Origin of the sequence: Pseudomonas sp. PH1b (assembly GCF_000633395.1) — a bacterium.
In the GTDB taxonomy this organism is placed as follows: Bacteria; Pseudomonadota; Gammaproteobacteria; order Pseudomonadales; family Pseudomonadaceae; genus Aquipseudomonas.
The window spans coordinates 57,672-105,643 of record NZ_AYMU01000025.1; the positions used below are offsets into that span (position 1 = coordinate 57,672).

Annotated in this window: 43 protein-coding genes and 1 pseudogene (1 of these 44 only partly in view); 17 read left to right on the forward strand and 27 right to left on the reverse strand. The window is 64.2% G+C overall.

Annotation, left to right across the window (positions count from 1 at the left end; translation table 11 throughout):
• A protein-coding gene (locus U873_RS0129365) for an FUSC family protein (RefSeq protein WP_025131644.1) crosses the window boundary here: on the reverse strand, window positions 1-144 show its start. The gene continues 2,064 nt to the left of window position 1, outside the view; the window shows 144 of its 2,208 coding nt (coding positions 1-144); it begins with the start codon at window positions 142-144; the stop codon falls past the left edge of the window.
• A gap of 11 nt (window positions 145-155) precedes the next feature.
• A complete protein-coding gene (locus tag U873_RS0129370) occupies window positions 156-1,667 on the reverse strand; it encodes an efflux transporter outer membrane subunit (RefSeq protein ID WP_025131645.1) in 1,512 nt (503 codons plus the stop codon).
• Between the two features lie 265 nt (window positions 1,668-1,932).
• On the opposite strand from U873_RS0129370, the gene U873_RS0129375 reads away from it, so the two are divergent.
• The 3 genes from U873_RS0129375 to U873_RS0129385 all read left to right on the forward strand — a co-directional run bounded on the left by U873_RS0129375 (window position 1,933) and on the right by U873_RS0129385 (window position 5,111).
• The gene (locus U873_RS0129375; RefSeq protein ID WP_025131646.1) at window positions 1,933-2,901 is read left to right on the forward strand and encodes a LysR family transcriptional regulator; all 969 of its coding nucleotides are present in this window, start codon (window positions 1,933-1,935) and stop codon (window positions 2,899-2,901) included.
• A 644-nt stretch (window positions 2,902-3,545) separates the two neighbouring features.
• The gene (locus tag U873_RS0129380) at window positions 3,546-4,523 is read left to right on the forward strand and encodes a D-glycerate dehydrogenase (RefSeq protein WP_025131647.1); all 978 of its coding nucleotides are present in this window, start codon (window positions 3,546-3,548) and stop codon (window positions 4,521-4,523) included.
• Between the two features lie 219 nt (window positions 4,524-4,742).
• Entirely contained in the window at window positions 4,743-5,111 is a 369-nt protein-coding gene (locus U873_RS0129385; protein WP_025131648.1) for a hypothetical protein, read from the forward strand.
• 55 nt (window positions 5,112-5,166) lie between these two features.
• On the opposite strand, the gene U873_RS0129390 is transcribed toward U873_RS0129385, so the two are convergent.
• Window positions 5,167-6,066: a DMT family transporter gene (locus U873_RS0129390; protein ID WP_025131649.1), complete on the reverse strand. Its 900-nt coding sequence runs from the start codon at window positions 6,064-6,066 to the stop codon at window positions 5,167-5,169.
• 153 nt (window positions 6,067-6,219) lie between these two features.
• Here U873_RS0129390 and U873_RS0129395 point away from each other — a divergent pair, with 153 nt between their 5' ends.
• The 3 genes from U873_RS0129395 (at window position 6,220) to U873_RS0129405 (ending at window position 9,744) form a co-directional block, all read left to right on the forward strand.
• Window positions 6,220-7,095 carry a helix-turn-helix transcriptional regulator gene (locus U873_RS0129395; RefSeq protein ID WP_025131650.1) on the forward strand — a complete coding sequence of 292 codons (876 nt, stop codon included), beginning with the start codon at window positions 6,220-6,222 and terminating at the stop codon, window positions 7,093-7,095.
• 494 nt (window positions 7,096-7,589) lie between these two features.
• Window positions 7,590-8,864, forward strand: a complete 1,275-nt coding sequence (locus U873_RS0129400; RefSeq protein WP_025131651.1) for an OprD family porin — start codon at window positions 7,590-7,592, stop codon at window positions 8,862-8,864.
• A gap of 169 nt (window positions 8,865-9,033) precedes the next feature.
• Entirely contained in the window at window positions 9,034-9,744 is a 711-nt protein-coding gene (locus U873_RS0129405; protein ID WP_256245158.1) for a phosphatase PAP2 family protein, read from the forward strand.
• On the opposite strand, the gene U873_RS0129410 is transcribed toward U873_RS0129405, so the two are convergent.
• The 12 genes from U873_RS0129410 to U873_RS0129470 form a co-directional block, all read right to left on the reverse strand.
• The gene (locus U873_RS0129410; RefSeq protein WP_025131653.1) at window positions 9,741-10,790 is read right to left on the reverse strand and encodes a hypothetical protein; all 1,050 of its coding nucleotides are present in this window, start codon (window positions 10,788-10,790) and stop codon (window positions 9,741-9,743) included. The two genes, U873_RS0129405 and U873_RS0129410, sit on opposite strands and share 4 nt — an antisense overlap.
• Window positions 10,790-13,225: a TonB-dependent receptor gene (locus U873_RS0129415; RefSeq protein ID WP_025131654.1), complete on the reverse strand. Its 2,436-nt coding sequence runs from the start codon at window positions 13,223-13,225 to the stop codon at window positions 10,790-10,792. Before U873_RS0129415 ends, U873_RS0129410 begins: the two co-directional genes overlap by 1 nt.
• A 286-nt stretch (window positions 13,226-13,511) precedes the next feature.
• The gene (locus U873_RS0129425; RefSeq protein ID WP_025131656.1) at window positions 13,512-15,215 is read right to left on the reverse strand and encodes a bifunctional UDP-sugar hydrolase/5'-nucleotidase; all 1,704 of its coding nucleotides are present in this window, start codon (window positions 15,213-15,215) and stop codon (window positions 13,512-13,514) included.
• A gap of 133 nt (window positions 15,216-15,348) precedes the next feature.
• Window positions 15,349-15,993 carry a MotA/TolQ/ExbB proton channel family protein gene (locus U873_RS0129430; RefSeq protein WP_025131657.1) on the reverse strand — a complete coding sequence of 215 codons (645 nt, stop codon included), beginning with the start codon at window positions 15,991-15,993 and terminating at the stop codon, window positions 15,349-15,351.
• Window positions 15,994-16,021: 28 nt separating this feature from the next.
• Complete coding sequence (locus tag U873_RS0129435; RefSeq protein ID WP_025131658.1) at window positions 16,022-18,262, reverse strand: TonB-dependent receptor; 2,241 nt, start codon at window positions 18,260-18,262, stop codon at window positions 16,022-16,024.
• A 43-nt stretch (window positions 18,263-18,305) separates the two neighbouring features.
• Entirely contained in the window at window positions 18,306-19,070 is a 765-nt protein-coding gene (locus tag U873_RS0129440) for an energy transducer TonB (protein ID WP_025131659.1), read from the reverse strand.
• 4 nt (window positions 19,071-19,074) lie between these two features.
• Window positions 19,075-19,482, reverse strand: coding sequence for a biopolymer transporter ExbD (locus tag U873_RS0129445; protein WP_025131660.1), 408 nt, complete (start codon window positions 19,480-19,482; stop codon window positions 19,075-19,077).
• 170 nt (window positions 19,483-19,652) lie between these two features.
• Entirely contained in the window at window positions 19,653-20,642 is a 990-nt protein-coding gene (locus U873_RS0129450) for a FecR family protein (RefSeq protein WP_025131661.1), read from the reverse strand.
• Window positions 20,639-21,217 carry an RNA polymerase sigma factor gene (locus tag U873_RS0129455; RefSeq protein WP_025131662.1) on the reverse strand — a complete coding sequence of 193 codons (579 nt, stop codon included), beginning with the start codon at window positions 21,215-21,217 and terminating at the stop codon, window positions 20,639-20,641. Before U873_RS0129455 ends, U873_RS0129450 begins: the two co-directional genes overlap by 4 nt.
• A gap of 10 nt (window positions 21,218-21,227) precedes the next feature.
• Window positions 21,228-21,554, reverse strand: coding sequence for a DUF3325 domain-containing protein (locus tag U873_RS0129460; RefSeq protein ID WP_025131663.1), 327 nt, complete (start codon window positions 21,552-21,554; stop codon window positions 21,228-21,230).
• On the reverse strand, window positions 21,555-23,141 hold the full coding sequence (locus tag U873_RS0129465; protein WP_025131664.1) for a PepSY domain-containing protein: 1,587 nt from the start codon (window positions 23,139-23,141) through the stop codon (window positions 21,555-21,557).
• Window positions 23,138-23,443, reverse strand: coding sequence for a DUF3649 domain-containing protein (locus U873_RS0129470; RefSeq protein WP_025131665.1), 306 nt, complete (start codon window positions 23,441-23,443; stop codon window positions 23,138-23,140). The genes U873_RS0129465 and U873_RS0129470 overlap by 4 nt, the downstream gene beginning before the upstream one ends.
• A gap of 218 nt (window positions 23,444-23,661) precedes the next feature.
• On the opposite strand from U873_RS0129470, the gene U873_RS0129475 reads away from it, so the two are divergent.
• From U873_RS0129475 to fecA, 3 genes are all read left to right on the forward strand, one after another.
• On the forward strand, window positions 23,662-24,150 hold the full coding sequence (locus tag U873_RS0129475) for a sigma-70 family RNA polymerase sigma factor (RefSeq protein WP_025131666.1): 489 nt from the start codon (window positions 23,662-23,664) through the stop codon (window positions 24,148-24,150).
• An 8-nt stretch (window positions 24,151-24,158) separates the two neighbouring features.
• Window positions 24,159-25,124, forward strand: a complete 966-nt coding sequence (locus U873_RS0129480; protein WP_025131667.1) for a FecR domain-containing protein — start codon at window positions 24,159-24,161, stop codon at window positions 25,122-25,124.
• A gap of 255 nt (window positions 25,125-25,379) precedes the next feature.
• On the forward strand, window positions 25,380-27,740 hold the full coding sequence (fecA, locus tag U873_RS0129485) for a TonB-dependent Fe(3+) dicitrate receptor FecA (protein ID WP_025131668.1): 2,361 nt from the start codon (window positions 25,380-25,382) through the stop codon (window positions 27,738-27,740).
• A 59-nt stretch (window positions 27,741-27,799) separates the two neighbouring features.
• Here fecA and U873_RS0129490 read toward each other — a convergent pair whose 3' ends face one another.
• Together U873_RS0129490 and U873_RS0129495 are read right to left on the reverse strand one after the other, a co-directional pair.
• Window positions 27,800-28,207, reverse strand: coding sequence for an HPF/RaiA family ribosome-associated protein (locus U873_RS0129490; RefSeq protein WP_025131669.1), 408 nt, complete (start codon window positions 28,205-28,207; stop codon window positions 27,800-27,802).
• A 213-nt stretch (window positions 28,208-28,420) separates the two neighbouring features.
• Complete coding sequence (locus U873_RS0129495; protein ID WP_025131670.1) at window positions 28,421-29,368, reverse strand: LysR substrate-binding domain-containing protein; 948 nt, start codon at window positions 29,366-29,368, stop codon at window positions 28,421-28,423.
• Window positions 29,369-29,503: 135 nt separating this feature from the next.
• Here U873_RS0129495 and U873_RS0129500 point away from each other — a divergent pair, with 135 nt between their 5' ends.
• The 3 genes from U873_RS0129500 (at window position 29,504) to U873_RS0129510 (ending at window position 32,776) form a co-directional block, all read left to right on the forward strand.
• A complete protein-coding gene (locus U873_RS0129500; RefSeq protein ID WP_025131671.1) occupies window positions 29,504-30,880 on the forward strand; it encodes an L-serine ammonia-lyase in 1,377 nt (458 codons plus the stop codon).
• Window positions 30,881-30,943: 63 nt separating this feature from the next.
• A complete protein-coding gene (locus U873_RS0129505; protein WP_025131672.1) occupies window positions 30,944-32,239 on the forward strand; it encodes a serine/threonine transporter in 1,296 nt (431 codons plus the stop codon).
• A 219-nt stretch (window positions 32,240-32,458) separates the two neighbouring features.
• The gene (locus tag U873_RS0129510; protein WP_025131673.1) at window positions 32,459-32,776 is read left to right on the forward strand and encodes a DUF3509 domain-containing protein; all 318 of its coding nucleotides are present in this window, start codon (window positions 32,459-32,461) and stop codon (window positions 32,774-32,776) included.
• On the opposite strand, the gene U873_RS0129515 is transcribed toward U873_RS0129510, so the two are convergent.
• Window positions 32,773-33,273, reverse strand: a complete 501-nt coding sequence (locus U873_RS0129515; protein WP_011059330.1) for a phosphate-starvation-inducible protein PsiE — start codon at window positions 33,271-33,273, stop codon at window positions 32,773-32,775. The genes U873_RS0129510 and U873_RS0129515 overlap by 4 nt on opposite strands.
• A 266-nt stretch (window positions 33,274-33,539) precedes the next feature.
• Here U873_RS0129515 and U873_RS0129520 point away from each other — a divergent pair.
• Window positions 33,540-33,794: pseudogene (locus U873_RS0129520) on the forward strand (YebG family protein); the annotation flags it as partial.
• A 177-nt stretch (window positions 33,795-33,971) separates the two neighbouring features.
• Here the strand turns inward: U873_RS0129520 and U873_RS0129525 are convergent.
• The 3 genes from U873_RS0129525 to U873_RS0129535 all read right to left on the reverse strand — a co-directional run bounded on the left by U873_RS0129525 (window position 33,972) and on the right by U873_RS0129535 (window position 35,779).
• On the reverse strand, window positions 33,972-34,397 hold the full coding sequence (locus U873_RS0129525; protein ID WP_025131675.1) for a hypothetical protein: 426 nt from the start codon (window positions 34,395-34,397) through the stop codon (window positions 33,972-33,974).
• Complete coding sequence (locus tag U873_RS0129530; RefSeq protein ID WP_025131676.1) at window positions 34,394-34,648, reverse strand: hypothetical protein; 255 nt, start codon at window positions 34,646-34,648, stop codon at window positions 34,394-34,396. The genes U873_RS0129525 and U873_RS0129530 overlap by 4 nt, the downstream gene beginning before the upstream one ends.
• A 111-nt stretch (window positions 34,649-34,759) precedes the next feature.
• Complete coding sequence (locus U873_RS0129535; protein ID WP_025131677.1) at window positions 34,760-35,779, reverse strand: Glu/Leu/Phe/Val dehydrogenase dimerization domain-containing protein; 1,020 nt, start codon at window positions 35,777-35,779, stop codon at window positions 34,760-34,762.
• A gap of 184 nt (window positions 35,780-35,963) precedes the next feature.
• On the opposite strand from U873_RS0129535, the gene U873_RS0129540 reads away from it, so the two are divergent.
• Genes U873_RS0129540 through U873_RS0129550 form a run of 3 tightly spaced genes read left to right on the forward strand, consistent with a single transcriptional unit; the run spans window position 35,964 to window position 38,162 of the window.
• Entirely contained in the window at window positions 35,964-36,767 is an 804-nt protein-coding gene (locus tag U873_RS0129540) for a SirB1 family protein (RefSeq protein WP_025131678.1), read from the forward strand.
• 58 nt (window positions 36,768-36,825) lie between these two features.
• Window positions 36,826-37,638 carry a class I SAM-dependent methyltransferase gene (locus tag U873_RS0129545; RefSeq protein WP_177330329.1) on the forward strand — a complete coding sequence of 271 codons (813 nt, stop codon included), beginning with the start codon at window positions 36,826-36,828 and terminating at the stop codon, window positions 37,636-37,638.
• Between the two features lie 56 nt (window positions 37,639-37,694).
• A complete protein-coding gene (locus U873_RS0129550) occupies window positions 37,695-38,162 on the forward strand; it encodes a GNAT family N-acetyltransferase (RefSeq protein ID WP_025131680.1) in 468 nt (155 codons plus the stop codon).
• Between the two features lie 13 nt (window positions 38,163-38,175).
• On the opposite strand, the gene U873_RS0129555 is transcribed toward U873_RS0129550, so the two are convergent.
• The 4 genes from U873_RS0129555 to hmgA all read right to left on the reverse strand — a co-directional run bounded on the left by U873_RS0129555 (window position 38,176) and on the right by hmgA (window position 42,997).
• Window positions 38,176-39,546 (reverse strand): aromatic acid/H+ symport family MFS transporter, encoded by a 1,371-nt coding sequence (locus tag U873_RS0129555; protein ID WP_025131681.1) that lies wholly within the window; start codon window positions 39,544-39,546, stop codon window positions 38,176-38,178.
• 187 nt (window positions 39,547-39,733) lie between these two features.
• The gene (gene maiA / locus U873_RS0129560; RefSeq protein ID WP_025131682.1) at window positions 39,734-40,372 is read right to left on the reverse strand and encodes a maleylacetoacetate isomerase; all 639 of its coding nucleotides are present in this window, start codon (window positions 40,370-40,372) and stop codon (window positions 39,734-39,736) included.
• Between the two features lie 12 nt (window positions 40,373-40,384).
• Window positions 40,385-41,689 (reverse strand): fumarylacetoacetase, encoded by a 1,305-nt coding sequence (gene fahA, locus U873_RS0129565; RefSeq protein ID WP_025131683.1) that lies wholly within the window; start codon window positions 41,687-41,689, stop codon window positions 40,385-40,387.
• Between the two features lie 3 nt (window positions 41,690-41,692).
• Window positions 41,693-42,997, reverse strand: coding sequence for a homogentisate 1,2-dioxygenase (hmgA, locus tag U873_RS0129570; protein WP_025131684.1), 1,305 nt, complete (start codon window positions 42,995-42,997; stop codon window positions 41,693-41,695).
• Window positions 42,998-43,164: 167 nt separating this feature from the next.
• Here hmgA and U873_RS0129575 point away from each other — a divergent pair, with 167 nt between their 5' ends.
• Entirely contained in the window at window positions 43,165-43,965 is an 801-nt protein-coding gene (locus U873_RS0129575; RefSeq protein ID WP_025131685.1) for an IclR family transcriptional regulator, read from the forward strand.
• Window positions 43,966-43,975: 10 nt separating this feature from the next.
• Here U873_RS0129575 and U873_RS0129580 read toward each other — a convergent pair whose 3' ends face one another.
• Together U873_RS0129580 and U873_RS0129590 are read right to left on the reverse strand one after the other, a co-directional pair.
• Window positions 43,976-46,528 carry a LuxR C-terminal-related transcriptional regulator gene (locus U873_RS0129580; RefSeq protein ID WP_025131686.1) on the reverse strand — a complete coding sequence of 851 codons (2,553 nt, stop codon included), beginning with the start codon at window positions 46,526-46,528 and terminating at the stop codon, window positions 43,976-43,978.
• Window positions 46,529-46,896: 368 nt separating this feature from the next.
• Window positions 46,897-47,972: DUF1329 domain-containing protein (locus tag U873_RS0129590; RefSeq protein WP_025131688.1), on the reverse strand; the 1,076-nt coding region annotated here is incomplete at its 5' end.

The following is a 47,972-nucleotide window of genomic DNA, read 5'->3' on the forward strand; positions in this document are numbered from 1 at the left end:
GGCCAGCCACAGGGTGAGGAACGCGGCGGCCAGGACCTTGAAGATATAAACCCAGGTCACGCCGTCGCTGCGCGCCCAGTCGAAGAAACCCCGGCGCCATTCAAGGGAGTACAGCCAGCGCAAAGGGGCGGGCAAGGAAGTCATGGGAGCCTGCTTCAGTGGTCGAACACGGCCAGGGCCGCGGGAGTCTTGGGTGCCTCAAGGCGGTCTTGCGTGGGGACGTCGCGGCCGGCTTCAAGCCCGCCACCCAGGGCCGTCACCAGGTCCGCCTGGACGGTCAGGCGCGCGGCCTGTACCTGCTGCTGGATCTGCTGCTGGTGAAACAGCAGGCTCTGGGCGTTGAGCACGTTCAGGTAGTCGGTCAGGCCGCGCTGGAAGGCCACGGTGGCGATGTCGTAGGTCTTCTGCGCAGCGGCCACCGACTCGGCGGCAAAGGCTTGCTGCTTGTCCATGGACTCGCGGCGGATCAGCTGGTCGGAAATGCTTTTCAGCGCGTCCACCAGGGTCTGGTTGTACCGGGCCACAGCCAGGTCGTAGCCGGCCGCGGCTTCACCCAGCTGCGAGCGCAGGCGCCCGCCATCGAAGATCGGCAGGCTGATGGCCGGGCCGACGTTGTAGTTGAGCTTCTTGCCGGTGAGGAACTCCAGGGCCCCGCCACCGGTGGCCATGAAACCGATGCTGCCCACCAGGTCGACGTTGGGGTAGAAGCCGGCGTGGGCCACATCAATGCCGCGAGCCTGGGCCGCCACTTGCCAGCGGCTGGCGACCACGTCCGGGCGCTGCCCCAGCAGTTCGGCGGGCAGGGCCGAGGGCAGTTTCAGCGCCGCGCCCAGGGACAGCGTCGGCCGCTGCAACTGCGCGCCCTCTCCCGGGCCCTTGCCGGCCAGGGCCGCCAATTGGTTGCGGGTCAGGGCGATTTCTTCGTCCAGGGCGTCCAGCTGGCGATGGGTTTCCGGCAGCGGTGCCTCGGCCTGGCTGACCTCGAAATGGGTGCCGAGGCCGCCGTCCAGGCGCCGTTGCGCCAGTTCGAGAATCTGTTGCTGTTGCTTCAAGGTGGCCTGGACCACGTCGCGCTGGGCGAAGTGCAGGGACAGCTGGATATAGCTGCGCACCACATTGTTCACCAGTTCCAGCTGCGCTTGGCGGGCTTCGGCCACGCTCATGTGGGCCAGGTCCACGGCGCGCTCGGTGCTGTTGCTTTCCCGGCCCCAGAGGTCCAGGGCATAGCTCAAGCCCAGGGCGGCGTTGTTGTCCCAGGTGGTGCTGTTGGACAGGGCGCCGGGGCCGTAGAACTGATCGGTGGGCCAGTTGTGGCGCTTGAGAGTGGCGTCGCCCTTGATCTGCAGCGACTCGGCCGACTCGGCAATGCCGGCCAGGGCCTTGGCCTGGCGGACTCGGGCGGCGGCCATGGCCAGGCTCGGGCTGCCCTGCACGGCGAGGGTGATCCAGCGGTCCAGCTGCGGGTCGCCATAGGCCTGCCACCACTGGGCACTGGGCCAGTGGGCGTCCTGCGCGGCGCTCTGGATCGCCTCGTCGGTGGCCAATGTATTAGCGGGAAGTGTCTTGCCCTGTGGGGCAATGCCTCCGGTTCCGATGCAGCCGCTGATTGCTAACGATAAAGCCCAAACACTGAGGGTCTTGAACCCTCTGCTGATGCGACGCGGCACTGCTGCGAATTCCTGAGATCGGGGGGAGAAGTACATCTCTCTTAGGCACCCGCTGACCGGCGTTCCAGACACCGCGATGGGCCTGGAGGCGCTTCACCGGCAAGCCGGGTCCTATAGATCGGCGCAATTCTAGGGTGGGCTCCGGTCGGCGATAAGGTGGGATTCCTGTGAATCTTTGTTACCGTAAACGCGATAATCCCTTGGTCGCCTATCCAAGCCCCCGTAACTTCGTGTCACAATTTGCCATCTCCCCTGAGAGCACCCCATGGACACCTTGCAAAACATGCGCGCGTTCTGTTGTGTTGCCGAAGCCGGCAGCTTCACGGCCGCCGCGGTACAGCTGGACACCACCACCGCCAACGTCTCGCGCGCCGTCTCCAACCTCGAGGCGCACCTGCAAACCCGTCTGCTCAACCGCACCACCCGACGCATCGCCCTGACCGAGGCCGGCAAGCGCTACCTGCTGCGCTGCGAGCAGATCCTGGCCTACGTCGAAGAAGCCGAGGCCGAGGCCAGCGACGCCCACGCCCGCCCCGCCGGGCAGTTGAAAGTGCACACCATGACCGGCATCGGCCAGCACTTCGTGATCGACGCCATCGCCCGCTACCGCAAGACCCACCCGGACGTGACCTTCGACCTGACCCTGGCCAACCGCGTACCGGACCTGCTGGACGAGGGCTACGACGTGTCCATCGTGCTCGCCAGCGAACTGCCGGATTCGGGGTTCGTCTCCCAGCGTCTGGGCATCACCTACAGCATCGTCTGCGCCTCGCCGGCCTACGTGAAAGCCAACGGCTGCGCGCACAAGCCCAGCGACCTGCTGAACCACGCCTGCCTGCGCCTGGTGAGCCCGGTGATTCCCCTGGAGAAATGGACCTTCGACGGCCCGGAAGGCCAGGAGATGGTCACCATCAACAGCTCGCCGTTCCTGGTGAACTCTGCCGATGCGATGAAGACCGCGATCATCAGTGGCATGGGGGTTGGCGTGCTGCCGGTGTACGCCGCCATCGAGGGCCTGCGCAACGGCACCCTGGTGCGGATGATGCCCCAGTACCGCTCCCAGGAACTGAACCTGTACGCCATCTACCCGTCGCGCCAGTACCTGGATGCCAAGATCAAGACCTGGGTCGAATACTTGCGCGGCTCCCTGCCGGAAATCCTCGCGGCGCACCAGGCGGAACTGGCGGCGTACGAGCTGAGCAGCAGCCTGACCGGCGCCCGCCTGGCCAATTGAGCCGAGGGGCGACCTCGCCAACCGCCCCTGTAGGAGCCGGCTTGCCGGCGAAGAGGCCCGCAAGACGTGCATCGCCCCGGCCGACGCCTTCGCTGGCAAGCCAGCTCCTACACAAGCCAGCGCCTACGAGGTGACGCGCTTGCGCCCTCCGCCCTGCTGCCCCCTCCCGTAGGAGCCGGCTTGCCGGCGAAGAGGCCCGCAAGACATGCATCGCCCCGGCCGACGCCTTCGCTGGCAAGCCAGCTCCTACACAAGCCAGCTCCTACGAGGTGACGCGCTTGCGCCCCCCGTCCTGCTGCCCCCTCCTGTAGGAGCCGGCTCGCCGGCGAAGAGGCCCGCAAGACATGCATCGCCCCGACCGACGCCTTCGCTGGCAAGCCAGCTCCTACACAAGCCAGCGCCTACGAGGCGACACGCTTGTGCCCTCCGTCCTTCAGCCCCCTCCCGTAGGAGCCGGCTTGCCGGCGAAGAGGCCCGCAAGACATGCATCGCCCCGGCCGACGCCTTCGCTGGCAAGCCAGCTCCTACACAAGCCAGCTCCTACACAGGTCAGTGCCTGTGCGGCCTGAGCCGGCACCCTTTGGCAGCGGCGGCAAAAATGTTAGCTTGCTTGGCATTCTCCCCGCCTGACGAGCCTTCACGCGATGAAAAAGACTGTACTTGCCTTCAGCCGCATCACCCCCGAGATGACCGAACGCCTGCAACAGGACTTCGAGGTCATCGTCCCCAACCCCAAGCTCGGGGACATCGCCGCGCAGTTCAATGAAGCCCTGCCCCAGGCCCACGGCCTGATCGGCGTCGGCCGCAAGCTGGGCCGCGCGCAGCTGGAAAACGCCACGCAGTTGGAAGTGGTGTCGAGCATCTCGGTGGGCTACGACAACTATGACCTGGAATATTTCAACCAGCGCGGGCTGATGCTCACCAACACCCCGGACGTGCTCACCGAAAGCACCGCCGACCTGGCTTTCGCTCTGATCATGAGCAGCGCCCGCCGGGTCGCCGAGCTGGACGCCTGGACCAAGGCCGGGCACTGGCAGGCCAGCGTCGGCCCGGCGCTGTTCGGCTGCGATGTGCACGGCAAGACCCTGGGGATTGTCGGCATGGGTAATATCGGCGCCGCCGTGGCCCGCCGTGGGCGCCTGGGTTTCGGCATGCCGATCCTCTACAGCGGCAACAGCCGCAAGAGCGCCCTGGAGCAGGAACTGGGCGCGCAGTTCCGCAGCCTGGAGCAATTGCTGGCGGAGGCGGATTTCGTCTGCCTGGTGGTGCCATTGAGCGACAAGACCCGGCACCTGATCAGCCACCGCGAACTGGCGCTGATGAAGCCCAGTGCGATCCTGGTGAACATTTCCCGGGGCCCGGTGGTGGATGAGCCGGCGCTGATCGAAGCCTTGCAGAAGGGCCAGATCCGTGGCGCCGGCCTGGATGTCTACGAGAAGGAACCGCTGGCCGAATCGCCGCTGTTCCAATTGTCCAACGCTGTGACCCTGCCCCATGTCGGCTCGGCCACCACCGAGACCCGCGACGCCATGGCCGAGCGCGCCATGAGCAACCTGCGCAGCGCCCTGCTGGGCCAGCGTCCCCAGGACCTGGTCAACCCGCAGGTGTGGAAACCCCAGTAGCAGCCGGCAAACGATACCCCCGGCCCGCTTCGCGCCCACAACCGCATATAGGCGCAGCCGGCGGGCGATGAACGAAAACCCGCGCCACCAGTCAGATGGCCAAGCCCGCTTGGCCAACCTGCAGGCGTCTGCGATGCCTGGCAGCGGCCAATGCATCTCCGCCAGCGCAGCCCTCAAGGCAATGCCCGCAGGCTGGCCACTCCACCAAAGAGACCCTGCATGAAGTTGAAATACCTACTCCTGGCCCCAGCGTTCTTCCTCGCGGCCTGCGATCAGCAATCGCCAGCCCAGGCGACCAGCCCCACGGCCAAGTCGCCGCTGGTGGTGGCCCTGGAGTCCATGGGCAGCCACTTCCAGCAAGAACCCAGCAACGTGATGGTGAATCAGAAAGTCACCGGCGAATCCCCGACCGAGGCAGTGGTCGAGATCGAGGAATCAGGGTTGCTGGATGACTCGGTGTTCGCGCAAAAGACAATATTCAACCTGTCCATCGAGAACGAGCGCTGGACCGTGACCGACAAGACGACCCAGGTGAAATGCTACCCGGGCCGGGGCCATCAGGACTATGGGTCCGATCCTTGCCAGTAACGCGCCCACCGCGGTGATCGCCAACCCGCCGGCGGCAACAGGCCGGCGTGGAGAATCAGGCCAGCTTCCCGGGAATTGCCGCCAAGGCCCTGGGTTTGCGAAACACCAGCACGTTGCCCAGCATCACCAGTACCAACCCGGCCAGTGCCGGCGCCGTCCACTGGTAGCCCTCGACGAACGCCGAGACGTTCAGCGCCACCACCGGGAACAGCACAGTGCAGTAGGCCGCCCGCTCCGGCCCCATGCGCCCCACCAGGGTCAGGTAGGCGGTGAAGCCGATCACCGAACCCGGAATCACCAGGTACAGCAGCGAGCCGACGTAGCGGGTGTTCCACTCCATCTCGAATGGAATGCCCTGGAACAGGCAGTAGATCGACAGCATCGCCGCGCCATAGGCCATGCCCCAGGCGTTGGTGGTCATGGGGCGCAGCCCGGCCTTCTGCTGCAGGCTGGAGAGCAGGTTGCCCGCCGAGAAACACAAGGTGCCAAGCAGTGCCAGCCCCAGGCCAAGCAAGGTTTGCGGGCTGGCGCTGTGGCCCACCAGTTCCGGCCAGAACAACAGGCCCAGGCCCAACAGCCCCAGGGCCCCGCCCATCAGCACATTGCGCGCGATCCTCTGGCCGAAGAACACCCGGGCATTCAGCGCGTTCCACAGGGTCGCGGTGGAAAACACCACCGCCACCAGGCCGCTGGGAATCCACTGGCTGGCGTGCAGGAAGCACATGAAATTGATGCAGAACAGGCACAGGCCCTGGGCCAGGCAGATCAGGTGCCCGCGCCGGTTCATCACCTGCAGCTTGCGACCGAGCAACAGGATGAGGAACAGCACCAGCGCCGCCAGGCCGAAGCGATAGACGATGGACACCGGAATCGCCACCACCCCCAGTTGCAGTTTCAGGGCGATCCAGGTGGTGCCCCAGATCAGCACGGTGAGCAGATACAGCGATAGGTTCATGGCGCGACTCCTCTATAAGGAGCACAGTTTCCAGCGCCCCCCTTGCCCGCGCTTGCATAAACTTGCGCTTTTTATCGGTGCCGGGCTGGCAGCGCGGGTGCTACGGAGTAGGATGCGAAACACCGGCAACCGCACCCATGTTGACGCCCCACCATGCCCGCACTGGATACCCTGCAAGTCTTCCAAGCCCTCAACCGCTCGCCCAATGCTCGCCTGGAGCACAGCGCCGAGCTCGGTGACGGCTTGTCCGCAGCCTTGTGGAGCAACCATCACGACGCCCAGGAATATGAGGCGCCCAGCCACCACACCCTGTCCTGCTACCTGGCCGGCGGCACCGGCACCTTTCGCCGCGACCAGCCGGGCAGCAAGGGTGGCCCGGGCAAGCTGTGCATCCTGCCCGCCGAGCACCAGTCGGCCTGGGTGATCAACGGCGATATTCGCCTGGCCCATCTGTACTTCAGCCCGGAACAGTTCGCCCTGGGTTGCGTCACCCTGCTGGATCGCGAGCCCCGGGAACTGCAACTGCGCGAAAGCACCTTTCTCGACGACCCCGAGCAGACCCGGCGCTTTGCCCAATTGGTCCGCCTGAACTGGGACGAACCCGGCGAACGCCTGCTGACCAGCAGCCTGGCCCACGAGATGCTCAGCCATGCCCTGCTCCATCAGGTGGGCCTGCGCCAGGGGGCCCGGCTCAAGGGTGGCTTGGCCGCGCACCAGCGGCGGCTGTTGGTGGACTACATCGACTGCCAGTTGGAAGCGCCCCTGAGCCTGGGCCAACTGGCGGGGTTGTGCGCGCTGTCGGAATACCACTTCGCCCGCATGTTCCGCGCCAGCTTCGGCCTGCCGCCCCACCAATATGTACTGGCCCGGCGCCTGAGCCGGGCCCGTGACCTGCTGCGCACCACTGCCCAGCCCCTGGGCGAGATTGCACTGGCCTGCGGTTTTGCCAGTGCCAGCCACTTCAACAATCGCTTCCGCCAGGCCCTGGGGGGCACGCCGGGAGACTACCGCCTGGCGTTCCTGCGCTGAGGCCAGGGTTGCCGAAAACCCGCCTCTGCATGCCCCCTTCCTTATTCCACCCTCCCTTAAACGCCTGAATCAGTAAGCGGTTCAAGTTTCTTACTTAAAAAAGATAATTCTTACAAACAAATTAAAAGCCTCTTACATACATCTTTCAAAAAGAGCACTTCCCCACAAGCTCTTATATGACAACCAAGATCACAAGAAGGTAATTATTCTTAAATTTCATTTATCACTTCATTCATGGAGTTGATGGTTCTTGTTTAACCCCAGGCTCAACTTAGTCTTTAGGCCTTGAGCGCCAGGGATTACACAAAGATTCAAGGTACAAGCCGTCTGGCCCTCATTAACTGAAGCAGCCGAAAAACCCATACCCACAGCAATCAACCCAAACTTCAACCCCAACAAGGCAACCCGATATTCGCTTATAGGCTTTAAAAAACCTGCAATAACTCAGCTGTTAATCGCCTTACTCCAAAACAACAAAAACAGAGGACGATGAAATGCTTTCACGAAGTTGGCCACGGCAATGGGTCAGACACTTGCCGGTGCTGTGTGCCTCGATGCTGGCCATTCCGGTAAACGCCAAACTGCTTGACGACAGCAGCGCACGCCTGGACCTGCGCAACTATTACTTCAATCGGGACTATCGCGAAGGCACGGCGCCCACCCGCGAAGAATGGGCGCAAGGTTTCCTCTTGCGCCTGGACTCGGGGTTCACCGAAGGCAGCATCGCTGTCGGTGCCGACGCCATCGGCATGCTCGGGATCAAGCTGGATTCCGCTCCTGGTCGAACCGGCACCGGGCTGTTGAAGGTGGCACGCAATGGCCGGGCAGAGGATGACTATTCGAAACTGGCCCTGGCCGGGAAGCTCAAGACCAGCAAGACCCTGTTCAAGCTTGGCGAGCTGGTGCCGCCGGTATTGCCGACGCTGAGGCCCAATGACGGCCGCCTGTTTCCGCAAATTTTCCAGGGCGGGCTGCTGACTTCCAATGAAATCGACAACCTGGAGGTTACCGCCGGGCGTCTGAGCCGGGTCCTGCAGCGCAACGCCACGCAATACACGCCGCTGACCCTGAGCCCCTTGAACCGGCGCTTTCAGGGCCTGGGGGCAACGGCTGAACACTTCGACATGGCGGGCGTCGACTATCGATTCCACAAGCAATGGCTGGCTCGCGCACATGTCGCCCAACTGGAGGATATCTACCGCCAGCAGGTCTTCACCCTGGCCAACAAGAGCCCCTGGGGCGCGGGGACGTTCAGCAGCGATCTGCGCTTGAGCCTGATGAACGACTACGGCAATGCCAAAGGCGGCAAGATCGACAACCGCGCCCTGCAGGGGTTGCTCGGGTACGCCTATCAAGGCCACAGCCTTGGCGTGAGCTATCAGCGAATGTTGGGAGACACCGGCTATGCCAACATCCTGGGTGCCGATGCCAACTTGATCAACTTATCCGTACTGGGTGACTTCGCCAATGCCAAGGAGCGTTCCTGGGCACTTCGTTATGGCTATGACTTCGTCAACCTGGGTTTTCCGGGCCTGAGTCTAAACAGCCGTTATATATCCGGCAGCCATGCCGAAATTATCGGCACCCAAAAAATTGGCAAGTCATGGGAATTGGATAATGAATTGCGCTATGTCGTGCAACAAGGCCCGCTGAAAAATTTAAGTGTACGCCTGCGCAGCGCGCTCTATCGCTCCAACTACGCCAAGAACTTCATTCGCGACACTGACGATACACGACTGATGTTCAACTACACCTGGAACATCAAGTAACCGGGCAACTGGAAGCATCATAAAAAATAAAACACTTAGAGGTGATATCCACATGCAACGTCTACTATCGAAAAGTTTGGCCAGCCTATTGTTTTTAAGCCTGATCAGCCCAGTCGAAGCCAAACAAACCGCTCAGCCGCAAAGCATCCCGGAGTTCCGACCGGGGTACTTGATCGGTTATCTGGAACAGCAGGACCTGCCCAACAGCCTGGCGCTGTTACCCCCACCGCCTGCGGTGGGGACTCCAGCCTTCGCCCTGGACCAGAGCATGGCTGAAAAAAGCCAGGCCTTGCGTGGCAGCAAGCGCTGGGAGTTGGCCATCATCGATGCCAACCTGAAGTTCCCCGCCGCCGCAGAGACGTTTTCCTGTGCGCTGAATGCGCCGATCAGCGAACAGCAAACACCCGCGCTGTACAGAGTCTTGCGGCGCACCTTGGCCGATGCCGGGCTGGCCACTTCAAGCGCAAAGAAGCGCTACCAGCGCACCCGGCCCTTCGTCTACAACCAGCAGCCCAGTTGCACCCCGGAAGATGAGGCCAAGCTGGCCGCAGATGGTTCCTACCCGTCGGGCCACAGTGCAATCGGCTGGGCCTGGGCGCTGCTGTTGAGCGAACTGGCCCCCGAGTACGGCAACGCACTGTGGGCCCGTGGCCGGGCCTATTCGGAAAGCCGCATGGTGTGCAACGTGCATTGGTACAGCGATATCCATGAAGGCCGTGAGATCGGCGCGACCACCGTGGCACGCTTGCACGCCGACCCGACCTTCCAGGCCGATTTCGCCCTGGCCCGGCAAGAGCTGCTGGCCATTCGCGCCAAGGGCCTGGGCGCCAGCGGCGACTGTGCGGCGCAAGCGCAAGCCCTGGCACTTGGCGCCGACTAGGGCGCCAGGGTCAGGACCTTGAAGGTATTGGCATGAAACAGCGGGTCCGGCTTGGGTTCGGCCGGGCTCGCCGCCGGCTGGGTGAAGTCCATCGCCGCCAGATAGACCCGCTGGCGGCGCGGGTCGAACGCCATGTTGTAAGCCATGGGCTGGGTGCTGACGGTGCCCAGGGCCTGGTAGCGGTCGGCATCGAGCTGGGCGATGACGCTGAGGTTGGCGTCCACCCCGCTGGCAATCAGCACGCGCCGGGCCTGCGGATCGTAGGCCAGGGCGTTGACGTCCCGGGTGATCGGCAGGCTGGCTTTCAGCGCGCCGTTGTCGCGATCCAGCACCAGCAGCACTGGCCGTTCACCACGGCAAACGACGAACAACCGCCCCCGCTGTTCATCCTGGGCCAGGGCGCTGGGCCGCTGGCAGTCGGGATACTGCCAGCGATCCAGGACCTTGAAGCTGCTGGAGGACAGCCGCGCCAGCGTTCCCTCATCGCGCATCGGCAAGAAGAAACTGCCATCGCCCTTGAGCAGCAAGGGGTCGATCTTCTTCACCGCCAGCTCGTGGGCGGCGGTGATCCGCTCTTCTTTGGGATCGAAGACGAACAGGGTCGAACGATCGGCCCGACGCCCGCTGACGATGATCACCTGCCCCGTGCGCGGTTCATACACCGCGCTGTTGAGGTTGCTCTGGGTCACGGCGATGCGCTTGAGCAGCTTGAGTGTGGATAACTCCACCAGCACCAGGCTGCCGTCGGTGTTGAGCACCAACATCCGGTCCAGCTCCGGGACGAACACCACGCCATTGGCGCCCTCCGATTGCTCGATGGTCCGCAGCGGGCGCTGCTTGTCCACGTCGAACACGCTCAGGCCGTTTTCCCGCCGCGCCAGGAACAGATAGGGCCGGGTCGGGTCCAGGGCGATGAAGCCCCAACTGCTGCCGGAACCCGGCAACTGCACTTGCTGCTCGCGATGGTAGAGGCGTTCATCTACGGGCGCGGCCGCCTGGGCCACGCCGCAGAACGCCAGGAGTACACCCAGGGTCAAGGCTCTCATCAGAACTCCAGGGTGCTGGACAGCGACACTTGGCGAGCATCCCCCAGGGACACGAAGTACTTGCTCACCGAGGAGGTGTAGTAGGTCTTGTCGAACAGGTTCTTCACGTTGAGCTGGAACTTGACCTTCTGCCCTTCGAGCTTGGTGTCGTAAGTGGCGAAGGCGTCGGCCACGGTGTAGCCCGGCAGGTCGAAGCTGTTGGGCGCGTCCCCGGCGCGCTCGCCGACATAACGGGCACCGGCGCCGACCCGCAGGCGGTCGCCGCCCATCAGGCTGCCGAAGTCGTAGACCGCCGACAGCGAGCCGGTGTTCTTGGCCACGTTCTGCAGTTGCTTGCCCTTGTACTGGGTGTCCTTGGTCACTTCGGCGTCGGTGTAGGCGTAGCTGCCGATCAGGCTCCACTGGTCGGTGAGCTGGCCGGTCAGGTCCAGCTCCAGGCCCTGGGAATGCACTTCACCGGCCACGCTGGTGACGGTCTCGGAAGCCGTGGCGGTGGTCACCAGCACGTTGCGCTTGGTGATGTCGAACAGCGCCGCACTGGCGGTGATGCGCCCTGGCATGTCGAGCTTGGCTCCCAGCTCCCAGGACTTGGCCTCTTCCGGTGCAATGGAACCGTCCAGCACCACGCTGCCGCCGGCCAGCTGGGCGATGCTGGAGTTGGGTTTGAACGATTCGGTGTAGCTGCCGTAGAACGACAGTTGGTCGGTGTAGCGGTACACCAGGCCGGCGCGGGGCACGAACTTCTGCCCGTTGCTGTCGGTGTTGGCGTGGAACGGCCGGCCCTTGCCCGCGTACTGGTCGTATTCCTGGAAGCGCCCGCCGGCCACCAGGATCCACTGGTCGGTGAGGTGGATGGCGTCCTGGAAGAACAGCGAATCACTGCGCAGCAGGTCGGTCTGGTCGCTGTCCGGGGCGCTGACGTTGGTCCCGGCCACTTGCTGGCCATACACCGGGTTGCGGTAGTTGAAGCTGGTGTTCTTGCCGCGGATCAGGTCGGCGCGGTAGATCTTGCGGTACTCGTCATCCAGGCCGAACACCAGGTCGTGCTGCATGCCGCCCAGTTGCACCTTGCCTTCCAGGCTGACGGTGGCGTAGCGGTCGGTGGTCAGGGCATTCTGGGTGCCGTCCATGGTCCGGGTCAGGGTGCCGTTGGCATTCACCGCCGTCAGTCGCACCTGGCTGGCGTCGTAGGTTTCACGGTTCCAGCTGTAGCCGAAGTGGGCCTTCCAGTCATCGCTGAGTTCATGATCGACCTCGAAGCGATACAGGTCCGAGCGCCCTTCCATGTTGTTGAACGGTTCGTCCAGGCGCCGGGTGGCCGGGATGTCCAGCGGGTGGTTGGTCTTGGGATCGATGGCCGTGCCACGGTCGAACGGGGTCAGGAACTCGCGGTGCTCATAGGCCAGCAGCACCTTGGTGCGCTCGCCGTACCAGGCCAGGGACGGCGCCACCAGGGATTCGCGGTGGGTGCCGAAGTTGCGCCAGTAGTCTTCGTCTTCATGGTCGACGATCAGCCGGTAGGCCAGCCCGGAATCCCCCAGCGGCCCGGTGGTGTCCAGGGCGCCGCCGCTGCCGTTCTTGCCCGAGCCGTAGGTCGAGCCGCGCACGGTCAGGGCCGTGGACTGCTGCAACTCGGGCTTCTTGCTGACGATGTTGATCACCCCGCCCGGGTCCTGGATGCCATACAGCAGGGACGACGGGCCCTTGATCACTTCCACCCGCTCGGCTGTGGCGTTCAGGGAGCGGCCCTGCACCACCGGCATGCTGTCGCGCATGATCGAGCCGTTGCGGTTGTCGCCGAAGCCGCGCAGCAGCACGGCGTCCTGGGTGCCGCCCAGGGTGTTGGTCTGGGTGATGCCGCTGACGTTCTTCAGGGCGTCGTCCAGGTTGCGCGGGGTCTGGTCGCGCAGCACCTGGGCCGGGATCACGTTGATGATCTGCGGGATTTCCTGGTTCAGCGCCTGGGAACGTGCCACCGAGGTGGTGGCCGGCGGCTGGTAGCTGGTGTTCTCGTTGGGCCCCTGGGTGGTGATGCTGGTGGTGCCCAGGCTCAAGCCGCCATTCTTTGGCAAGGCTTCGAGGATCAGGGTGTGATCGTCGCTGCGCCGGTAGGTGAAACCGGAGTTGCCCAGCAGGCGTTGCAGGGCCTGCTCGGCACTGAACTGGCCACTGAGTGCCGGCGCCTTGAGGCTGTAGGGCGCCTCGTCGGTGTAGACCACGCTGATCCCGGTGACCCGGGTGAAGTCGCTGAGGGCCTGGGGCAGCGGCTTGGCCGCGATGGCGAAGTTGAACATTGCGCTGTGCTGTTCAGCGCCGGCCTGGGCCGCCACTGCCACGCCCTGGGGCAGCAGAGCCCACCCCGAAACCGCCAGCGCCGAGGCGCCGAACCACCGTTTTATCGAACCGTTTGCCGCCGATTGTGCCCTGGACTTCATGCTGGAGACTCGTGTGTAGAAACGCCGTTGATGCGAATGAATCGCACTTTCAAGCACTACACGGATGTCGACCGGGATGACCTCACCTGTTTTTTGAAAATATTTTCATTTTCTCTGGGCCCAGGGCTGGCCGGCGGGTGGCAATCGCTGTTTCAGGCCGTGCAGCGCCCCAAAAAGGGCGCGGCGCGCTGCAGGTTTTTGAGGTTGGCAATCGAGGTCAGGGCCGCCCGGGCGCGCTCAGCGGGATGGCGGCGGGCGCAACGGCCTCGCCGCCTTTCCCGCAAGATCAGTTGACCCGCTGGATGCGCCCGGCACTGGTGCCGGAACCCACTGGCTTGCCTTGCTGGTCCATGTCCTTGAGGTAGTGGAGCATCGCGTCCAGATCGGAAACCCCCAGGTCGCTGCGGTTACTGCCGCTCTTGAACAGGCTGAAGCGATCACCGCCGTCAGCCAGAAAGCCGTTCATCACCAGGCGGTAAGTGCCTGCGGGCTGCAGCGGCTGGCCGTTCAGGCGCACGCTGCCCGGCACCACCCGGCTGTCCAGCGGACGCCGGTCATCCCAGCGATAGCTGAAGCCCTGGGACACCTGGAGGATGTTGGCATCCTCCGCGCCCTTCCACTGCTGGTTGAGCACCTGCTCGATCTGCCGACCGCTGAGGTCGAAGGCGATCAGGTTGTTGTTGAAAGGTTGCAGGGTCGCCAGCTGTCCGTAGTTGACCTGGGTCTGCCCCGGCTCCAGGGCCAGGTCGCTGCGGATGCCGCCGTTGTTCATGAAGGCGATCTGCGCGCCATTGGCCCGGCCGCCGGCCAGGTGCGCATCGGCGATCAGGTCGCCCAGGGGCGTTTCCCCCGCGGCATCGGTGCGCCGGGCAATCGGCGACGCGGCAATCCGCCCGACCGGCTTGAGCAGCACCTGGTTGCTGCGGGCCTCGACTTCCTGCTGCAACCGGGCCAGGGCCGGCTCCTGTGGATAACGGGCCGGATCGGCCACCAGGTTGACCGCCTGGATGCTCGCCACCCGGTGCTGGCCCGGGGTCACTTGCAGGGTCAGGTGGGTCAGCAGGTGGCCGTAGGAGTTGCCCTGGGTCACCAGCAACGGCCCGACCTTGCACAGGTAGCCCTGGTGCGAGTGGGCGCTGATCAGCACGTCCACCGCCGGGTCCAGGCGCTTGGCCACGTCGACGATATCGCCGCCGAGTTGCGAGCAGTCGGGCTTGTCGAAGGGTTCCGGGGTCGCGCCGCCCTGGTGCACCACGGCCACGATGGCATTCACGCCCTGGGCATTGAGCTCGGGAATCAGCTGGTTGATGGAGTCGGCTTCATCCTTGACCTGCAAGCCGCGCATGCCCTTGGCGCTGACCACCGAGGCCACGTCCCGCAACACCGCGCCGACGAAGGCCACCTTGACCCCGCGCACCTCCTCGATGCGGTAGGCCGGCAACAACGGCTTGCCGGTGTCGCTGTCGATCAGGTTGGCCGCCAGGTAGGGGAAGCCGCTGCCCGGGTAGTCCGGGCGGAACTGGCAGGCCTTGTCCGGCCGCGACGACTGGCAGCCGCCGTTGAGCTGGCGCAGGAACTCAGCCTTGCCGTTGTCCAGTTCGTGGTTGCCGATGGCGCTGAGCTTCATGCCCATCTGCCGCAGGGCGTCCAGGGTCGGTTCGTCGGCCCACATGGCCGACAGCGGTGGGCTGCCCCCTACCAGGTCACCGGCGCCGATGAACAACAGCTGCGGGTCCTGCTGGCGCAACTGGCCGAGCATGCCGCCCAGGGTGGCGATGCCGCCGGCCTGCAACTTACGTACGCCACCCGGGGCCTGGGGGTCCTTGTAGCTGAAGGGGTTGGCTTGCAGGTAGCCGTGCAGGTCGTTGATGGCGACGATGTTCACCGCCACCGGTTGTGGCGGCTGAGACAGCGAGCTGCAACCGGCCAGGGTGACCAGGGCCAGGGTCAGTGCCCCCAGCAGCCGCGGCATGGGACGAAGACGGGACATGGAAAAAATCCTTGGGAAGTCGACGAAAAAAAAGCCGCTGGCGCAGGCCTCGGTCAGTCGACGAAGGGCGCTGGGGAACAGCGCCGGCTTCGCCGTCGATCAAGGCCTGCAACAGCGGCAGCAGGTTAGACCATCAGGCAGGTTGCAGGCTGCCGTGGACCGTGTGTGGCGCTGGCGGAGCCTTCAGGGCGGTGCCCATGCCGGCGCGCAGCAGCAGGATCTTCAAGTGGTCGGTGATGCGCTCGACCCGATCCTGGAAGTGGTTGTGGAAGATCATGCTGCCCAGGGCGATGGCGATACCCAGGGCCGTGGCGTACAGCGCGGTGCCGATGCCCTTGGACACCTCGCCCGGATCGGAAACACCGGTCTCGGCCAAGGCCTTGAAGGTGTCGATGATCCCCAGGATGGTCCCCAGCAGGCCCAGCAAGGGCGCCGCGGTGACCACGGTTTCCAGCAGCCACAGGCCATGCATCAGCTTGCTGCGGGTGGCGATGTAGATCGACTCGCTGAGGTCTTCCAGGTCCTTGTGGCTGGCCAGCCCCTGCTTGTGGGCGAACAGCTCGGCAACCATTTCCAGGGGCAGGCTGTTGCGCTCACGCAGCTCGGCGGGCAGGTCGTCGACGCTGTGCATCTTCGGGTTGAGCACGGTCTCCAGTTTCTTCGCCTGGCGCAGGCTGAAGCTGAAGTAGATGCCGCGCTCCACGGCGATGAAGGCGGCAATCGCGGCCGCGCCGTACATGGTGTAGAAGGTGATGTCGTGCAGCAGATTCATGTCCATCGTCATTTCCTCTTGTGCCTGAGTCGAATCAGAACGCCGCTTCCAGAGAGACCATCGCGGTGCGTTCTTCACCCACGTTGTAGTAGGCGGTGCTTGGCGCCAGGCCATTGGTCTTCACCGAGTTGAAAGACACGGTGCGGACCGACGCCAGGTATTCCTTGTCGAACACGTTGAGCATCGAGAAGCGCAGGGTCGCGGACTTCAGCACCTTCTTGTCCACCGGCAGGTGGATACCGGCGTTGAGGTCGAACACGGTGCGCCCGGAGATCTTCTCGTCGTTGGTCAGGTCGCCGTAGAAGGCGCCGACGTACTTGCCCACCACGTTGCCGTAGTAGCGCGAATCGTCGTAGCCCAGGCTCAGGTTGAACATGTTTTCCGGAACGTTGGTCAGTTGCTTGCCGGAAGTGGGCAGCAGCACGTTCTTGTTGGTCAGGTCATCCATCTGCTCGGACTTGGTGTAGGTGTACGAGGCGTAGTAGTTGAAGTCGTGCGGCAGCTTGCCGCTCCACTCCAGTTCCAGGCCGCGGTTCTTCACCTCGCCGACGTTGGCCACTACATAGTCGCCATTGAGGTCGGTGGTGGAGATCTGCCGGTCCTTGAAGGTGATGTAGAACAGGGTCGCGCTCAGGGCCATGTTCTCTTCGCTGTAGCGCCAGCCCAGTTCCTGGTTCCAGCTCAGCTCGGGTTTCAGGCTGATGGAGTCACCCTTGTTGTAGAGCACGTAGTTGGGTGGCGTGCGCATGTTGCGGGTGACGTTGTAGAACGCCTGGTTGTTCGGGTCGACCTGGTACTTGGCGTTGAAGCTCGGCAAAAACTCGTGGTACTTGGCGTCACGTTTTTCCGGCTTGTCGGTGAGGCTGCCCAGGTTGTTGCCGTCGCGCTCCACGTACTGGTACGCCAGGGCGCCGGTGAGGGTCAGGTCCGGGGTCGCCTGCCAGGTGTCCTGCACCCAGAGTTTCTGCGCCGGGGTCACCGTGTATTGATGACGGCCCTGGACCGTGGCGCCGTTGCGGTCCACCAGTTGGTCGGAGCCGTTGTAGTCGCCCCAGACGTTTTCCGGTGCGCCGTTGCCTTTGATGCCGATGAAGGGCTGGGTCTGGCGCTGGCGAGCGCGCTCGTACCAGTAGCCGACGTCCAGGCTGTGTTCTTCGTTGAGGTCCCACTTGAGCTTGGTGGTCATGCCGGGACGCCAGGTCTCGGTCCACGATGGCCGGTAGTAGGTGCCGCTGGGCAGGCCACGGAGATCGTAGTTGCCGGCCTTGCTCGAAGTGCTGCTCAGGGTGGTGGCGGTCTGGCCGCTGAAGCTGCCGCCGTTGGACCACACGTAGTAGGGGTTGAAGGTCAGGCTCAAGTCATCGCGCAGTTGGAAGCGCTGGGTCACCGAGGCGGTCACGCTCTCGAAGGGGTTGCGGTTGAGCTTGTAGGACTGGGACACGCTGCCGTTCTTGAACACGGTGCTTTCTGAGTAGTCCAGGCGCCGGCCCTGATTCTGGAACTGGGCCTTGCTGAGGCTGTTGTAATTGTAGTTTTCCTGCAGGTTGTACTTGACGATGGCGTTGGTGGAATTGCCGCTGCCGTCTTCGAACAGGGTGTTCCACTCGATCTTGTCGGCCCGCAGGGTACCCTTGCCCCGCCACTTGTCGCCCTCGGTGTGGGACGCCGAGACCCAGGTCTTGAAGCCGCCCAAGTCACCGGTGTTGAGACGGGCGAAGCTCTTGCGCACGTTGTTCGAGCCGATGGACTGCTTGGCGAATACGCCGAAGTCCTTGCTCGGGCGCATGGTCACCAGGCCGATGTTGCCACCGCTGGAGCCAATGTGCGGGCCGTCGGCTTCCGACGAGCCCTGGGTAACGAAGACTTCACTTAAGTTCTCCGGGTCGCCCATCAGGTTCGTGTAAATCGCATAGTCGCCCGAGTCGTTGATCGGGAAGCCGTCGGAGGACAGCCCGACCTGGTCGGAGTTCATCCCGCGCATGCTGAAGTTGGTGCCGCTCAGGCCCGTGGCGTCGGTACTGGAGACGTTGATCCCCGGGGTGTACTTGAGCTTGTCCACCGCGTTGGCGGTGGGGGCCATCTGATCCATGGCTTCCTTGGTCACGGTGGAACGCCCTTTGGCGCTCTCTTCCTTGATCATGTGGCCATTGCCCAAGGTCTGTTTACCGGCCACGTTTACCGCACCAACGTCCACTGAATCGTCAGCCAGAACCAGTGGCGCAAAACTGCCCAGGCCCGATGCCAGAAGCAGGGCATAAAGTTTATTGATCTTCACGGGTCAATCCCTTGCTTACAACTTTCGTTAATAGGTGATGGGTTTATTCCACGTTGTAACTAAAGGTCGCGGTAAAACGTTGCTTGTTCTTGCCGGAGAACGCGTCCGAAGGAAACGGTGAAACTTTCTCCACGCGGCGCAAACTGGTTTGCGCGGCGCGATTGAGCAACATGTTCGGCGCCTTGTTTTCGATGCCACTGTCGAGCACGTTGCCGGCCCGATCGACTTCCAGCCAGATCACTACATCGCCCTGGGGACGTTGCAACGAGGCCTCGCGGCCGCTGGGGTATTGCTTGTGCTTTTCCAGTTCCTTGCGCAAAGCGGCGGTGTACAGGCTTTCCTTGATTGCACTGGCCGGGGCCGCGGGGGCCGGCGCCGGTGCAGGGGCCGGTGTTGCCACCGGCGGTTTCGGCGCTGTCGCCACGGCGGGCTGCGGCACCGGGACGCTCTTGGCCACCTCGACCGGAGCCGGCTTGGGTGGCTGGGGCTTGGCCACCAGCGGCTTGGGCACGGGCGGCTTGGGCTTGACCACCGGCTTGGGCTTGGGCGGCTCGATCACCAGCGGCTCTTCGTCCGGCACCAGCACTTCTGGCTCGGGCTCGACCGGCAGCGGTTCGGGCTCAGGCGGTGGCGGCTCGACCGCGGCCACCAGCTCGGCAGAGTCGATCAGCGCGATCTCCACCGTGCTCTCGTCATACACCGGCTTGATCTGCAGGCGTTGCAACTGACTGGCGTAGATGACCAATGCCAGTAAAACAGCCGGCAACAAGCACGCTACCCACTTGCGGGTTTTATATAAGGCAAACATGGCGTCAGGACTTGCGTGTAGCGATGGAGACGGAAGAAAAGCCATTGCCCTTGAGCAAATCCATCACCGATACCAGGCGCTTAACTTCAACGCCCTGGTCGCTGTTGATAATGATCACCAACTTCTCGCTGCCATCGTTGAGCACTTTGAGTTGTGCCAGCAGCGCACCTTCATCCAGGTCCTGGCCATCGAGTTGCAGGCGCTCTTGCAGGCCCAGGGTGATTACCGCCTTGTTTTGCGGCTTCAATTGCTGCGCGGTACTGGCCACCGGCAACTGCGTCTTGATCCCCACGGCGGGAATCACGTTGAGACTGATGAGTACGAAGAACACCAGGAGAAACATCATCACATCGATCATCGGGATGATTTCGATGTGGGCCTTCTTCTTTTTAGCGATATCCCAGCTGCGCATCGTCTTGCTCCCCTGCTTCAGCCTTCCCTCCCTTGTGAGAGCTGAATCACAACCCTCGCCGATCCTGACCATGTGCTCAGGAATGCGCAGATCATCCGCGTCTCATGTAACGCTTTAGTGACAGAACGGGGTGATATCGATGAATGTTCGGGAGCTCTGGGACGGGGTTCTCAGCGCAGGACGACGAATCGTCCGAAAACCCTGTGCTGCTGGAAGCCAAGGGCTGCCTGCAGGGAGTCGAGGACCGCTTGCGGGTCCTTGCTGGCAAAACTGCCGCTGACCCGGCGGGCTGCCAGATCGTCGTTCAGCAGCAGGATGCGTCCGGGGAAATAGCGGCGCAGGTCCTCGACCACCACCGCCAATGGCGCGTGGTAATAGTTCAGCCAGCCCTGGCGCCAGGCCAGTTGCGCCTCGCTGTCGACAGGATGCAGCGGCTGCGCCTGGCCGTGGTCATAAGCCACTTGCTGGCCGGCACCGAGGACCTGTTGTGCAGCGCCCTGCGCCGCGGTGACCGCCACGCGCCCGGAAAGCACAGTGACCTGGGCTCCCCCCGGTTGCAGGCGCACTTCGAACTGGGTGCCCAGGACCCGCGCCTGGCCCTGCTCGGCCTCGACCACAAAGGGTTGCCCGGTATGGGTCACGCTGAAAAAACCGGCACCACGACGCAGTTGCACATGGCGTTCACCGTGGCTGAAATCCACGGCAATGGCGCTGTCGGCGTCCAGGGTCACCTCGCTCTGGTCGGCCAGGACCACGGTGCGCACCTGACCCGGCGCGGAAACGTAATCGGCCCCCAGGTCATCGACCCAGCGCCCCGGCTGCCAGCCGGCGCCCAGGGCCACCGCCAGCAGCACGCTGGCGGCCATGGCCAGCCCGACCGACCAGCGTCGCCGGTGCCGGCCCTTGGCCCCGTCCATGGCCCGCAGCAGCCGCTGCATGGCCAGGGCGTCTTCATCGGCCAGGGTACGCGCCGGGGCTTCGCTCAATTCCCACAGCACCTGGGCCTGGGCGTAGGCCTCGACATGGGCCGGATCGGCCTGCAGCCATTGGCTGAAGGTAGCCTGGTCACCGCTGCTGGGCTGGTCGTGGAGCAGGCTGAGCCAGGCCAGAGCGGCCTGTTCCTGGGCGGGCGTCGGGATGACGCAAGCGCTGTGATTCACGGTGCATTCCTTGGCGTGCGCGTCATCGGGGGTTCCCGCAAGCTGGCCTTGCAGGCTTCAAGGGCGCGCATCATATGTTTTTCCACGGCGCTTTGGGACAGCCCCATGACCTTGGCGATCTCCGCGTACTTGCGCCCATGGATGCGGTTGAGCAGGAAGATCTGCCGGGTGCGCTCCGGCAGGCTGCGCAAGGCGGCCTCCACGTGCCGCAAATCGTTGCCGGCTTCCAGGGCGGCCTGGGGCTCGATGCTCTGGTTGTCCTGCTGCTCCGGCAGCCAGCCTTCGCTGACCCGGACCCGCGCGCCTTCGCTGCGCAGGTGGTCGATGGCGATGTTGCCGGCACAGCGCAGCAGGTAGGTGCTCAGTTCCTCGACCTGCACCAGGGGCCGGCGCCAGAAGCGCAGGAACAGGTCCTGCACCAGGTCGGCGGCGGTGGCCCGACAACCCACCCGGCGGCTGACCAGAGCCTCCATCTGCGAACGCTGGGAGAGGAACACCTGGAGAAAATGCGCACGACTGCCCCGCAGCTCTGGAGGGTCCAGATCAGAAGGTTCGGGAGGCAGGGTGCTCATCATCGGCAGCGGCTCAGAAGTGGGCGAAGGCGGCGAGCGGGCTGGCCAGCAAGCTGGCCCCCGCCATCGACAGCGCCAGACGCGGGCGATACGGCAACAGCAGCACCAGCGCCAGGGCACTGCACATCAGCAGCCCACACCACTGCACCAGGCCCAGGCCCCAACCGGTGTCGACAACCGCCGCCACCAGCGACAGGCCCAGCAGCAGCCAGCCGCCCAGGCGCAAGCCATGGCGCCGCCGGGCGCTGGGCTTGTGCCCGAGCAGTTCACCATGATGGCGCTCCAGGGACAGGCACAGGCCGGTGAATCCGGCGTAACAGAGCAGCAGCGTCAGGAGCATTCAGTTCACCTCGGTCTCAACCGCCTGCGCGGGTTGCCGGGCGCTGCGGGGTTTGCCGCCAGCGCCAGCATGGGGGGCCCGGTGCATCTTGCGCGCCGCCCAGGCCAGGAACAGGCCGCTGCCCAGGCACGCCAGGTCGAAGCCGGCCAGCATCCAGTCGCCACCGACCAGAAAACCGTCCGTCAGGTTCGGGTGGGTCAAGGCGTCCAGCAGGGGTACGGCGGTGAACAGCAACGCGGCCAGGCCGAGCTGTTCTACCCAGGCACGACGTCCCGGACGAAGGCTCGCGTGCAGCAGGCTCAGGCCCCAGAGAATGAAGAAGCTGTTGACCTCCCAGTCGGCACGCTCGGCGAAGCCTGCCGGCAGCAGCCGATTGGCCCAGAAAAAACCCGCCACCGCCAGCACCAGCCCGGACATGCTGGTGATGTTCAACACCTCCACCAGACGCAGTTCAACGGGCATCACCCCAGTCTTGGCATGTTTCAACTGGCGCTTGCCGAGCCAGATCACCAACCCGGTGCCGATCATCGCGGTGCTCGCCAGGCCGCAGATAAAGTACAGCCAGCGCATCACCGGCCCGGCGAACAGGCCCATGTGCAGGCCATAGAAGCTGCCGCCAATCATCCGCGGCAGCGATGCCTCGGGGCTGGCCTGCAACGGTTGGCCGGTGACCCCGTTGAACGCGACCGAACTGCTGAAATCACGGGCCACCCGGTCGGCGCCATGGCGGAACACCTGCACCGAGGCGTTCAGGTCTCCTGGATGATTGACCGTCACCCGCTGCACGCGACCGCCGGGCCAATGGGCCTGGGCTTGCTTGAGCAAAGGTTCGAGGGCCACCAGCGGCGCCGCCTGGCCGGCCGCCGGCGTGCTGTTGCTGGCGGGGCGCAGGTCCTTGAAGAAGGCGTCGCTGTCACCCTGGTAGGCCACCAGGATGCTCGCCGGCATCACCATGTACATGAAGATCACCAGGCTGCTGTAGGTGATCATCAGGTGGAACGGCAGCACCAGCACCCCCAGCGCGTTGTGCCCGTCGAGCCAGGTGCGCTGGCCCTTGCGCGGACGGAAGGTGAAGAAGTCCTTGAAGATTTTCTTGTGGATGATGATGCCGCTGACCAGGGCCACGAACATCACCATGGCCGCCAGGGTCGACAGCCAGCGGCCCCAGGGATAGGGCATCTGCAATTGGAAGTGAAAGCGGTAGAAGAACTCGCCGCCCCGGGTCTCGCGCAGGTGCAGTTCGCTGCCGGTGGCAGGGTCCAGCAGTTTCTCGGTGAATTGACCACGCTGGCCGGTTTCTGCCGGCGCCTGCCAGCTCACCGACAACGCCGGCTGGCGGGCATCGGGCAGGGCGATGAACCAGCGCGAGGCACCCTGGGCATGCTGCTCCAGGTAACGCTGGGCCAGCCCCAGGCTGGCCTCGGCGTTCAGGCTCCGGACTGGCGCCTCCGGCTGCATCCAGTGAGTGATTTCCTCCTTGAAGTAGGACAGGGTCCCGGTGAAGAAAATCGCGAACAGCAGCCAGCCGAACAGCAACCCGCTCCAGGTGTGCAGCCAAGCCATCGACTGGCGAAATCCCTCTTTCATGGCTGCGCCATCCAATAGGCGCCAGCGGCCACGGCCGCGAGCAGCAGGCCCGGCAGCAACAGGCCGAGCCAGGCCTGCCAGGCACTGCGGCAAGCGAAGCACCAGAGCACCGCCACCAGGTAGAACAGGAAGGAGGTCATCATCCCGCTGATCACCGCATCCGCCCGTGGCAGGGGCAGCAGCAACGTCAGGCAGACGCTCGACAGCGCCGCCAGCAGGTAGCCGCCCAGGACCGCGGCACAAACCCGCGAGGCAACAGCCAGACGGTAGGAAGCGGGAACCCCGCCGACCTTGCTTTTCATGTTTCGACCTTGAAGCCAGGAAAAATCCGCGGCACTGAAAAGCCCCCGGATGAAATAGGCGGCCAATACTAATGATAAATATTCTCATACGCAAAAAGCAGCGACAGACTTGTGAACGATCCGTCGGTCCGCCTTGATTGCACAACGCTATGTCGCGCCACTACAATGCGAACAATTCCTATTCTCTTAAGCATCGTCTTGCTGCGGGAGCGTCCGGCTTGTCCCACTCCTCTACCGTCGAAGTCCTCTACCATGCCCACCACAGCTGGTTGAACACATGGTTGCGGCGCAGGCTCGGTTGCCCCCACAGCGCGGCAGACCTGGCCCAGGACACCTTTATCCGGGTGCTCAGCGCCCGGGAAATGCCATCCCTGATCGAGCCTCGGGCGTTTCTCACCACCATCGCCAAGCGGGTGCTGTGCAACCACTACCGGCGTCAGGACCTGGAGCGGGCCTACCAGGAAACCCTGGCGCAGATGCCCGAACTCGTCGCCCCTTCTGAGGAAGAGCGGGCCATCATCCTGCAAACCCTGATGGAGCTGGACCAGTTGCTCGACGGCCTGCCGCGCCCGGTCAAGCGAGCCTTCCTGCTGTGCCAGCTGGATGGCCTGACCTACGGCGAAATCGCCCGGGAGCTGGGTATCTCCATTGCCACGGTCAAACGCCACCTGAACAAGGCAGCCATGCGCTGCTATTTCGCCCTGTGAGCGCCTCGATGAATCCGCAGCTCAATGGCCAGCCCGACTTCAGCAACCAGGTGGCCGAACAGGCCGTGCACTGGCTGATCGAAATGCAGGACGGGCCCTTGAATCCGCGCCAGCAGCAGGCCTGGCAGCAATGGCACGACGCCCACAGCGAGCACCAGCGGGCCTGGGCCCATATCCAGCGGGTCAACCAGCGCTTGCGCGGTTTGTCCTCGCCCCTGGCCCATGCGGCCCTGAATGCACCGCAGTCCAGCAGCCGACGCCAGGCGCTGAAGCTGCTGCTGATTCTCGGCGCCGGCTCGGCCGCCGCCTGGGGCCTGCGCGAGCACAACCCGCTGCCGCCGCTGCTGGCCGACTACCGCAGCCCCCTGGGTCAGCGGCGCAAGTTGCAACTCAGTGACGGCAGCCAGTTGCAGCTCAACACCCGCAGCGCGGTGGACGTGCGCTTCGACGGCCAGCAGCGGCTGATCCACCTGCTGGAAGGCGAGATCATGCTCAGTGCCGCCAAGGATCCCCGGCCCTTGCGGGTGCAGAGTGCCCAAGGGATGGTGCGCCCCGACGCGGCGCGGTTGAACCTGCGGCAGTTCAAGGAACATACCCAACTGGCGGTGTTCTCCGGCGCGGTCGAAGTACTTCCCGCCAGCTATTCGACCGCGCCGCCACGGGTCGTGGCCGGGCAGCAGTTGAATTTCAGCAGCAATAGCTGGCAGGCCCCGCGGGCCCTGGACGCCGGCAGCGGCGCCTGGAGCGAGGGCATGCTGGTGGCCGCGCACATGCGCCTGGCGGATTTCCTCGACGAACTGGGGCGCTACCGCCGTGGCCAGCTCAATTGCGATGCCCAGGTGGCGGACCTGCTGATTTCCGGCAGCTACCCCCTGGAAGACAGCGAGCGGATCCTCGACCTGCTGGAAATCAGCCTGCCGGTCCGGGTGCGGCGCTTCACCCGGTATTGGGTCACGGTCCAGGCACGGGCGTGATGAGCGGTCGACCCGCTGCGGGTTGCTCTTGTCGCCGAGACCCCAGGGGTACACCGGCCGATTGCACTCGGCCTGCCGGGGCTTTCGGCTCTCGCAGCAGCACATCCGCTTCGCCAACCACTGCAGCCTGCCCTCGCGATCCAGGGGAGTTGCCGGGTGTGGAAAAATAATTTCAATGCAGATGAGCCGTTTTGCCAGGCTCGGGTGACAGAGAGGGAAAGCCACCTCGATTCCCCCTTCTCAGGATCGCCGTTCATGACCGAGCAACCCAACCGCCTCTCGCCCCTGGCCCGCAGCCTGCGCCACTTGTTGCTGGGCGCCAGCCTGAGCCTTGCCAGCCTGCCCCTGGTGCATGCTGCCGAAGCCGAGGCCAAGCCGTACCACATCGCCCCGACCTCGCTGGAAGACGCGCTGAACCAGTTCGGCCGGCAAGCCGGGGTGCTGATCTCCTTCGGCTCACAGGTCACCAGCGGCGTGGCAAGCCGTGGCCTGGAAGGCCAGTACCGTCCGCAGGAAGGCCTCAACGCGCTGTTGCAAGGCACCGGCCTGCAAGCCCGGGCCGAGGGCAACAATGCCTTCAGCCTACAACCGGCGAGTGCCGACGCGGCCCCCGCCTCCCTGCACCTGGGAGCCTCCAGTGTGGTCGGCGACTGGCTCGGTGATGCCCAGCAAAGCGATGTGTTCGAACACCCAGGGGCCCGGGACGTGATCCGTCGCGAGGAGTTCGAACGCCAGGGCGCGACCCAGGCGCGGGATGTGCTCAACCGCATTCCCGGGGTCAACGCGCCAGACAACAACGGCACCGGCAGCCACGACATGGCGCTGAACTTCGGCATACGCGGCCTCAACCCGCGCCTGGCGTCACGCTCTACAGTGCTGATGGACGGCATCCCGGTGCCGTTTGCGCCCTACGGCCAGCCACAACTGTCGTTCGCTCCCATCAGCATGGGCAACATCGACGCGGTGGACGTGGTGCGCGGCGGTGGCGCGGTGCGCTATGGCCCGCAGAACGTCGGCGGGATCGTCAACTTCGTGACCCGGGCAATCCCCGATGCGCCGACACTCAAGGGCGGCGTGCAGACCGAAACCAGCCCCTCCTCCAGCCATGACGGCTTCAAGACCACCGGCAACCTGCTGGCCGGCGGCACCAACGCCAACGGCCTGGGCGGCGCCCTGCTGTATTCCGGCACCCGTGGCGGCGACTGGCGCGAACACAGCGACACGCAGATCGACGACCTGATCCTCAAGGGCAAGTACCAGCTGGACGAGGCCAACAGCTTCAACGCCATGGCCCAGTACTACGAGGGCGAGGCCGACATGCCCGGCGGTCTGAACGTGGCGGACTACAAAGCCGACCCGTATCAGTCGACCCGGCCCTACGACAAGTTCTGGGGGCGCCGCACCATGTTCAATGTCGGCTATCGCTACCAGGAGGATCGCCGCGAATTCACGGTCAACAGCTTCTTCACCAAGACTCTGCGCAGCGGCTACCTGGACCAGGGCAGTTTCCTTTCCCTGTCACCCCGCGAGTACTGGGTGCGCGGCCTGGAAACCCGCTTCGCCCAGGGTTTCGACCTGGGTGACAGCAGCCACGAAGTCGGCGTCGGCTATCGCTACATCAACGAAGCCGGTCATGAGCTGCGCTATCGCACACCGCTGACCGCCAACCAGCAACTGCCCACCACCAGCAGCCGCAATGATCGCGATACTCGCGGCGGCACCGAGGCCCATGCGTTCTTCGTCGACGACCGCATCGACATCGGCAAGTGGACCCTGACCCCGGGCATCCGCTACGAGATGATCGAGTCCCAGCAGAGCAACAACCTGACCCACGTCAAATACAAGGGCGACTACAACACTGCGCTGCCGGCGCTGAATGTGATGTACCACCTCAACGAAAGCTGGAACCTCTACGCCAACACCGAAGGCTCCTTCGGCAGCGTGCAGTACAGCCAGATGCCCAACCGCGTGGCCAGCGGCGAAGTGAAACCGGAAAAGGCCCGCACCTGGGAACTGGGCACCCGCTATGACGACGGCACCCTGCGGGCGGAGATCGGCGCCTTCCTGATCAACTTCGACAACCAGTACGACAGCAACCAGACCAACGACACGGTGATCGCCCGGGGTGAAACCCGGCACCAGGGCATCGAAAGCAGCATCAACTACGCCCTCGACGGCTTGAACCCGGCGCTGGCGGGCTTCGATGTCTACGCCACCTACGCCTACGTCGACGCCACTATCCGCGAAGACGGGCCGAACAAGGGTAACCGCGTGCCGTTCTCCTCCAAGCACAAGGGCACCCTGGGGGTGAGCTACACCGAAGGTCCGTGGAAGCTCAATCTCGACAGCAGCTACCAGAGCAGCCAGTTTGCCGACAACGCCAACACCGCCGCCGAAAGTGCCGACGGCAGTGCCGGGCGCATTCCCGGCTACATGCTGTTCAGCACCCGCGCCGGCTACGACTTCGGCCCGCAGCTGTCGGACCTGAATGTCGCAGTGGGGGTGAAAAACCTTCTCAACCACCAGTACTTCACCCGCTCCTTCGACGACAACAACAAAGGCAAGTACGTGGGCGAACCACGAACCCTCTACGTGCAGACCTCAGTGGCTTTCTGATCGAGCACAAAAAAGGGCCTGCATTGCAGGCCCTTCTTGTTGAGGGAGAAACTCAGGCGTCAGCTGTTGAGGGCCGCCTGCTGGTTCTCCAGGAATTCTTCTTCCAGCAAGGCATCCGCCTCGGTGCCATCGGTGCTGGGGGCGACTGCCGCACGTTTGTCGCGCAGCTTGCCAAACATGTGTCCTAGGGCGCTTTCCAGCTTGATGGTGGCGCCGTCGATCGCCTGCTCCAGGGTATCGGCCTTATGGGTCACGGAAATCGGCTGGTGGCCTTTTGGCCGGGCCTCGAGCTGGCAACGCATGTCATCCGGGCCTGACTTGCCGCCGTTCTCGTCACGCAGGTGGACCACCACCCGGGTCAGGTCTTCTTCGTAACGTTCCAGCGTGCTTTCAACGGTGCTGCGTACCCACTCCTCCAACCGAATGCTGCTTTGAATATGGTTATCGCTATGGACTTGGATTTGCATAGTTCTTCCCTTATTTCAGCTAGCTCGCAAGAGAGTCAAGGCAATGCGCTGATCGCTGCATGTCGTGACCTCTTGATTACACAATTAGGCACGGCGACGAACATTTCAACCCCTAAAAAAAGATAAATATTCATACGCAAATAAAGCCGGACAAACTGTAAAAGCGCTGTTAATGTCGGGAGTTAGGTCGATTCACTCTCCTGTAACAACACCTCACAATTGCCCCTCGCCCAGGGGGTGCAAACCGCGAAATATCTCTGCCTCCTCCACCAGCCAGTCATGCACCGCACGCACCCCCGGATGGCTCAGGGCGCCCGGCGCATAGAGCAGTACATAACGCTTGTGATTAGGCACGGCGAGGCCGAAAGGCACGATCAGGGCGCCGCGCTCCAGCTCATCGTTGAGCAGGGTGCGCCGGGCAATCGCCACGCCCATGCCGGCAATCGCCGCCTCGATGGTCAGGTGGTTGCGGTTGAACGTATGGCCACGCCGCACATCTGCGCCGTCAAAGCCAATGGCGTTCAGGTAGAACTCCCATTCCGCGTATTCATAGCTGCCGCGCCAGGCGGTGATGTCGTGCAGCAACGGAAAATGCGCCAGGTCCGCCGGCCCGTGCAGCGGTGGCCGTCCCCGCAACAGGCTCGGCGCACAGACCGGGAAGATCTGCTCGTCCAGCAGCGCCGTGGACTGCAAACCGGGATAACTGCCGTCATTCAAGTCGATGGCCAGGTCGAAGTCACCCTCGTGCAGGGCCACGCTGCTGTCCTCCGCCACCAGGCGCAGCTGGATTTCCGGATAACGCTGTTGCAGCCGCGGCAGGCGCGGAGTCAGCCACTTGCCGAGAAACGACGGGATCGAACGCAGGCGCAAGGTGCCGCCGATCATGCCCGCGTCCAGGCGGCGCAACTCGGCATCGATGCTGCCATAGGCCTCGCTCACCGTGAGGGCCAGGCGCTGGCCTTCGGCACTCAGCTCGACGCCCCGCGCCCGCCGGTGGAACAGCCGCAAGCCCAGGCGTTCTTCAAGCTGGCGGATCTGCTGGCTGACGGCCCCGGGGGTGATGTGCAGTTCTTCGGCGCAGCGGGTAAAGGACAGGTGCCGCGCGGCACAGGAAAACACATGCAGCCAGACATAGGTTTGGGCATGAAGCTGACGGCTCATCGTTTAGTCCTGCTAAATGATCTCTTAGGAAGTTTCGTTGGTCAGTGTCGACCGAGGCGGGCAGTATCGCCGACATTGCGCTCGTCCTACAAAAAATGGCAGCGATCTCTCCTCCATTGCTTGTAAGGCTTTAGTATGGCTATCAGTGTTTTCGATCTTTTCAAAGTCGGTATCGGTCCCTCCAGCTCCCACACCGTAGGCCCGATGCGTGCGGCCGCGACCTTCGCCCAAGCCCTGTTCGAACAGGGTCTGCAGGACCGGGTGCGGCGAGTAGAGATCCGACTCTACGGCTCCCTGTCCGCCACCGGCATCGGCCACGCCACCGACCGCGCCAGCGTCATGGGCCTGATGGGCGAATGGCCGGACAGCATCGACCCCACCAGCATCGATCCACGGATCCAGCAGTTGCGCGACAGCGGCCAATTGCTCCTGGGCGGTCGGACGGCCATTGCCTTCGACTGGTACCAGGACTTGCTGCTGCTGGACGAAAGCCTGCCCTATCACCCCAATGCCATGTCCCTGACTGCCTTCGGGGACAGCTCCACACTACTGGAACAGACCTACTACTCGGTGGGTGGCGGCTTTATTGTCGAGGCGGCCCAGGTTGCCGCCGGGGCCGAAGCCGGCGCCAGTGTCGAATTGCCCTATGACTTCGACAGCGCCGCGCAGTTGCTGACCCTGTGCAAGCAGCACAAGCTGCGGGTCGGTGAGCTGATGATGGCCAACGAACGGGCCTGGCGCAGCGAAACAGAAATCCGCAGCGGCTTGCTGCACATCTGGTCGGTGATGCGCGAATGCGTGGAACAGGGCCTGAGCCACGAAGGCACCCTGCCCGGCGGCCTCGGCGTGCCCCGGCGCGCGGCCAAGCTGCACCGCAGCCTGCTGGAGATCGGCAAGCCCAACGTCATCACCTCGACCCTCTCGGCCATGGAATGGGTCAACCTGTTCGCCCTGGCGGTGAACGAGGAAAACGCCGCGGGCGGGCGCATGGTCACCGCCCCGACCAATGGCGCGGCGGGGATCATTCCGGCGGTGCTGCACTACTACATGAAATTCAATTCCCAGGCCTCTGATGACGATGTCGTGGCGTTCTTTCTCGGCGCCGCGGCGGTGGGCATCCTGTGCAAGAAGAACGCCTCGATTTCCGGCGCCGAAGTCGGCTGCCAGGGCGAAGTGGGCTCGGCCTGCGCCATGGCCGCGGCCGGCCTTGCGGAGGTGCTCGGGGCCACCCCCGAACAGCTGGAAAACGCCGCTGAAATCGGCCTGGAGCACAACCTCGGCCTGACCTGCGACCCCGTCGGCGGGCTGGTGCAGGTGCCGTGCATCGAGCGCAACGCGATTGCTGCGGTCAAGGCCATCAACGCGACCCAGATGGCCCTGCGTGGCAACGGCCAGCACTTCATTTCCCTGGACCGGGTGATCCGCACCATGCGCGATACCGGCGCCGACATGCACGACAAATACAAAGAGACTTCACGGGGCGGCCTGGCGGTGAGCTGGGTGGAATGCTGAGGAGCCTTCCCTGACCGTCCGTACCACGTGAGCCCGAGCAAGAATAATAACGAGGCGATACCGATGACCGATGTACCTGCACCTGCTGCCGAAAACCCTGCTGTAGCGACACACCGCGACACCGCAACCCGCGACACTGGCTGGAGCCAGCGCGACACCACTTGGATGCTCGGCCTGTATGGCACCGCCATCGGTGCCGGCACCCTGTTCCTGCCGATCAATGCCGGCGTTGGTGGTTTCTGGCCATTGATCGTGCTGGCGTTGCTGGCCTTCCCGATGACCTTCTTCGCCCACCGCGGGCTGACCCGCTTTGTACTGTCCGGGCGCTCCGGCGACATCACCGAGGTGGTGGAAGAACACTTCGGGGTCGGCGCCGGCAAGCTGATCACCCTGCTCTATTTCTTTGCGATCTTCCCGATCCTGCTGGTGTACAGCGTGGCCCTGACCAACACCCTGAGCAACTTCATGGAGCACCAGTTGCACATGACTCCACCGCCACGGGCGCTGCTGTCGCTGCTGCTGATCCTCGGCCTGATGGCCATCGTGCGCTGTGGCCAGGGTGTGATAGTGCGGGCCATGAGCCTGCTGGTGTACCCCTTTGTCGCCGCGCTGCTGCTCCTGGCCCTGAGCCTGATCCCCAACTGGAACGGTGCATTCTTCGCCTCCGCCAGCGAAGGCATGCCCCTGGGGTTGTTCTTCAAGACCCTGTGGCTGGCGATTCCGGTGATGGTGTTTTCCTTCAACCACTCACCGATCATCTCGGCCTTCGCCCTGGATCAGAAGCGCCACTACGGCGCCCAAGCCGAGCGCAAGAGCAGCGGGATCCTGGCCATGTCCCACGCCATGATGGTGCTGACGGTGATGTTCTTCTGCTTCAGCTGCGTGCTGGCCCTGTCGCCGGCGGACCTGGTGGCGGCCAAGGATCAGAACATCTCGATCCTGTCGTACCTGGCCAACCACTTCCAGACCCCGGTGATTGCCTACGCGGCACCGCTGATCGCCCTGGTGGCCATTACCAAGTCGTTCCTGGGCCACTACATCGGCGCCAGCGAGGGCTTCCAGGGGTTGATCGTGAAGAACCTGCGGGGCCGCTCGCTGTCGTCCGCCAGCCTGGAAAGGATCACCGCAGTGTTCATGATCCTCAGTTGCTGGGCCGTGGCCACCTTCAACCCGAGCATCCTGCGCATTATCGAGACCATGGGCGGACCGGTGATCGCTTGCCTGCTGTTCCTGATGCCGATGTATGCAATCCGGCGCGTGCCTTCACTGCGCCAGTATTCAGGCCAACTGTCGAACCTGTTCGTGGTGCTGATCGGCCTGATCGCACTGTCTGCGATCATTTACTCGGTCGTGCCCTGAAACGGACCGGCAATGAAAAAGCGGACCTGATGGTCCGCTTTTTTTGTCCCCGCAATCATTGCCCGGCGTGTTTCCCGGCATGTCCCTTGCTTTATCGCCCTTGAGCAATACGGACGTTGGCCACCCTCGGCGAACGACTGGCCAGTGGTCTGGAATCGCGAACTAATTCCATCTGCGGCCAGTCAATGACTGCACGATCCCATCAGGCGGTGACGCATTATGGACAACCCCTTTCAACTGATTACCGACACTTTCACCCCGCAGTACCAGGTCAACCTGAGCATCCAGGGCCTGGACGGCAGCATCATGCTGACCCTGTCGCAAACCGGCCGGGTGGTGGCCAAGCGCATGATCAGCGCGGCCCAGCGCAATGACCCGCAACGCATCAGGCGCCTGGTGCAGAGCATTCAGTTCGGCATCGCCATCGAACAGGGGCACAGCGCCATGGCCATCCTCGAAGCCATGACCAACGGCGACAGCCTGGCGCTGCCACCGCCCGAGGGCCACAAGCCCGTGCCCCCGGCCCTGAGGTTTTAAAGCTCGCCCTTCTCCACTTCCGGGTGTTCGCCGGAGCCGGCGCCGATCTTGCGCTGCGGGTGCTCGATCTTCACCGAAGGAAACTGCGACGAGGCGTAGCGCACCACCAGGATGGCAAACGCCAGCAGCAGAATCCCGCCACACAGGTAGATGATCCCCAGGTCCGGCGGGTTGTGGTGGGAAACGTTGGAAATCAGCAGCCGGGTCAGCGCGGTGATCGCCACGTAGATCAGGAAGCGCACCGGCATGTGGTTGGTCTTGAAGTAAATGCCGACCATCGCCCCCAATTCCAGGTAGATGAACAGCAGCAGGATGTCATCGATCTTGATGTGCCCCACCTCGATCATCTGCAGGAATTCCATCACCGCCGCCCAGGCGGTCACGGCTCCGATGGCGAACAGCGCCAGGTAGTGGAAGGACTCGACGAACAGGTTGCCCAGGGACTCGGCCAGTTGATGGACGTTCTGCCGCAGGTTCTCGGCCCAATTGATTTTCACGATGGTTCTTCCTTAGGTCGGTTCGACCGGATGATGCGGATTGGACGTGACGGTTGTTCTGCATGCAGAAAAAAGGCCAGGAGCCATCAATAAGATGATGGCCGCTGCCAGCGAGGCACGGCCGCGTAACAATCGGCCCGGGAAAAAAAATCCGTCTACATTAAAAAGCCACTATCCAAGAGAAAAGGTTTCGCCTATTCTCTCGACCTGTATATAGATACAGTGTTTATACAGACCCATTATCGTGAAGGCATGTGAGGTGGTGAATGGCCGTCGAAGTGGTATACCGCAGCAGCCGAGATCTGGAGCGCTTGTTCATGGATAAAGCCGAAGCTGACCGTCATGACAAAATGCTCGAACTGGCTGAAGTGCTGGCGCAAGTGTTGCAAAAAGCAGTGCCGTCGCTGAGCGAACAACAGGTGGAAGAAGCCGGGATCTACATGGCGAAGAACCGCGATGTATTCGCCAGGGCCTTCAAGAGCCAGCCGGATGCATTGTCCGAGTTGCTCAGCGACCCCGCTCCCGCGGTGGAGGAGGTTCAAGCGCAGCCACCTGCTGAAGTCGAGGCGCCGACCAAGCCGGCGAAAGCAGCCAAGGCTGCGAAATAGGCATCACTCGAATTGAATAAGCCCTGTGTCCATGGCACAGGGCTTTTTTCATGTTTGCCGAGCAAAGACTGCCCGTTATGCAGCCGCCGGTTAAACCACTGCCGCACCTTTCGGCGCAGGCAGCTCGATAAGGTTGCAACGCAACAGGGCAGTGATCTTGTGCAGGAACATCACGGGCAAATCCGTCGCGCCGCCATACAGGTCGACCATTCCCACCTCAACCGCGCTGTCGACGAGGCTGGAGAACTCTTCGCAATCCTCAGGCGCCAGCAAAGCAACAAGGCTCTGTGGCAAATCATCCCCTCGACCATTCAATGCCAGCTGGGCTCCGGCCCTCTCCCAGGCCAGTAACTGATCTTTTTCCGGGTAGCCCTCAAGGTGCTTTACCAAGTCATCTACAGCAGGGTGAGCAATACCTTTGCTCAGGCAGTAAGCCTCCAGGCATGCCGCCGCGTACAGCTGCAGATCCCTTACTGAACCCCCAATCACTTGATTGTCCGTATGCGCCACGGTCATGGCTCGACCTCCCACACTCTGCAGCCTGGCGAGCAATATCCGGCTGCCATATCCATGGCTTCCAGGACTCTGTCTTCGAGTTCATCGGACGCATCAGGCCTGAACGACGCCAGATAGTTGTACACAGCCTGCGCGGCAAAGCCTCGATCCCGGTACTGCAGAAGAATATGGCGTATCGCTTGAACATCCGCACCCGAGTGCAACAGCGAAGACAATTGCTCATCCAGCCCACTATCCAGCACTTGCGGCATCGTCAAATACACTCCGTGTCAGTTGGGCCGTAAGGGATTGGGCTCGGCACTGCAACCTTTCCCGGGCCCTGATACTACAGAGCGCAGGGCCACCGGTTAAGACTCGGATGCCTAGTGGTACAGCACCCGCTCCGCCAGTTCGTCCGCGACCCGCGCCGGCGAGCGTTTTTCCGCCTGGGCGTGGGCGAAGATCTCGGTCAGGCGCAGGCTGATCTTCGACAGGTGGGCGGTGATGACCGGGAGTTCTTCGTTGCGGTGCTTGAGGGACACGTAGATCAGGCCGCCCGAATTGATCACGTAGTCCGGTGCGTAGAGTATTCCGCGGCGCTCCAGTTGGTCGGCCACTTGCAGGTTGGTCAGTTGATTGTTCGCCGAACCGGCCACCGCCGAGCAGCGCAGTTGCGCCACGCTGAGGCTGTTGAGCACGGCCCCCAAACCACAGGGCGCCAGAATGTCGCAGGGGGTGCTGAGCAACGAGTCATTGGCGACCGGGTGCGCGCCCAGTTGCTCCATGGCCAGTTGCACCTTGCCCGAATCGATGTCGCTGACCAGCAACTCGGCCCCGGCGGCGTGCAGTTGCTCGGCCAGGGCATACCCGACGTTGCCCAGGCCCTGCACCGCCACCCGCAGGCCCTCCAGGTTGTCACTGCCCAGGCGCGCCATGGCGGTGCTGCGGATACCGGCGAAGACCCCCATGGCGGTGTGCGGCGAGGGGTCGCCGGCGGCACTGGTGCTGGTGACATAGCGGGTCTGCTGGGCGATGCAGTCCATGTCGGCCACCGAGGTGCCGCTGTCGATGGCGGTGATGTAGCGCCCGTCCAGTTGCTCGATGCAACGGCCAAAGGCCTCGAACAGCGCGGCGCGGCTTTCCACATGGGCGGGGCGAATGATCACCGCGGTGCCACCGCCCTGGGGCAGGCCGGCCAGCGCGGCCTTGTAGCTCATGCCCTGGGCCAGGCGCGCCGCATCCTCCACGGCACTGGTGTCATCGGGATAGGCCAGGTAACGACAGCCGCCCAGGGCGGGCCCCAGGCGGTTGTTGTGGATGGCGATCACTGCCTTCAACCCGGTGCTGGGGTCGACGCTCAGGTGCAGCGATTCAAGGCGGGTGTGGTGCATGAGAGCGAACATCGACGGGCTCCCGAATCACTTCTTGGTAGTCGCCAGTATAGGCTTGCGCCTGGAAATTGCTGCGCCGCGCAGGAATAAGCCGGAGGGTGATTGCAGGCATTGGGAAATAACCTGCTACTACCTGTGTCAGCACTGGACGAACGTTCGCGACGAGGCTAAAACGAGGCATCCGTCGGAGATCGAGATGAACCCGCGCCAAGCTTTCTTCACCTGCCTGCATCGCTCGCCGCCTGCTCTGCTGGAAGCCGCGCTCTGGATTGCCGCCGAGCATGAGCCGCGGCTGGTGCCCGAGCACTCACTGGAAGCCTTCAAGGATATTCAGCAGCAGATCGGCAACCGCCTGCCCCAACTGCCGGCGAACGAGTTGGGCCAGCCACTGTTGCGGCGGATGAACGATCTGGGCTTCCAGCAGGATGAACACCTGCCCCTGCGCCCCCAGGCGGCCTTGATGGACAAGGTCCTGGAGCTGCGCCGAGGGCAACCCCTGGCCCTGGCACTGATTGCCCTGGAGCTGGCGCAACGCCTGCAGATCCCCCTGGAGGGGGTGAACTTCCCCGGCCACTTCCTGCTGCGGGTGCCCGGTGCCGACCACCTGCTGGACCCTTGCGGCGGACGCCGGTTGTACCCCGCCGACTGCCGGGAACTGCTGCAGCGCCAATACGGCGCCCACATCAAGCTCAAGGCCGAACACCTGGCCAGTGCCGAGCCGCTGCAGATGTTCCAGCGCCTGTCGCGCAACCTGCGCCAGCTGCACCTGTCCTATGACGACAACCTGGGCGCGCTGATCAATGCCGAGCGGGTGCTGGAGCTGGGCAACGGCAGCGCCGCCGACTACCTGGCCCGGGCCAGCCTCTACCAGCGCCTGGAGTGCCCGAATGCCGAGCGCTTCGACCTGGAGCACGCCTTGCTGCTCAGCGATGACCCGATCCAGCGCCTGCGCCTGACCGAGCGCCTGGGGCATCTGCCGCCCAACAGCATCGTCCATTGAGAGCCGGGCCCTGCCTGCGTGGCACACTACCCGCCCATTTGCATCAAGGATGAACCGCATGAACCGCGCCGAACGCTTCCTTCAGGACTTTCACCAGCGCCGCCCCGGCACCACGCCGCCGGCCTTTTCCGGGTTGGGCCTGCCGGGACGCGGCTCTTCCTACGACATGCTGGCCGCCACACTCGCCGCCGCCCGACCTGGCGCACAGCTACTGGACCTGGGCTGCGGCGATGGTTTCCTGCTGGATCTGCTCGCCAGACAGTACCCCGAGGCGCGATTGATCGGCGTGGACATGAGCACCACCGAACTGCAGGCGGCACGCCGGCGCCTCACCGAGCGCTGCGTGTTGCTCAATGAGCGGGCCCAATCCCTGTCCCTGGCCAGTGGCAGCGTCGACGCCGTGGTCTCGCACCTGGCATTGATGCTCATGAGCGATATCGAACAGGTGCTGGCCGAGGTGCATCGGGTCCTGGCCCAGGGCGGCCAGCTCTCGGCCATCGTCGGCCGCAGCTTTCTCCTGGGCGAACCGGGCCAGCGCTACCTGCAGGTGTTTCGCGCCGCCGCCCAGCGTGACCGCCTGGCGCCCCTGCCCCTGGTGGACCCTCGGGCCCAGTCCCAGGATGGCTGGCGCCAGCTGTTGGCGCGCCACTACCGTGACGTGCAGTTCGAAGAACTGGACCTTGAATGGCGCCCCAGCTTCGAGGAGTTCTGGGACGCCCTGGGGCAAACCTACGACCTGGACCGCCTGAAGCCCGCCACGTGCAGCTTGATGAAGGACGAACTGCACCGGGCCATACAGCCCCTGCTGCGGACGGACGGCACGCTGCTGACCGGCTGGGGTCTGCTGCTGATCCAGGCCAACGCCGCATGACAGCCCCTGCCGGGCTCTGGCAGGATGCTCGGCTCACTCCATGGAACGGGTACAGCATGCTGATCAGAAAAGCTCATGGCGACGACGCGCAACGGGTCTTCGACATTCGTAACCAAGCCATCAACCACCAGTGCTGCGGCCATTACCCCGCCGCCGACCTGCAGGTCTGGACCGCCGGCAGCCTGGGCGAGTACTTCGTCGAGGTGCTGGAAAAAACCGGGCATGTCGCAGTCATCGATGACCAGGTCACCGCCAGCGGCATGCTCGACCTGGAGACCGGCCAGGTCGACGCGGTGTTCGTCGACCCGGCGTACATGGGCCAAGGCATCGGCCAGCAGATGATGAACTACCTCGAGGCGCTGGCCCTGCAGGCTGGGTTGACGCACCTGATCCTCGACTCGACCCTGAACGCGGCGGACTTCTATCGGCGCTGCGGCTTTGTAGGCGAGCGGATCGCCCAGTACCAGTCGCCCCGGGGCCTGACCCTGGCCTGCGTGCCGATGATCAAGCACCTGGCACGCTGAGCCGGCAACGCCTTCAGGGCTGCTGCGGGTCTTGCAACGGCGCGGTCGAACCCGCGCCACCGGGTCCTGCCTCGGCTGGTGAGCGCACCTGAATGATCAGCAAGGCGGCGAGCACTGCGGGAATCGCACAGAAGAAGAAAATCTGCTGCACCGGAATGTGCATCGCCAGCAGCATGCTGCCGAACAGCGGCCCAAGGATCGAACCAAAACGCCCCACCCCCAGCGCCCAACCGGTGCCGGTGGCGCGCACCTGAGCCGGATAGAAGTTGCTGGCGAAGGCATTCAGGGTCAATTGCCCACCGATGATGCAAAAGCCCGCGGCAAACACGAACAGCACCAGGTACCGCGGGTTGTCGTGGTTCAGGCCCAGCAGCACGGTGCATAACGCAGCCGCGGCAAGCACTCCGGCCAGCAGGCGCACCTTGCGTTTCAGGCGGTCGGCGAACCAGGCCATGCAGATCGCCCCGAGGGTGCCGGCGAAGAGGAACATCGAAGTCACCAGGTTGGCCTGCTGCAAGGCCAGGCCACTTTCCAGCAACAGCGTCGGCAGCCAGCTGATCATGAAATACAGCAGGATCAGGCTGACGAAAAAGGTCGACCAGATCAGCAGGGTCGGCCGCCCATAGCCATGGCGAAACAACTCCACCACTGTCAACTTGCTACCTTGCGCCGTCTCCTCGGCCAAGTTCGAAACCGGCGGAGGCTGCCAGTCCGGCAGCATCTGCGCACTGACCTTGCGCAGACGCGTGTAAGGCGGCGCATCACGCAGCAGGCGTGGCAAGGATTCGGGCAGCCACCAGGCCAGGAACGGAAACAGCAGCAAGGGCGTCACCCCGCCGGCCAGGAATACCGCCTCCCACCCAAAGCGATCGATGAAGCCGGCCGCGACAAAACCACCGGCGGCGCCACCGAAGGAAAAACCGCAGGCGGCCAGGGTCACCATCAGGGTGCGCAGGCGCGGCGGCGAGTATTCGGACATCAGGGCCATGGCGCTGGGCATCGCCCCACCCATGCCGATGCCACAGATGAAGCGTGCGGCCATCAGGCTGTCGAGAGAATTGGCGAACACCATCAGCACCGTCAGGCTGGCGTAGATCAGCACGCAACAGAGCAGGATCCGGCGCACACCGAAACGGTCGGCCAACGGCGTTACCGCCAGGGAGCCCAGGGTCAGGCCCAGCAAGTTGGCGCTGAACACCGGGCCGAACGCCGCCTTTTCCAGCCCCCAGTCCTGGGCCAGGGCCGGCACCACATAACCCAGGACCTGGGCATCGTAGCCATCGGTGACCAGCAGCAAGGCGAGGAGCAACAGGAGCAACCACTGATAGCGGGACACAGGGCGGGCGTCGAGCGCAGCGCGAAAGCTGGCAATCTGATTTTGCATCGCAAGGTACCTGTTCGGTTTTTATGGTTATGTGCAGCGGTGGTGCGGTTGCCGCGCAAGCAAAAATGTCAGGCGCCTGTGCGGGGCCTGGAGGTCCCTCCGTCCTGGGGGACGCTGGCCCGCTCGCGGCATCTGCCTGCGGCGGCCAAAAGGCGCGCCCCCGGGAGACGGGGGCGCGCGGTTCGGGTCAGGCCGGGGTGTCGGGCTGATTGGCCGGATGGGCAGCCTGGAATGCCGGATGCTCAGCCGCCAGCGCCGCGACCCGGAGAATCCGCGGGTAGTCCTCCAGGGACACCTTGAAGCGTTCCGCGGCGTACAGCTGGGGAATCAAGAACACGTCGGCCAAGCCCGGCTGCTCGCCGAAGCAGAAGCCCTGGTCACCGATCAACTGCTCCAGGGCCGCCAGGCCCTGGCTGATCCAATGGTCGATCCACACCAGCAACTGCGCTTCCTCATGCCCCCACTCGCGCAGCAGGTTCTGGGTGCTGGAGTTGTGCAGCGGGTGGATGTCGCAGCCGATGATCGCCGCCACCGCCCGCTCATGGGCACGGCTGACCAGGTCCCTGGACAGCAGCGGCACCTGTGGATAACGCTCTTCCAGGTATTCGATGATCGCCAGGGACTGGATCAGCAGGTCGCCGTCGTCGGTGCGCAGGGCCGGCACCCGGCCCTGGGGGTTGATGTCCAGGTACTCCGGCTGGCGGTTGGCGCCGCCCTTGGGCACCAGCAGGTTGACCGGGATGGCCTGGAATTCCAGGCCCTTGAGGGCCAGGGCGATGCGCACCCGATAGGACGCGGTGGAACGGTAGTAGGTATAGAGCTCCATGAGCCGCTCCCTTTAACGTGCCGGCTGAACGGTGCCACGGCATTCGCCGAAGCCGATGGAGGCGAAACCTTCACGGCGGCAACGCCCGCGCAAGATGATTTCATCGCCGTCTTCAAGGAACTTGCGCACCTCTCCGGAGGCCAGCTCGATAGGTTTCTTGCCGCCTTCGGTGATCTCCAGCAGGCTGCCGAACTGGCCGTTTTCAGGACCGGACAACGTCCCCGAGCCGAACAGGTCGCCGGCTTGCAACTGGCAGCCGTTGACGCTGTGGTGAGCCACCATTTGCGCCACGGTCCAGTACATGTGCTGGGTGTTGCTCAGGGTCAGGCGGTGCGCCGGCAGGCCCTGCTCGCGCATGGCCTGGGTGATCAGCAGCACTTCCAGTTCGATGTCGAAGCCACCGGCGGCCTGGTCGCGCTTGTCCAGCAGGTACGGCAGCGGTTGCGGGTCACCTTCGGGGCGCTGCGCCTGGGCCTGGCGGAACGGCTCCAGGGCTTCGGCGGTCACCACCCAGGGCGAAATGCTGGTGATGAAGCTTTTCGACAAAAACGGTCCCAGCGGCTGGTATTCCCAGGCCTGGATGTCCCGTGCCGACCAGTCGTTGAGCAGGCAGAAACCGGCAATGTGCTCGGCAGCGTCGCCAATGGCGATCGCATCGCCCATCTCGTTGCCTTGGCCGATCCAGATGCCCAGTTCCAGCTCATAGTCCAGGCGCGCGCAGGGGCCGAAGGTCGGCACGCTCTGCCCGGCCGGCAGGGTCTGGCCCTTGGGCCGGCGCACCTCGGTGCCGGAAGGACGGATGGTCGAGGCGCGACCGTGGTAGCCGATCGGCACGTACTTGTAGTTGGGCAGCAGGGGGTTGTCGGGGCGGAACAGTTTGCCGACGTTCTGCGCGTGCTCGATGCCGACATAGAAGTCGGTGTAGTCGCTGATTTTCGCCGGCAGGTGCATCTGGCAGTCGGCTGCCGCATGCAGCAGTTTTGCCGCCTGGGCCTCGATCTTGCCCCGCAGGCTGCTGCCTTCGCCCAGCAGCTCCAGCAGGCGCTCGCGCAGGGCAACCCGGGCCGGGCGGCCGAGTTGGAAGAAGCCGTTCAACTGCCCACCGCGGGCAGCCTCCACCGCAGCCTTGGCCGGGCCATCGAACAGGCCGGCGTCCAGCGCCGCTTCCAGGTCGAAAATCTGTTCGCCGATGGCGACCCCGCTGCGGGGCGCCGAACCCTGGGTGCTGAAGACGCCCAGGGGCAGGTTCTGCAACGGGAAGTCGGGGTGACCGTTGGCGGACTCGACCCAGCTAAGGGTGATGGTGGGCAAGGTCATGGGTTATCTCCGATTCGGGTTGAAGGTGACGGGCAGCGAAGCCCAGCAAGCATCGTAGTCGTTCTGCAGCTCCGGGCACTCCAGGGCGAACTGGCTCGGGCGCAGCACCTGGCTGGTCTCGAACATGAAGGCCATGGTGTTGTCGATCTTGGCCGGCTGCAACGGCGCGTTGATCGCCTTGGTGCAGGTCTCGCCATCCGGACCGTGGGCGCTCATGCAACTGTGCAGGGACGCACCGCCGGGCAGGAAGCCTTCGGCCTTGGCATCGTAGGCGCCCTGGATCAGGCCCATGAACTCGTTCATCAGGTTGCGGTGGAACCACGGTGGACGGAAGGTGTTCTCGGCCACCATCCAGCGTGGCGGGAAGATCACGAAATCGAGGTTGGCCAGGCCCGGAACGCTGGTGGGCGAGGTCAGTACGGTGAAGATCGACGGGTCCGGGTGGTCGAAGCTGACGGTGCCGATGGTGTTGAAACGGCGCAGGTCATATTTGTACGGCACGTTGTTGCCGTGCCAGGCCACCACGTTCAGTGGCGAATGGTCGAGTTCGCAGCCCCAGAGCTCGCCGAGGTACTTCTGCACCAGGGGGGTGGGCTGGCGCAGGTCTTCGTAATGGGCCACCGGGGCGAGGAAATCCCGGGGGTTGGCCAGGCCGTTGCTGCCGATCGGCCCGAGGTCTGGCAGGCGCAGCGGCGCTCCGTGGTTCTCGGCAACGTAACCCCGGGCTTGTGGGTCGAGCAGTTCGACGCGGAACTTCAGGCCGCGAGGCAGCACGGCGATTTCCAATGGCTCCAGGTCCAGCATGCCCAGCTCAGTGACGAGGCGCAGGCGGCCCAGTTCCGGCACCAGCAACAGCTCGCCATCGGCGTTGAAGAACACCCGCTCCATCGAGCGGTTGGCACGGTAGTGATAGACGCTGATACCCGCCGGCTTCTGCGCCGCCGAGTTGGCCACCATGGCCACCAGGCCGTCGATGAAATCAGTGGCTTCGCCTGGAATCTGCAAAGGACTCCAGCGCAGGCGGTTGGGAGTGACCTCACCCAAGGGGCCGCCTGCCAGCTGGCGTTCCAGCTTGGCAAAGGCCGGGTGCTTGGCCGAGGGCTGGATGCGGTACATCCAGGTGCGCCGGGCTTCGCTGCGGGTCATGGTGAAGGCGGTGCCGGAGAACAGTTCGGCGTACAGGCCATAAGGGGCTTTCTGCGGGGAGTTCTGGCCGACGGGCAAGGCGCCCGGCAGGGCTTCGCTGGCAAATTCATTGCCGAAACCGGATTGGTAGCTGAGGGCCGACGCCGAAGATTCGAGGTTCATGGAGCCTCCTGGAAGTTGGAATAGGCAGGGGCCCACCACTCCTTCACAAGAGTTATCGGCACGCCTGGGTTATTTTTATCGTAATCCAATTACGCATAACGTAATTTGATTGCCCAGGAGCGTCAAGCTATAAAGACCGCCACTTGTTACGGGACCCCGACACCTCCATGGAAAAGCCGCGCAGCACCAGCGACAGCAACAGCAAGCAGAAAGTCCGCTCGGCCGAGGTCGGCACCGATATCCTCAAGGCCCTGGCCGAACTGTCGCCAGCCACCTCCCTGTCGCGCCTGGCCGAACACGTGCAGATGCCCGCCAGCAAGGTCCACCGCTACCTGCAAGCCCTGATTGCCAGCGGTTTTGCCGAACAGAACAGCGCCACCAATCACTACAGCCTGGGCCGTGAAGCCCTGCGCGTGGGCCTGGCGGCCCTGAACAGCATGGATGTACTGAAGGTCGCGGCCCTGCCCCTGGCCGAACTGCGTGACGAGTTGAACGAGACCTGCTTCCTCGCGGTGTGGGGCAACCAGGGCGCCACGGTGGTGCACATCGAACCGGCGGTCCGCGCGGTGACCGTGGTCACCCAGTTAGGCTCGGTGCTGCCGTTGCTCAGTTCGTCCACCGGGCTGGTGTTCAACGCTTACCTGCCGCCGCGTGAAACCCTTGACCTGCGCCAGCAGGAATTATCCCTGGGCACCCCCCATGCGCTGGCCGATTCGCAGGTCCACGACGCCCTGGCCGAGCAGATTCGCCAGCACGGCCTGCACCATGTCCACGGTTTGCTGATGCCGGGGGTCGATGCACTGTCGGCCCCGGTGTTCGATGCCACGGGCAAGATCGCCGCAGTGCTGACGGTGGTCGGGCCGACGTCGCTGTTCCAGGCCGATGAACATGGCCCGGCGGCGCGGCGCCTGCTCAGCGCCTGCAGCACCGTGAGCTGGCGCATGGGTTATCAGCCGCGGCCTGAATAGTCGCCACCGATCAGCTCATCAACCCCAGGGCCTGGGCCTTGGCCACTGCCTGGGTCCTGCGCTCCACTCCCAGCTTGCTGTGGATCCGGCGGCCGTGGGTCTTCACCGTATGCAGGGAGATGAACAGCTGCTCGGCGATCTGCTGGTTCGACCAGCCCTGGGCGATCAGTTGCAACACCTGCAACTCCCGCTGGCTGAGCAGGCTCTCGCGTCCCTCCTCAGGCTCCACTGACGGCGCAGCTTCAGGCCTGCCCAGCCCCTGCAGCGACGGTTGACGCAGACGCAGTTCGTGCAGCGCCTGGGGCAGGTTGCAGCGCGCCACCAAGGCCTGCCCGGCCTGCAATGCCTCGGCCAAAAGCGCCGGATCACCTTGCACATGAGCCACCTCGGCCAGGGCCAACTGCACTTCCGCCTCCAGGCCGAGCATGCCATGGCGTTGAGCCCTCGCCAGCACCCCCTGCAAAGCTGCAACCGGCGCCTGCGCCCGACCCAGGTGAACCTCGGCCAGTACCAGCAGGTATTCGATGCCCGGAATCAACTCCAGGCTGGCCGGTGGCGCCTGCAGCGCCTGGGGCCCGCGGAAATGCCGGAGCAAGCGGCTCAAGGCTTCATGGGCCAGCTCCGGGCGCCCCTGCTGCAACCAGAGTTGGCTGCTGACCTGCAACAGCACTCCACGGTAAACGGTGTCGGGAATCTGCCGCTGCTGCATCAACCGCTCCGCGTCACGCAGACGCACGAAGGCCTGGGCGTAATCCCCCCGGTTGGCCGCCAGCTGGGCCTGACCGAGAAAGCCATACAAGGCGCGCTTGTCATGGCTGAGCAGGCAGTCTTCCAGACCACTGCGCAAGTAGCCGGCGGCCTCCTCCTCGTGTCCCTGGCGCAGGGCCAGGCGCCCCAGGCGCAAGGCAATGCGGCCCAGCAAGGGTGGAGCCCGCAGCGCCTGCCGGGACACGCGCCCGACCACCTGCTCCAGCAAGCTCTGGGCTCGATGGGGCGCGCCACGCTGCTCCAGCAACTGGGCATGGTCGAGCTCGAGCAAGCCTTCGAACAACGGCGCATCCTGAGCCCGGGCCAGGCACAGGGCCTCGCGATTGAGAGCCTGGGCCACCTCCAGCTCACCGCACAGCAGCGCCTGCTGGGTCAAACCGGACAAGCACAGCAGGCGAATGCTCCAGGCACTGTCTTCCAGTTCGCCCAAGGCCTCGAGAAAGTGCTGCCGTGCCGCCTCCATCCGCCCGCTCAAATGCAGCAGCCAGCCCCGCTGCGCCTGCCAGCGGGCCAGCAGCCGGCGCTGCCGGCAGGCCGAGGGCTGCGGCGCAAAGCGCGCCATCTGCGCCATGCACTGTTCTGCCTGTTCGAAGCGTCCGGCAAACAATAGCGCCGCCACCAACAGGCCGATCAACTGCGGGCTGCCCAGCAGCAACTCGCCACCCTGGCGCTCATGCAGTTGCAGCAGCAACAGCGCGTTGTGCTGCTGGAACAGGCTCTCGAAGCTGAAATGCTCCAGCAGGCTGACCGCGACTTCGTATTCCTCGGCCAGCAGCGCCTGCTCAAAAGCCGACTGCCAATCCTCCTGAGCGGTAAACCACTGGCACGCCCGCCGGTGCCAGGAGCGCCCGCTGGGCCAGGCCTCATCCCGCATCAGCCGAGCCAGGGGCGGGAATACCTGCAACCAGTCGGCGCCGCCTTCCCAGGGCTCGATGAAACAGGCCATGTCCTGCAGGGTGCGCAGGTACTGGGCACCCTCCCCGGCGCCGAACAGGTGTTCGCACAAACCGGCGTTGAACCGTGGCATGTGCGCCAGCACCTGCCAGACCTCCGCCAGCTCGATCGGCAATACGCTGAACAGCTCATGCTCCAGGTATTCCAGCAAGGTGTTGGGGCGCCCTGGCTGGCAGGGTTGGGTGGTCAGTTCACTGCCGTCGAGCAGGGCGATGCGCACCCCGGCGCACCAGCCGCCACTGCGCTGCAGGATTCCATCGGCAGCCTGGGCGCACAAAGGCTGCGGCAACCGCTGCAGCAGTTGTTCGATTTCACTCTGGCTGAACGCCAGCGCCGGGCCGTCGAGCGTATACAACTGATCATCGAGCAGCAGCCGTGGCCAATTGCATGAAGGCCTGCGGCGGCTGCTCAGCCACCAGCTCAGTTGCGGGTTGTCGATGCTCAGCAGCCGATCGAGCAGCAGGTCCAGGTCCGGCGCCATGGCCCGGCAATAGTCATCGATGAAGATCCAGGCCGGGGTTTGCAGATGGGCCAGGTGCTCTACCAGCGCCGCCATATCGCCGTTCGGCAGCCCCAGCGCGGTCGCCAGCGCATGGCAGAAGTCCTCGGGACTCAGGCGGACGCCGGACAGAGGCAGCCAACTGACCCGGCAACTGTCCGGCGCCTGTTGCAGGCATTCGGCGAGCAACGCGGTCTTGCCACTGCCGGCCGGCGCGCACAGCAGTTTGACCCGGGCACTGGAAGCCAGCAGCGGCGCGCTCAGGCGCGCGCGTGGAAAGTGGTGGGTGGATAAACGGGGCCTGCACCCGGGACGCTCTGGGCAACGAGTCATGGCGGTCATTGCAGCCTGCCTTTCTTATTGGTTTAGCCTGCGTGACCCCACCCTAGCCCTGACCTCCCGGCCAATTGAAGAAGTATTCAGCAGGCTGATCGCCGGCCATAAAAAAGGCGACCCATCAGTCGAATAACCGCCAGCCTGGAGGGGTACGGTATTACTGCTGATGTGCCGAGGGAGTCGTCTTCCACTGGGCGTCGCCGTCCCTGGCCAGGAGTCTGGGGCGGAGCGCAAAGACCGGGTCGACAGGTTTTGCGGCGACTGCGGAGCCGAACGGCTGCAAGCTCCCTCGCCCCACCTGGCGCCGATAAAAAGCCGCACGCCCTTCAAGAGCGTGCGGCATCGCCTCTGCTTCGCAGTAACCCGCGGCTCGCCTAGCGCACCCCGCTGGCGCGCAAGGCGGCCGGGGTGTAGTCAGCGGCCTTGGCGGCAAACCCGAACTCCAGGCTGTGCTTCTCCTCGTTCTTCATGCCCAGGGCCAGGTAGCGCCCGGCGTTCAGGTCATACAGGGCTTCCAGGGTGTAGGCGGGCACCTGATGGTCGTAGTAGAACTGCGCATGGCCTTCGGCCACGCGCCACAGTTGGCCACGGCCGTCATAGTGGTCCACCAGGGCCACCTGCCAGCTGTCCTCGTCGATGTACATGTGCCGGGTGGCGTAGATGTGCCGCTGGTTCGGCTTGACCGTGCCCACCACTTCCCAGACCCGATGCAGCTCGTAGCGGGTCAGGTCCTGGTTGATGTGCCCGGCCTTGATCACGTCGTTGTACTTGAGGCTCGGTGAATCGAGCTTGTAGCTGTTGTAGGGAATGTACATCTCCTTCTTGCCCACCAGCTTCCAGTCATAGCGATCCGGAGCACCGGAGAACATGTCGAAGTTGTCCGAGGTCCGCAGCCCGTCGGCAGCGGTGCCCGGACCGTCATAGGCCACCTGCGGAGCCCGGCGCACCCGGCGCTGCCCGGCGTTGTAGATCCACGCCGAACGCGGTTCCTTGACCTGGTCCAGGGTCTCGTGGACCAGCAGCACGTTCCCCGCCAGGCGCGCCGGAGCGGTCACCGACTGCTTGAAGAAGTTCTGCACGTTGGCGCCCTTGGCCGGGTCCAGGTCGGGAATCAACTGCGGCGCTGCAATCTCTTCCTCGAAGCGGATCGAGGTGAAGCTGCCGTTGGTCTGGGGGGTGGCCTGGGTGATGATGCGTTTCTGGTTGCCGCCGTGATAGCGGGTCAGGTGGTTCCACAGCACCTCGATGCCATTCTTGGGAATCGGAAAGGCGTAGTAGCGGTTGCCGGTGAAGTTGGCCAGGCCGTTGCCATCATTGGTGGTGGTGACATTCACTGCGCTGCGCTTGGCCGATTCGTAGATCTCCGGAGGCAGGCCGACACTGCGATGGGTCGGGTAGACCGGGATCCGATAGCTGTCCGGGTAGCGCTTGAACATCGCCACCTGGCCGG

Bases quoted from the DNA above. Each gene is read 5' to 3' on its own strand.
- U873_RS0129375 (WP_025131646.1), top strand. From the start codon at position 1,933: ATGGACACCTTGCAAAACATGCGCGCGTTCTGTTGTGTTGCCGAAGCC.
- U873_RS0129380 (WP_025131647.1), top strand. From the start codon at position 3,546: ATGAAAAAGACTGTACTTGCCTTCAGCCGCATCACCCCCGAGATGACC.
- U873_RS0129385 (WP_025131648.1), top strand. From the start codon at position 4,743: ATGAAGTTGAAATACCTACTCCTGGCCCCAGCGTTCTTCCTCGCGGCC.
- U873_RS0129390 (WP_025131649.1), bottom strand. From the start codon at position 6,066: ATGAACCTATCGCTGTATCTGCTCACCGTGCTGATCTGGGGCACCACC.
- U873_RS0129395 (WP_025131650.1), top strand. From the start codon at position 6,220: ATGCCCGCACTGGATACCCTGCAAGTCTTCCAAGCCCTCAACCGCTCG.
- U873_RS0129400 (WP_025131651.1), top strand. From the start codon at position 7,590: ATGCTTTCACGAAGTTGGCCACGGCAATGGGTCAGACACTTGCCGGTG.
- U873_RS0129410 (WP_025131653.1), bottom strand. From the start codon at position 10,790: ATGAGAGCCTTGACCCTGGGTGTACTCCTGGCGTTCTGCGGCGTGGCC.
- U873_RS0129415 (WP_025131654.1), bottom strand. From the start codon at position 13,225: ATGAAGTCCAGGGCACAATCGGCGGCAAACGGTTCGATAAAACGGTGG.
- U873_RS0129425 (WP_025131656.1), bottom strand. From the start codon at position 15,215: ATGTCCCGTCTTCGTCCCATGCCGCGGCTGCTGGGGGCACTGACCCTG.
- U873_RS0129430 (WP_025131657.1), bottom strand. From the start codon at position 15,993: ATGGACATGAATCTGCTGCACGACATCACCTTCTACACCATGTACGGC.
- U873_RS0129440 (WP_025131659.1), bottom strand. From the start codon at position 19,070: ATGTTTGCCTTATATAAAACCCGCAAGTGGGTAGCGTGCTTGTTGCCG.
- U873_RS0129445 (WP_025131660.1), bottom strand. From the start codon at position 19,482: ATGCGCAGCTGGGATATCGCTAAAAAGAAGAAGGCCCACATCGAAATC.
- U873_RS0129455 (WP_025131662.1), bottom strand. From the start codon at position 21,217: ATGATGAGCACCCTGCCTCCCGAACCTTCTGATCTGGACCCTCCAGAG.
- U873_RS0129460 (WP_025131663.1), bottom strand. From the start codon at position 21,554: ATGCTCCTGACGCTGCTGCTCTGTTACGCCGGATTCACCGGCCTGTGC.
- U873_RS0129465 (WP_025131664.1), bottom strand. From the start codon at position 23,141: ATGAAAGAGGGATTTCGCCAGTCGATGGCTTGGCTGCACACCTGGAGC.
- U873_RS0129470 (WP_025131665.1), bottom strand. From the start codon at position 23,443: ATGAAAAGCAAGGTCGGCGGGGTTCCCGCTTCCTACCGTCTGGCTGTT.
- U873_RS0129480 (WP_025131667.1), top strand. From the start codon at position 24,159: ATGAATCCGCAGCTCAATGGCCAGCCCGACTTCAGCAACCAGGTGGCC.
- fecA (WP_025131668.1), top strand. From the start codon at position 25,380: ATGACCGAGCAACCCAACCGCCTCTCGCCCCTGGCCCGCAGCCTGCGC.
- U873_RS0129490 (WP_025131669.1), bottom strand. From the start codon at position 28,207: ATGCAAATCCAAGTCCATAGCGATAACCATATTCAAAGCAGCATTCGG.
- U873_RS0129495 (WP_025131670.1), bottom strand. From the start codon at position 29,368: ATGAGCCGTCAGCTTCATGCCCAAACCTATGTCTGGCTGCATGTGTTT.
- U873_RS0129500 (WP_025131671.1), top strand. From the start codon at position 29,504: ATGGCTATCAGTGTTTTCGATCTTTTCAAAGTCGGTATCGGTCCCTCC.
- U873_RS0129505 (WP_025131672.1), top strand. From the start codon at position 30,944: ATGACCGATGTACCTGCACCTGCTGCCGAAAACCCTGCTGTAGCGACA.
- U873_RS0129510 (WP_025131673.1), top strand. From the start codon at position 32,459: ATGGACAACCCCTTTCAACTGATTACCGACACTTTCACCCCGCAGTAC.
- U873_RS0129525 (WP_025131675.1), bottom strand. From the start codon at position 34,397: ATGACCGTGGCGCATACGGACAATCAAGTGATTGGGGGTTCAGTAAGG.
- U873_RS0129530 (WP_025131676.1), bottom strand. From the start codon at position 34,648: ATGCCGCAAGTGCTGGATAGTGGGCTGGATGAGCAATTGTCTTCGCTG.
- U873_RS0129535 (WP_025131677.1), bottom strand. From the start codon at position 35,779: ATGTTCGCTCTCATGCACCACACCCGCCTTGAATCGCTGCACCTGAGC.
- U873_RS0129540 (WP_025131678.1), top strand. From the start codon at position 35,964: ATGAACCCGCGCCAAGCTTTCTTCACCTGCCTGCATCGCTCGCCGCCT.
- U873_RS0129545 (WP_177330329.1), top strand. From the start codon at position 36,826: ATGAACCGCGCCGAACGCTTCCTTCAGGACTTTCACCAGCGCCGCCCC.
- U873_RS0129550 (WP_025131680.1), top strand. From the start codon at position 37,695: ATGCTGATCAGAAAAGCTCATGGCGACGACGCGCAACGGGTCTTCGAC.
- U873_RS0129555 (WP_025131681.1), bottom strand. From the start codon at position 39,546: ATGCAAAATCAGATTGCCAGCTTTCGCGCTGCGCTCGACGCCCGCCCT.
- maiA (WP_025131682.1), bottom strand. From the start codon at position 40,372: ATGGAGCTCTATACCTACTACCGTTCCACCGCGTCCTATCGGGTGCGC.
- fahA (WP_025131683.1), bottom strand. From the start codon at position 41,689: ATGACCTTGCCCACCATCACCCTTAGCTGGGTCGAGTCCGCCAACGGT.
- hmgA (WP_025131684.1), bottom strand. From the start codon at position 42,997: ATGAACCTCGAATCTTCGGCGTCGGCCCTCAGCTACCAATCCGGTTTC.
- U873_RS0129575 (WP_025131685.1), top strand. From the start codon at position 43,165: ATGGAAAAGCCGCGCAGCACCAGCGACAGCAACAGCAAGCAGAAAGTC.
- U873_RS0129580 (WP_025131686.1), bottom strand. From the start codon at position 46,528: ATGACCGCCATGACTCGTTGCCCAGAGCGTCCCGGGTGCAGGCCCCGT.